We start from the raw sequence: 54,057 nt of genomic DNA, 5'->3' as shown, positions 1-54,057 counted from the left end.
CGGCGGCCATCTCGCGGATCGTGCCGTACGGCATCTCGCCCTCGTTGATGCCGTGCGCCTGCACGCCGTAGAACGGGCGCTCCGAACGACTTGCGAGCGTGCGCAGGTTCATCGGGTAGCCGCCGAGCCCCGGCCAGCAGAAGACGGGAGAGCCGTCTCCGCCGGGCTGCAACGGGACCAGCCGTGAGATCGGTCCCTCGTGCAGGCCGTCGACGCGCCGGGAGAGCTGCTCGATCGTCGGGGACTCGAAGAGCACCTGCAGCGGCAGGCTGGTGCCGAAGTCCTTGTTGATGCGGTTGACCAGCCCGACCGCGATCAGCGAGTTGCCGCCGGTCTCGAAGAAGTCGTCGTGCGTCGAGACGGTCTCGCGCTTCATCAGCTTCTTCCACATCTCGCTGATGCGGCGCTCGGTGACGGTGCGCGGCGCGACGAACGGCCGGTCCTGGTCGTCGACGTTGGTCTTGTCCGACTTCTCCAGCGCCTTGACGTCGATCTTGCCGTTCGCGGTGACCGGCAGCGCGTCGAGCACCACGACCTTGTTCGGGATCATGTAGTCCGGCAGGAAGTTGACCAGGTCGTCGCGGATCAGCTCGGCCGGGCCCTTCATGTGGACGACGTCCTCCTTCATGCCGGGGCTGCGTCGCTGGTCGTAGGAGACCTTGCCGCCCAGGAAGAAGTACGACGGGCCGTCCTGCCGGTCTGCGGCCTTGAGGATGTCGCAGATGCGCTTGGCCGACGGGAGGTCGTTGTTCGTCTTCGAGCTGTAGCCCGACGACATGAAGCCGAGGTCGACGTCGTTGGCGGACAACCGGTGCATGGTCCGGCCGAGGTCGATGTAGCGCCGCCACAGCTCCGTGGACCGGCCGATGGCGCTGATGCCGAAGCTCGCGCGCTCGTACACCGCCTGGTTGATCGCGATGACGTGCTTGCGCAGCACCAGGTCGTCGGACACCCGCTCGAACTCGCCGCCGGCGTAGCGGTACTGGCCGCCGGGCAGGTTCGCGACGCGGCCGGGGTGCGTCTGGACGTAGATGTCGACGTCGTCCTCGCGGACACCGGTGTACGCGCACAGTTCGAACGTGCCGAGGTAGTAGTCCTCGTCGTCGACGTCGAGCAGGGCCTTGGTCTCCGGTGTGTACGCGGAGGCCGTGATGTCGAGGCCGTAGCCGGGCAGGACCTCCTCGAAGAGCCCGACCATGTGGCCGGTCTCGATCTCCAGGACCTCCTGGATGTTGTTGAGGTACACCGCCTCGATCGCGGCCTTGTGCCCGATGAAGTGCAGCTTCGCCTGTACTTCGAAGCTCTCCTCGAGCGGCCTGATGAGCACGAGCTGGTGGCGCAGCGGGTGGTAGTAGTACAACCCGGCCGGAAGTCCCGCGATGTGGTGCAGTTCCAGGTGGAGCTGGGTCGCGTAGAGCGAACCAGGTGACGCGTAGCCGTACTTCGGCAGCAGCCGCTGGTCGCTGAAGTGCGCGCCGAAGTAGCGCAGGATCTCGCCCAGTTCGGAGACGTGGACGGACTTCGGGTCCTGGGAGCCCGCGCCGATCGGCTTGCGTTCCAGCAACCGCGCCAGGTCGGCGTCGGTGACCTGGCCGCCCTCGTAGAAGCGGTAGGACTTGCGCGAGAAGACGACCTTGCGCTGCAGGCACGAGGCTTCCTCGCCGGGCAGTTCGAAGCTCTGCCGGCCGGCCAGGTCGTCGCGCACGCCGGGGTTCGACAGCTGCGCGCGGACCTGCAGGCGGCTGGACTTCGACTGGTGGTGCGAACCGGCGTTGCCCTGGTCCATCAGGGCGGCTTCCTTGGGGTTCAGCTCGACGCACGCGATCAGGTTCTGGAAGCCGGTGCGCTCGTCCTCCTTGACGATCACCGCGGCGTTGCGCACCCAGTCGTGCGTCTCGATCGCGAGCCGGATCTCGTCCAGTTCGACCCGGTAGCCGCGCAGCTTGACCTGGCTGTCCGCGCGGCCGGCGAACTGCACCGTGCCGTCGAGGTTCTGCGTCACGAGGTCGCCGGTGCGAAACATGCCGTCCACGAACCGTTCCTCGGTCAGCTCCGGCTGGTGCAGGTAGCCGCGGGCGACCTGGGCGCCGCCGATGTAGAGCTCACCGATCTCGCCGGGCGTGACCATGTCGCGGTTGTCGTCGAGCACCAGGTACGTCGTGTTCGCGACGGGCAGGCCGATCGAGATCGACTTCGGGGCTTCGGCGAGTGCGGCGGGGTCTACCACGTACGACGACGAGTTGATCGTCGTCTCCGTCGGCCCGTAGAGGTTGATGAGGCTGACGTTCGGCATGTCCGCGAAGAACGCCTGGGCCAGCGTGCGGGACAACGCCTCGCCGCCGCTGAAGACCTGCTTCAGCGAGGTGACGGTGTGGAACTCCTCGGTGTCGATCAGCGCCTGGAGCAGCGTCGGCACGCACTGCAGCGTGGTGACGCCCTGCTCGCGCATGGTCCCGATCAGCATCTCGGGGTCGCGGTAGATGCCGGGCCGGCCCATCACCACGGTGCTGCCGACCGCGGGGGCGAGGATCTCCCACTGCGCCGCGTCGAAGCTCATCGGGGTCTTCTGCACCACGCGCTTCGTGCCGTCGATGGCGTGCGCGTCGTGCAGCCACAGCATCTGGTTGACGATGCTGCGGTGCTCGATCATCACGCCCTTGGGCCGCCCGGTGCTGCCCGAGGTGTAGATGATGTAGGCGAGACTGTTGTGGGCAGGGGAGAAGCCGTCGTCGAACGCCTCGTCGCAGTCGTCGAGCGTGACGATCCTCGTGGTGGCGGGGGCCAGTTCGGCCAGGCGCTGCTTCAGGGCGGGCTGCGTCACGACGACCTTCGTGCGCGAGTCCTCGATCATGTACCGGAGCCGCTCCTCGGGGTACTCCGGGCTCAGCGGCAGGTAGGCGCCGCCGGCGCAGAGGATCCCCCACGCTCCGACCACGAGGTCCAGTGACGGCTCGACGAACATGCCGACGCAGTCGTCCTCGCTGATGCCGAGCCGCCGCAGGTGTGTGGCCAGCGCGGAACTCTGCTCGAAGAGTTCGCCGTAGGTGATGCTCTGTTCACCGAAGACGACGGCCGTGCGATCAGGGTGTTCCTCGACCTGCTTGCGCAGCAGGTCGGGAAGGCAGCCGCCGTCCACTTCAGCTTCGTGCGACATCTCAGAAATCCCCCAAGCGGTCAGCAGGCGTGAGTCGGTGCGAGCACGTTCTTGGTTAGTTGAAGAACGTATGAGTGACGGCTCGAAACCCGCTGGAGCGATCGGCCTGGTGGACAGCCGCAGAGGTCTACCAGAACCGCCTTGAACGCCACCGGAATTCCACCGGCTGAGACGATGGTTCGGTGGCGAATGGTTGCCCCACTGTCCACAATGGTGTTGGGTTGACGCCAACTTCGAGGGCGGGGCCACGAGGATGAATGTGCTCGAGTACGTAGCCGATCGCTGGGATCGGCTGTCTTTGCAAGCGTTCCTGCACGTCAGTGCGGTTGTGCAGTGCACGGTTCTGGCGACGCTGCTCGGAGTGCTGATCGGGGTCGCGGTCTACCGCAGCCCGGCCGGGTCCGCGCTGGCCACGGCGTTGGCGAGCACGATTCTCACCATTCCGTCGTTCGCTCTGCTGGCGTTGCTGATCCCGGTGTTCGGCCTGGGCGCGAACACGACGGTGGTCGCTTTGGTGCTGTACGCGTTGCTGCCGATCGTGCGCAACACGATCGTCGGGCTGGCCGGCGTGGATCCGGCTGTGAGCGATGCCGCAAGAGGAATCGGGATGAGCAGGCTGGGAGTGCTCACTCAGGTCGAGCTGCGGCTGGCGTGGCCCGCGATTCTCGCCGGAATGCGGGTCGCCACGCAGATGCTGATGGGGATCGCGGTCATCGCGGCCTATGCGAAAGGGCCGGGGCTCGGCTCGGAGGTGTTCTCCGGACTTGCGAACGCGGGCAGTGCGAACTCGATGAACCAGGCCCTCACCGGAACGATCGGTGTGGTGGTCCTCGCCCTGCTGCTCGACGGAATTTACGTGCTGGTCAACCGTTTCACCGTGTCGAGGGGCGTTCGTGGCTGAAAAAGGCATCGAGATCAGGCTCGACCACGTGACGAAGCGGTACGCGGGGCAGAAGGCGGCGGCGGTCGACGACTTCTCGATGGTCGTGCCGGCCGGGCAGGTCGTGGTGTTCGTCGGGCCGTCCGGCTGTGGCAAGACCACGACCATGCGGATGATCAACCGGTTGATCGAGCCGACGTCCGGCACGATCACGATCGGCGGCGAGGACGCGCTGAAGATCGACCCGGACGACCTGCGGCGGCGCGTCGGGTACGCGATCCAGCAGGCCGGGTTGTTCCCGCACTTCACCGTGGCGCAGAACATCGGAGTCGTGCCGGGATTGCTGGGCTGGGACAAGAAGAAGATCTCGGACCGCGTCGACGAGATGATGGACCTCGTCGGGCTCGACCCCGGCGAGTTCGCCGGTCGCTTCCCGCGTCAGCTCTCCGGCGGCCAGCAGCAACGGGTCGGTGTCGCGCGGGCGCTGGCCGCCGATCCGCCGGTGCTGCTGATGGACGAGCCGTTCGGCGCGGTCGACCCGATCACGCGCGGGCACCTGCAGGACGAGTTGTTGCGGCTGCAGGAAGAACTCCGCAAGACGATCGTGTTCGTCACGCACGACTTCGACGAGGCCGTGAAGCTCGGCGACCGGATCGCGGTGCTCGGCGACCGGTCCACGATCCTGCAGTACGACACCCCGGAGGCCGTCCTGGCCAACCCGGCGGACGACACGGTGGCCGGGTTCGTGGGCGCCGGCGCGTCGCTGAAGGCCTTGACGCTCATGAGGGTGCGTGACGTCGAACTGGGTCAGGCCGTCACCGCCCGCTCCGACGCCGATCCGTCCACTGTGGATCTGGACGGTGAGGAGTGGCTGCTGGTGCTGGACCGGCGCGACCGCCCGTCGCGCTGGGTGCAGTGCAACGAGCTGAAGCGCGTGACCTCGCTGGCCGGTGCCGGACGTCCGGTGCAGGACTCCGTGACGCTGCAGTCGACGTTGCGGGACGCCCTCGAAGCGATCGTGAACGAGGGCGGCCGGGCGATCGTCACGGGTGGCCGGGGCGAGTACGTCGGCACGGTCGACCTCGCGACCGTGACCGACGTCGTGCAGCAGCGGCGGGCGCACTCGTGACGGCCGGGCGGATCCGGTTCTGGGCGCAGCCCGTCGTGGTGCTGCTGATCGTCGGCGGCGTGCTGGCGTGGGTGTTCGGCGGTGAGCTGACGGCGACCGAGAAGAGCACGCTGAACGCCACGTCGTTGCTGACCGCGCTGCGCGACCACCTGGCGATGACGGTCGTCGTGACCGCGATCGTCGTGGTGGTGGCGGTTCCGGCGGGCATCGTCGCCACCAGGCCGTGGGCCCGCTTCCTCGCCCCGGTGTTCCTGGCGGTCGCGAATGTCGGCCAGGCCGCGCCCGCGCTGGGCGTGCTGGTGCTGTGGTTCCTGGTCACGGGCGCTTCGGGCGGGCTGTGGGTCGCCGCGCTGCCGCTGGCGTTCTACTCGTTGCTCCCGGTGCTGCGCAACACGATCGTCGGCATCCAGCAGGTCGATCCGTCCCTTGTGGACGCCGGTCGCGGCATCGGCATGTCGGCGCCGGGCGTGCTGTGGCGCGTGGAGTTCCCGCTGGCGACCCCGCTGATCCTGGCCGGCCTGCGCACGTCGCTGGTGCTCGCGGTCGGCACGGCGACGTTCGGCCTGTTCGTCAACGCGGGCGGGTTCGGGTTGCTGATCGACACCGGCTACAAGCTGAACCTGATGAAGGTCCTGGTGACCGGCTCGGCGTTGGCGGCGGGTCTCGCGCTGCTGGTCGACTGGGCCGGCGCGGTGATCGAGCAGCGGTTCGGTCCCAAGGGGGTCAGGTGAGGAAGGTGCTTCTGGTAGCGCTGTTGTTGTTGTCCGGCTGCGGACTGGACGTCAACACCGCGTTGCCCTACAAGGTCCTGCCGGGGTCCATCCAGCCCGATCCGTCGTTGTGGGGCGTCGAGATCACCGTGGGGTCCAAGGACTTCACCGAGAACATCCTGCTCGGCTACCTGGCCGAGATGGCGCTGTCCGCGGCCGGCGCGGACGTGATCGACCTGACCGACCTCAAGGGCTCGCAGACCGCGCGCCAGGCCCTGCTCAACGGCGAGGTCGACGTCACCTGGGAGTACACCGGCACCGGCTGGATCAACTACCAGGGGAACGTTCTCCCGGTGCCCGGCGGCGAACAGGCGCAGTACGACGCGACGAAGAAGGCCGACCTGGAGAAGTTCGGCGTCGAGTGGCTCGCCTACTCACCGCTCAACGACCAGTACGCGTTCGCCGTCACCGAGGCCTACGGCGAGCAGCACGGCCTCAAGACCACCTCCGACCTCGCGGCGTTCCTCACCCAGAACCCGGACCAGGCGGTGTTCTGCCTGGAGACCGAGTTCACCAGCCGCCAGGACGGTTTTCCCGCTGCGCAACGGACCTACGGCTTCCCGACGACCGAGGTGAAGAACTTCGGCATCGGCACGATCTACTCGGCCGTGGCGGGCGGCACGTGCCCGGTCGGCGAGGTGTTCACCACCGACGGCCGCATCGCCGCGCAGGAGCTCCGCGTGCTGGAGGACGACAAGAAGGCCTTCCCGCAGTACAACGTGGCACCGACCGTGCGCGCGGAGTTCCTCGCGAGGTACCCGCAGGTGCGCGGCCCGTTGGAGGAGGTGAGCGCCGCGCTGACCAACGACCAGATGATCGAGCTGTGCCGTCAGGTCGACGTGGAGGGCAGGGACGCGGGCGAGGTGGCGCGCGACTGGATGGTGTCGAAGGGGTTCATCCGGACGGACTGATCACCGCATCGCCCGTCCGACCGGCGGCAGCACCGACACCATCGACGCGGCCAGCCACAGCATCAGCGCGATGCCCGGCACGATGATCAGCGTGCCGCCGTGGTCGACCGTCAGTCGCACGACCGCGAAGACGTAGTACGCGCACACGAGGAACCCGAGCGCGGCGAGGACCCAGCGCGCGAACCCGAGCCGGGCGATCACCAGCGCGGCGAGCAACAGCACCACACCGCCCGCGACGTAGGTGGCGACGATCGCCGGGTCGCCGTTGGCGATGAAACCGCGCCCGAAGGCCAGTCCCAGCAACGCGACGGCGGCCTCCGGGGTCTGCCGGATCCCCTTGCCGTCGGCGGAGTTCAGCCCTGCCAGCACGAAGCACAGCACCGCCACGAGCAGCCACAGCCCACCCGCGAGGAACGCAGGCGCGACGCTCGGCCGCAACGGCTGCCCCCAGCCGGGCGCCGGGCCGTAACCCGGACCGTGTCCCCGTGGAGGTTGCTGCACCTGCCAACCCTGGTTCGGATGCACGGCCGCCACCCTACGAGCCGCCAGTCCGTGCCGCAGCGAATTCGCGCTACTGACCGGGGAGGCCGACGTCGGCCGAGCTCTTGCGGTCGGTGTGCCCCAGGGAACGCTCCGGCGCCACCCGGTCGCGCACGAGCTGCTTGAGCACGGCGAGGTCCGGGAAGCCCTCCTCGGCCTTGCGCGACCACAGCGTCTCGCCGTCGAGCCGCACGTCGAACACGCCTCCGGTGCCGGGGATCAGCGCGACCTCGCCCAGTTCGGAGGTGAACGTGGTCAGCAGCTCCTGCGCGGTCCAGCCCGCACGCAGCAGCCAGCGGCACTGGGTGCAGTACTCGATCTCCAGACGCGGTGTTCTCATGTCCGGTTCTTGACGGACTCGCCGGAGCGGGTCGCGTCCCTGCCCCAGCTGGCCAGCAGCTGCAGCGCCTCGGCGGACGGCGTACCGGGCTCCGCGTGGTAGGTGGTCAGGAACAGGTCCGGCTCGCTCGGCATCCGCAGCGTCTCGTACGACAGCGTCATCTCGCCCACGAGCGGGTGGCGGAGCACCTTCGTGCCGAAGGACTTCTCCTTGACGTCGTGCTTGGCCCAGAGCTGCCGGAACAGCTCGCTCTTCACCGACAGCTCCCCGATCAGGGCGGTGAGCTCGGGGTCGTTCGGGTAGCACCCGGCGTCCATCCGCAGGAAACCGACGACGTCGGCGGCCTTGCTCTCCCAGTTGACGAAGAGCTCCTGGTAGGAGTTCCGGAGGAAGATGAAGCGCGCCCAGTTGCGGTCGCGCGGCTCCAGCTCGGCCCAGTCGCCGAACAGCGCCGCGGCCATCGGGTTCCACGCGAGGACGTCCGAGCGGCGGCCGCCGATGTAGGCGGGCACGCCGATGTTGTCGAGCAGGTGCTTCAGGGCCGGGCGGACCCCGCGTGAGGTCTTTTTCTTCTTCTTGTTGTCGTACGGGCAGGCCGTCAGGTTGCGCAGGTGCGTGTGCTCGGCCTCGTTGAGCTGCAACGCGCGTGCGATCGAGTCGAGCACCTCGTCCGAGACGTTGCGGCCGTTGCCCTGCTCGAGACGGGTGTAGTACGCCACCGAGACGCCCGCGAGCTGTGCCAGTTCCTCGCGACGCAGGCCCGGCACACGGCGGGTGCGGCCGTAGCGGGGCAGCCCGACGTCGTCGGGGGACAGCCGCGCCCGGCGGCTGCGCAGGAACTCGCTCAGCTCGGTGCGCGGGTCGACGTCCATGCACCCGAGTATCCCCGGCCTGGGCGGACCGTGCCTGCTACTGCTGGTGGTAGGCACGCCAGTCGTACGAAGAACAGGTGGCTGGGTAGCTCTCCCGGATCGGCGCAGTGTCTTCAACGACACGACGACGAGGAGAGAAACTGATGAGCACCGTCGCTGCCTACGCCGCTCCAGCACCCAAGGCACCGCTGGAGCGCACCACCATCGAACGTCGCGCGGTCGGCGCGCACGACGTCCTGATCGACATCAAGTTCGCGGGCATCTGCCACTCGGACATCCACCAGGTCGACGAGGGCTGGGGCCAGGGCATCTTCCCGATGGTCCCGGGCCACGAGATCGCCGGCGTGGTCGCCGAGGTCGGCTCCGAGGTCACCCGCCACGCCGTCGGTGACCGCGTCGGCGTCGGCTGCATGGTCGACTCGTGCCGCGAGTGCGACAACTGCCTGCGCGGCTTCGAGCAGTACTGCACGGGCGGCAACACCATGACCTACAACGCTGTCGACCGCCACGGTGACGTCACCTACGGCGGCTACTCGAAGCAGATCGTCGTCGACGAGAACTTCGTCGTGCGGATCCCCGAGGGGCTCCCGCTGGACGTGGCCGCGCCGCTGCTGTGCGCGGGCATCACCGTCTACTCGCCGCTCAAGCACTGGGGCGTCGCACCGGGCAAGAAGGTCGCCGTCGTCGGTCTGGGCGGGCTCGGCCACATGGGCGTCAAGATCGCCGCCGCGCTCGGCGCCGAGGTCACCGTGCTGTCGCAGTCGTTGCGCAAGAAGGACGACGGGCTCAAGCTCGGCGCCCAAGACTACCGCGCGACCAGCGACCCGGCGACGTTCACCGAGCTCGCCGGCAAGTTCGACGTGATCCTGTCCACGGTGTCCGCGCCGCTCGACTTCGGCGCCTACCTCGGGCTGCTCAGGACCGACGGCGCGCTCGTGAACGTCGGCGCGCCGGAGGAGCCGATCTCGCTGAACCTGTTCGGGCTGCTCGGCGGACGCAAGACGCTCGCCGGCTCGATGATCGGCGGCATCGCGGAGACCCAGGAGATGCTGGACTTCTGCGCCGAGCACGGCCTCGGTTCGGAGATCGAGCTGATCGGCGCCGACGAGATCAACACCGCCTACGAGCGAGTGCAGTCGAGCGACGTGCGGTACCGGTTCGTGATCGACACCGCCACGATCTGACGTGCGTGCCGTGCCCGCTCAGCCGGGCGGGCACGGCACCCCGGTCGCGTAGGCCTTCGTGGCGCCCGCGATCACCGTGTCGAGCTGCAGGAGGGTCTCCTGCAGCTCGTCGATCTGCTTCACCACCGACGACCGGTGCCCGTGCAGCTTGGCCAGCACCTCCGGCGCCGCCACCCCCGTCACCACGCACGGCAGCATCTCCAGGATCGACGCGCTGGAGATGCCCGCGGCGTAGAGCTGCTGGATCAGCCGCACCCGGCCGACGGCGTTCTCGGTGTAGCGCCGTTGCCCGCTCTCGGTGCGTTCGGACGCGAGAAGGCCCTGCTCCTCGTAGTAGCGCAACGCGCGCACGCTCACGCCCGCGCGTTCCGCCAGCTCACCGATGCGCATGAGACCTCCACCACAAAAGCTACCTCTGACGTCAATGTCAGGTTCCTAGCCTAGCTCTCATGCTTCTCAGCAGCTACCGACTCGGAAACCTGACCCTGCCGAACCGCCTCGTGATGGCGCCGATGACCCGCGCACGGGCCGTCGACGGCAAACCGACCGAGGCCACGGCCACCTACTACGCCCAGCGCGCCACCGCCGGACTCATCGTCACCGAAGGCGTGCACCCGAACGCGGTCGGCCAGGCCGGCCCGTTCATGCCCGGCGTCCACACCGACGACCAGGTCGCGGCCTGGCGCGTGGTCACCGACGCCGTGCACGCGAACGGCGGCCGCATCTTCGCCCAGCTCATGCACGGTGGCCGCATCGGTCACGTGGAGGTCGCCGGGCACCAGCCCGTCGGTCCGTCGGCGATCGCGGCCGACGCGCAGGTGTTCACGCCGGCCGGGATGAAACCCGCACCGGTGCCGCGGGCGCTGCCGGCGGCCGAGGTCGCCGACCAGGTCCAGGCGTTCGGGGACGCGGCCCGCAAGGCCGTCGACGCCGGGTTCGACGGGGTCGAACTGCACGGTGCGAACGGCTACCTGATCCAGCAGTTCCTGTCCTCCAGCGCGAACGAGCGCACCGACGGCTACGGCGGCTCGATCAGCGGCCGCATCCGGTTCGCCGTGGAAGCCGTCGAAGCGGCCGCGGACGCCATCGGCGCGGACCGCGTCGGCATCCGGCTCTCACCGGGCGGCGAGATCCAGGGCATCGTCGAGGAGAACGTCCCCGTGCTCTACGGCGAGCTGCTGAAAGCGTTGCCGGACATCGCTTACATCCACGTCCTGGCCACTGTGGACGACGAGGCGCTGATGGAGCTGCGCAAGGCGTGGCCGACCGCGTTCATCCTGAATCCCGGAGGCCAGATCGGCCCGGTCGAGAGCACTCAGGAACAGGGGGAGCGCTGGCTCGCCAACGGCGCCGACCTGATCAGCTACGGCCGCGCCTACATCGGCAACCCCGACCTGGTCGAACGGTTCCGGCTGGGCCTGCCGCTCGCCGCCTCCGACCAGGAGACCTGGTTCCAGACCCCGCACGGCTACGTCGACTACCCCGCCCATCAGCACTGAAGCGCGCGCAGCAGGTGGTCCACGAGCCGTTCGAGGTAGTCGGGCTCGACCTCGGCGCGCCGGACCGACAGCCGCCAGTAGACCGGGGCCGCGACCAGGTCCAGGGCGATCTCGAAGTCCAGGTCCGCCGGTAGTTCGCCCCGGTCGATCGCCCGCCGCAGCGTCACGGCACCGAGCGAGCGCCGGGGTTCGCCGATGGTCGCCGCGATCGCCTCGGACAACGCCGGGTTGCGGACTGCCTCGGCGGTGAGGTCGGGCAGGATCGTCGCGAACCTCGGGTGCGTCAGCCAGTCGTGCACCGCCGTGACCGTGGCCAGCAGGTCACCGCGCAACGAGCCGGTGTCCGGAACCTCGGCCAGTGGCACGGAGAACTCCGACAGCGCCGCGACCACCATGTCCTGTTTGGACGGCCACCTGCGGTACAGCGCGCTCTTGCCGACCTCCGCGCGCTTGGCCACCGCCTCCATCGACAGCCGGCCGTAGCCGTGCAGGGCCAGCTCGTCGAACACGGCATCGGTGATCGCCTGGGTCACCTGGGGCTGCAGGACGGCGGCGCCGGTCGGGGTGCGCTTGGTCATGACGCACATCATAGGACTGGACGAGACGGTCCCGTCCCGCCTAACGTTGTGGACGGGACGGTACCGTCCCGTCCACTTCTTTCGGAGGAGCTTCCGTGGACCTCATCCCGAGGGCGTTGCAACTGCTGCTGGACAAGGACATGATCGGCTTCGCGGGCCTGTGGGCCGAGGACGGCGTGGCGGAGTTCCCGTTCGCCCCGCCCGGCTGGCCCGCCAGGCTGGAAGGTCGTGCCGCGGTCGAGGACTACGTGCGCGACTACCCGAAGATGCTCGACATCCGGAGCTTTCCGAGGCAGGCAGTGCACCGGACGTCCGACCCGGACGTCGTCATCGCCGAGTTCGAGGCCGAGGGTGTCGTGGTCGCGACCGGAGAGCCGTACCGGGCCGCCTACATCGTCGTGGTCACGACCCGCGACGGCGAGATCGTGAGCTACCGCGACTACTGGAACCCGCTGATGGTGCAGGACCTGGCGTGGTCGCACTGATCATCGGCGGCACCGGCACGACCGGTAGCCGCCTCGCCTCGTTGCTGCCCGATGCCCGCGTCGGCACCAGGAAACCGGTGCTCCCAGGCCACGTCCGGTTCGACTGGGACGTGCCGGCGACGTTTGAAGGCGCCCTGGAAGGGATAGATCGTGTTTACCTGATCCCCCCGATCGGAGTCGTCGACCCCGTTCCGGTGGTCGAGTCGCTGCTCGCTCGAGCGCGGCTCGTGCGGCGAGTGGTACTGCTGAGCTCGTCCGCGGTGCCGGAGAGCGCCACGGGGATGGGCGCTCTCCCAGCACTCGTGCGCACCCTGCCGGAATGGGCGGTGCTGCGGCCGTCCTGGTTCATGCAGAACTTCAGCGGCGACCACCCGCTCGCCGCCGGGGTCCGGGCGGGCGAGATCGTCACGGCCACCGGTGACGGCAGGGTCGGGTTCGTCGACGCCGGGGACATCGCCGCCGTGGCAGCCCGTGCGTTGACGGACCCGTTGCCGCACAACACCGATCACGTGATCACCGGACCGGAGGCGTTGAGCTACGCCGACGCCGCCGCGATCATCACCGACGTCACCGGAAAGCCCGTCCGGCACCGTTCCGTCAGCACCGCCGAGATGACCGAACGGATCGCCGAAGTGCTGCCCCGTGACTTCGCCGCCCTGCTCGCCGGCCTCGACGAGGACATCCGAGGGGGAGCGGAGGACCGGGTCACCACGACCGTCCAGGACGTGACGGGCAGGCCGGCGGGGTCGTTCCGCGACTTCGTCAGGCGGACGTCCAGCGAGTAGCACTTCGGGGGCGGTGAACGCCACGCCTTCCCGTTCGGCGGCCGGCCCGACCGGCGGTCTGTCGAACGGGAATCCGCGTTTTCGAGGCTCAGCGCACCGATTCGCACGGAACGACGAAGAACCAGTCCTTGGGCTCGTGCTCCAGCCGCGCTTCCGATGCGCCCGCGGCGCATTCCGCACGTGCGCGCGCCAGGCTCTCGTCCCACGGAATGCCCGTCAGCACGGTCTTCGTCTCGCGGAACTGGGCGAAGATGCTGACCACCACGAGGAACCCGATCAAGTAGCGGCTACCGCCCACCACCAGGCGTTGCCAGGTCTTCGACGGTGTCGCGTCGAGGCCCACGAAGATCGCGGTGAACAGGAACAGGCACGGCGCGATGCTGTAGCGCTGGCCGGCCATCACGACGTCCGGCGCCTGCACCTGCAGGACCTGCGTCCAGTTCAGCACCAGGCACGCGACGATGACCACCACGCTGTAGGCGCCGGCGACCAGCGAGAGCGCCCGTGCGGGCCGGTCGCCGAACCACAGGCCCGCCGCGATCGGCACGGCGGCGGCCAGCAGCGCGGCGACGATCACCAGGTTGCCGTCCGACGGGTAGAACTGGCTGACCCGCTCCGATCCGGTGAACGCGACCACCGGCACCCGCAACAGGCTCGCCAGCAGCACCTGCACCGGGTCGACCTCGTCGTGCGAGTACGGCGTCCGGGAGGCGAACAGCATCGTCAGGCCCTGCACGGCCAGAGCGGCGAGGAACGCGATCGGCACCTCCCTGCGCGGCTGGAAGAGCCGTACGAGCGCGATCGGCGCCAGGACGAACACCAGCGGGCTGGACAGGGCGGCGAGGACCACGAACAACGCGACCGGCACGCGCGGGCCGTTGCGCCACAGCAACGCCCAGAAGGCGCCGAAGAGCAGGAACCAGTGCAGGTTCGTCATGTTGTTCAACGTCTCGGAGTTGCCCGCGGGCAACACGATGACCAGGGACGACAGCGCGAACCGCATCGGCGTCGACCTGAGGTAAGCCTTGGAGGCCGAGAACGTGATCAACGCGACCAGCGCCCGCAGCACCGCGGCGCACACCGCGAAGCCCGCGGCCGTCCACTCGAGCGGCAGCAGCGCGACCAGCTCGGCGACCAGGCGGGGCAGCGCGTGCAGGTAGCCGCCGTAGGGGTCGACCAGGTTCTGCAACGCCGGCGAGCGCACCGCGTCGACCACGAACCGGGCGCCGTCCTCGGCCCACAGGTGGTCGAGCCGGGACCAGCCGGCCGGGATGAGCAGCAGGAACGCCACCGACGCGACGAACGCGGACAGCAGGCCGAGCCACGCGAGTTCGTGCCTCGGTTCGTCCGGCAGCGGCACCACGCTGTCCGCCAGCTCACCGGGTCGTTGCGTCGTGACTGCCACCAGACGATCCCCCATGTCCGATCAACCCCGGGGGAGAACGTATCCGGTCAGCGCCGGAGGAGATCCGGCAGGCGCTCGTACCCGGCCCACTGGGCGGCGGACACCGGGGTGATCGTGGACGAGTTCAGCTTCGCGATCTCGGCGGACCCGACCACCCACAGCTTGCCGTCGAGCAGCAGCCCGATCTGGCCCGCCGGGTTGGTCACCGCGGGGGCGCCGGCCGGGACGGTGAACGCGAGCTTCAGCGCGTCGACGCCCTGAGGCCGGGTGCCGAGCACGCCGCGCGCGAACTTCTCGGCCACCGATCGGCGCTCGAACCGCATCACGTTCCCGCCCACGACGACGTCGAGCGTGCGTTCCGGCGAAGGCACCGCGAAACCGTTCAGCGCCCTCACCTCGGTCGAGGTGACGCAGCCCTTGAGCCCGACCGCGTCGAGGCCGAAGTGGGAGATGTTCGTCGGTCCGGCCGGACCCTCGACCGTGCCGCGCAGCACGTCCAGCCCCACCCGTGCGCACGGGTCCTTGGCGTCCACCGGAGCGTGGCCCTCCGGCGTGCGCACCAGACCGGGGCCTTCCTTCCAGGCGCCGGGGATCAGCACGGCCTCGAACGGGTGGCGGGTGAAGTCCCTGTTCCAGAACGTGATGGTGGTGCCCTCGTCGGTCTCGTGGGCGATGGCGAACGACGACGCCGCCTCGATCCACATCCAGTCCGCGCTGAACGCCTCGACCACCGAGCGGGTGCGCGGGCCGTTGTTCGACGTGACCGCCTTGAACCCCTGCGTGCCGAGCGCCTCGACGCCCTTGGTGAACGTCGGGTCCTTCGAACGCAGCACGTACTGGCCGGCGCCGTTCTGGTGCGAGGCGAGGCCGGTGGTGTCGGTGAACATCAGGTACACCCAGCCGTCGACGTAGATCGCCGACTGCTGGCCCGCGCCGTAGGTGTTCTCGCGGATGTTGTCGCCGGCGGGGGCGACGATCGACTGGCCGCCCGCCTCGCGCGTCCAGGTGATGCCGTCCCTGCTGGACGCGACGCCGACCGAGCTGCCGTTCGCGTGGTTGTCCCGCGCCGCGCCCGTGTAATACATGTAGTAGATGCTGCCGACCTTGATCAGCGACGGGTCGCAGGTGTGCATCGCGTCGAAGCTGCCGCCACTGCCGGAGAAGACCGGGACCGCCGTCGAGAACGGGCCGCCTGCGGTCGGGCCCTCGCTGTAGAGGATGTCGTCGCCGCCGGGCGGTGCCGCGCTCAGCTGGCTGCACCACCACGCGCGCACCTTGCCGTTGTCGACCATCACGGCGGGCGCGTAGTTGTACGGCGCGTCCCCGGCCCCCGCGATGACCGTGCCGCCGCTCTGGCGGCCGTTCTCGACGCTGAGCTTGATCTTGTCCCTGGGAGGCGCCGCCGGGGGTGCCTTCTTCGTTGACGTGGCCTTCTGCTGGTCGAGCGGTGCTCCGACCGGGTCGCCGACCGCTGCGTTGGTGCACGCCGTGACCGCACTGACCAGCGCGAGCGCAGCGAGTGACGCGAGAGGTCGACGACTCAGGGGCACTCATCCATCATAGTGATCAAGTCCTCCGTCCGGGTGAAGTCCGGCGCCTGAGCACCCTCGGCGGCGAGAACCCGCTGACCAGGAGCACGGATCCCGCCTTCGAAGGCACCAGCGGAGGTGCACCCGTGCCGGCGAGCCCACTGCGGCCGGAAGGCGAGGGGCAGACCCAGGTTTCCGGGGCCCGCGCGCCCGGCGGGCCCGGGCTGCTGTGGTGGCGCTGAGCAGGACGAACCCCGAGGCGGCGTGAGGTCGTCGAGCTTGTCGCCGGCTCTCTGGAACCCGGCGATCGCCTCGGAGCTGGTGAGCGTGCTCCACATGCCTGTGATGGTGAGCACACCTGGGGCGTCGTGGGTCTGGAGTCTTCGCCCCGGCGTCCTGGAGTGGGTGCCCGGCTGTGTCAGCTGGCCGGTGGGTGTTCGCGGACCGCGCAGCGGCGGCGGAACCAGGCGAGGAACCTCGCCGGGTCGCCGTGCTGACGGATCGCGGACACCGCGCCGGTCAGCGGGAACATGGCGGCGTGCGTGCGGGCCCGTTCGTACAGCTCCGGCCTGACCCGCTCGACCAGGGGCCAGCCGTAGCTCGCGAACGCGGCCGCGTCGAGGGCGGGATCGCCAGCGCAGGCGAAGTCCCAGTCGATGATCCCGCTGACCTTTCCCTTGTGCCAGCGCAGGTTCACCGGTGCCAGGTCGCCGTGCACGAAGCCTCGTGCCGGTGGCAGGTCCGCGAAGCGTCGCAGGACTTCCGCGGCCTGGGCGCGTTCGTCGGCGTCGAGCAGCGGGAACACCAGCTCCGTGATCGTCTCCGCAGCGTGCCGGCCGCCCGCGTGGTGCAGCGGTTCGTCGAGCAGGGCACCGAGGTCTTCGTCCGGTTGGACCGCCGCGAGTGCGTCGAGCACCTCGCGGACCGCGTCGTCGCTCACGGTCCGCGCCCGCTTGCCGGGCAGGTACGAGATGACGACGTGGGCCTGGCCCAGCGGCAGGTCCAGCCGGTCCTCGACGACCTCCGGCACGGCGAACGGCAGGCCGAGCCGCGAGATCCGCCTGAGCGCCTGCGCGCGGCGCCGTGCGTCGGGCAGGTCCTGGCGGGGGAACCGCGCGACCCACTTCCCCCGCACCACAACGGCATCGTTGAACGTGCCGCGCTCGAGCTTCGCGCCCGGCGTCGACAGCAGCTCCTCGACGGTCATCAGCTGCCCAGGTAGCGGACGACGGCCATCACCCGGCGGCTCAGGCCGGACGAGCCGGAGAGGCCGAGCTTGTCGAAGATCGCGTTGATGTGCTTCTCCGCGGCGCTCTGCGAGATGTGCAGCTGCGTGGAGATGCGCGCGTTGGTGAGGCCTTGGGCCATCAGCTCGAGGACCTCCTTCTCCCTCGCCGTCAGCGTTTCCAACGGGTCGACGTGCGTCGTCCTGGTCAGCAGCCTGCGCACGACCTCCGGGTCGAACGCCGCGCCGCCCGCCGCGACCCTGTCCAGTGCCTCCAGGAACTCGTCGACCTGCGCCACCCGGTCCTTGAGCAGGTAGCCGACCTTGCCGCCGGTGCTGGTCATGAGCTCGGTGGCGTAGCGGTTCTCGACGTACTGCGAGAGCACGAGCACGCTGACCTCCGGCCACCGCTCCCGGATCTCCAGTGCGGCACGCATTCCGTCGTCCTTGTGGTCCGGTGGCATCCGGACGTCCGTCACCACGATGTCCGGCCGGTGTTCCTCGGTGGCCTTCAGCAACTCCGGCGCGGTGCCGACGGCGGCCACGACGTCGTGGCCCTCCTCGGCGAGCAAGCGGATCAGGCCCTCGCGCAGCAGCGTCGAGTCCTCGGCCAGGATCACTCGCACGGCACCCTCGCGTAGATCGTGGTGGGACCGCCGGGCGGACTGGTCACCTCGAAGTCCCCGTCCACCGCCTTGACCCTTCTCGCCAGCCCGGACAGCCCGGTGCCGGTCGGGTCGGCACCACCGATGCCGTCGTCCCGCACCAGGACCGCGATGCCGCCCTCGCCGTCCGGCCGCACGTGGATCTCGACCAGCGACGGGTCCGCGTGCTTGGCCGCGTTGTTCACGGCCTCGGACGTGACGAAGTAGATCACCGTCTCCAGCGCGGTGCCGGGCGACGACCCGAGCCTGTTGCTGATCTCGACGCGCACGCTGGACCGTTCCGCCAGCACCTCGAGCGCCGCGTCCAGCCCCGCGTCGTCCAGCACGGCCGGGTAGACGCGCGTCGCGACCTCGCGCAACTCGTCGATGGCCTCGCCCGCCGTGTCGTGCGCCTGCCGCAACAACTCCTGCAACTGCTCCTCACCCCTGGCCCGCTTCGCCCGGCCGATCAGCATGCCGAGCGCCACGAGCCGCTGCTGGACGCCGTCGTGCAGGTCGCGCTCGATGCGCCGCCGTTCGTCGTCGATCGCCTCGATCACCTCGGCCCGCGTGCTCTTCAGCTCCGCGACCCGCTCGCGCAGCAACGTCTGCTGGCTGGTCCCGAGCATCGCGGTGGCGAGCCACCGGTCCAGCACCGCCACTCCGACCACGCCGGCCGTCGTCACGAAGATGACCAGCGCACCGGGGATCGCCACCAGCGCGAGCAGCCCGAGCGTGACCCGGTCCGCGTCCTCGACCAACGCCCAGTCGCCGTCGAACAGCCACGCCGTCACCATCGAGATCCCGATGGCGTACCAGAACGCCAGCAGGCAGATCACACCCGCGCCGAGCGCGCCGACCAGCCACCGCACCGCGAGGTAACGACGGCATCCCTGCCGCGTCAGCGGGTTCGTGTGCACGGCCCGGTCGAACCGCGTGATCCTGCCGAGCTCGTACTCGGTCAGCCCGACCACGCCCACACCAGCGGCCGCCGCGGCGAGGCCGGCGACTCCCGTCAGCGAACCGATCGTGAGACCCACCAGCATCCGGAACCAGCCACGCACCAGCGAACCCGCGCCGAGCCGCTCCACCTGATGCACGTTCGCCACCGTACTGACCCGTCCGGCACCCGGCATTGCGGTTTACCGCACTATCGCCCTGCGGTTTGCCCCACGATTCCCGACGGACAACCTCATGGTCCCGCCCCCTGCCCATTCCTAACGTTGACCCCGAACGATTTCACCACCACCTGAGGGGAAAACCGATGCTGGCTGACTGGGCCGTCTCGCTGATGGAATCACTGGGAGGCGTGGGCGCGGCCGTGGTCGTGGGCCTGGACAACCTGTTCCCGCCCATCCCGAGCGAGCTGGTGCTACCCCTGGCCGGCTTCTCCGCGAGCAAGGGCGTGTTCAGCCTGCCAGCGGCCCTGTTCTGGACCACCGTGGGCTCGGTGGCGGGAGCCGTGATCGTCTACTTCGCGGGAATGCTCCTGGGCCGCAACAGAACCCGCGCCCTGGTGGCCCGAATCCCGCTGGTCCGCGTGACCGACTTCGACAAGACCGAAGCCTGGTTCACCCGCCACGGAACGAAAGCCGTCTTCTTCGGCCGGATGGTGCCGCTGTTCCGCAGTTTCATCTCCCTGCCCGCGGGAGTGGAAGGCATGAACTTCCCGAAGTTCCTCGTGCTCACCACACTGGGCAGCCTGATCTGGAACACCATCTTCGTGGGCGCGGGCTACCTGCTGGGTGAGAACTGGCACCGGGTGGAGTCCTACGCCGGCGTCTTCCAGAAACTGGTTCTGCTCGCCGTGGCCGCGGTCGTCGTGTGGTTCGTCGTCACGCGCCTGCGCCAGCGCTCGAAGGGCGACCCGGAGGCGACGCAGGTGTTACCGCGCGTCAAGCGATGACGTTGCCGCACAACGCAATCTGTCCGAGCGGCATCGTCGCGAGCGGACGGTCGACCGGATGCCGGCGATGTCGTCGAACGACACCGGGGACCACAGCCCGGACATCCCGGCATCAATGGCCATCGCGCCGGCGACTTCCATCGGTTGTGTCCCTTGCTGCCCCATGCCGTTGACCTCGCCGAGCCGGCCACCATCGGTTGCCCGCGAAGCCTGGCGCAGGACGTCGCCGTTGTGAGATGAGGACAAGGGCACCAGACACGAAGGTGCCCCAGGCCGGGAATGGCCTGGGGCACCTGAGGGTCGAGCTGGATCAGACGTCGTAGCGGTCCGCGTTCATGACCTTGTTCCACGCGACGACGAAGTCCTGCACGAACTTCGAGGAGGCGTCGTCACTCGCGTAGACCTCGGCGACGGCGCGCAGTTCGGAGTTCGAGCCGAACACCAGGTCGTTGCGGGTGGCGGTCCAGCGAACGGCACCGGTGGCGCGGTCGCGGCCCTCGAAGTTCTCCTCGTCCTCGGTGACCGACTTCCACTCCGTCTCCATGTCGAGCAGGTTGACGAAGAAGTCGTTGGTCAGCGTCTCCGGCTTGGCCGTGAGCACGCCCGCCTGTGAACCGCCGTGGTTGGCGCCCAGCACGCGCAGGCCGCCGATCAGCACGGTCAGCTCGGGCGCCGAGACGCCGAGCAGGTTCGCCTTGTCGATCAGCAGGTACTCCGACGGCAACGGGGTGGCCTTGCCGCCGTAGTTGCGGAAGCCGTCGACCTTCGGCTCCAGGACGGCGAACGACTCGGCGTCGGTCTGCTCCTGGGTCGCGTCCACGCGGCCCGCGAGGAACGGCACCTCGACGTCGTGGCCGGCTGCCTTGGCGGCCTGCTCGATCGCCGCGGCACCGCCGAGGACGATCAGGTCGGCCAGCGAGACCTTCTTGCCTCCGGTCGCGGAGCTGTTGAACGCCTCCTGCACGCCTTCCAGCGTGCGCAGCACCTGGGCGAGCTGCTCGGGCTCGTTGACCTCCCAGCCGCGCTGCGGCTCGAGGCGGATGCGGGCACCGTTGGCGCCGCCGCGCTTGTCGCTCTGGCGGAACGACGAGGCCGAGGCCCACGCCGTCTTGACCAGCTGCGAGACCGAGAGCCCGGTCTCCAGGATCTTCGCCTTCAGCGACGCGACGTCGTCGGCGGAGATCAGCTCGTAGTCGCGCACGGGCAGGCGGTCCTGCCAGATCAGCTCCTCCTGCGGCACCTGCGGGCCGAGGTAGCGCTGGATCGGGCCCATGTCGCGGTGGGTCAGCTTGAACCAGGCGCGGGAGAAGGCCTCGGCGAACGCCTCGTGGCTCTCCGCGAACTTGCGCGAGATCGGCTCGTAGATCGGGTCGAAGCGCAGCGCGAGGTCCGTGGTCAGCATCATCGGCGTGCGGTTGAGCGTGCCGTCCTCGGGGTCCGGCACGGTGTTGGCGCCCGCGCCGTCCTTCGGCTTCCACTGGTGCGCGCCGGCGGGCGACTTGGTGAGCTCCCACTCGAAGGCGAAGAGGTTCTTGAAGAACAGGTTCGTCCACTTGGTGGGCTGCTGCGTCCAGGTCACCTCCAGGCCGGAGGTGATGGTGTCGCGGCCCTTGCCGGTGCCGTGCGTGCTGATCCAGCCGAAGCCCTGCGAGTCCATCAGGGAGCCTTCGGGCTCGGCACCGACCAGCGACGGGTCGCCGGCGCCGTGCGCCTTGCCGAAGGTGTGGCCGCCGGCGATGAGCGCGACGGTCTCCTCGTCGTTCATGCCCATGCGGCCGAACGTCTCGCGGATGTCGCGGGCGGAGGCCAGCGGGTCCGGGTTGCCGTTGGGGCCCTCGGGGTTGACGTAGATCAGACCCATCTGGACGGCCGCGAGCGGGGACTCGAGGTCGCGCTCACCGCTGTAGCGCGTGTCGCCGCCGAGCCACTCGGTCTCCGGGCCCCAGTAGACGTCCTCGTCCGGCTCCCACACGTCGTTGCGGCCGCCGGCGAAACCGAAGGTCTCGAAGCCCATGGTCTCCAGCGCGCGGTTGCCCGTGAAGATCATGAGGTCGGCCCAGGAGACCTTCTTGCCCCACTTCTTCTTGACCGGCCACAGCAGACGGCGGGCCTTGTCCAGGTTGCCGTTGTCCGGCCAGCTGTTGAGCGGAGCGAAGCGCTGCATGCCCGCGCCGGCCCCACCGCGGCCGTCGTGGGTGCGGTAGGTGCCCGCGCTGTGCCACGCCATGCGGATCATGAACGGGCCGTAGTGCCCGAAGTCCGCCGGCCACCAGTCCTTCGACTCGGTCAGCACGGCGTCGACGTCGCGCGCCAGCTCGTCGAGGTCGACGGTCAGGAACTCCTTGCCGTAGTCGAGCTCACCGCCGAACGGGTCTGCCTGGACGGGGTGCTTGCGGAGGATCCGGAGGTTGAGCTGCTTGGGCCACCAGTCCCGGTTGCCGCCGCCCTCGCTGGGGTGGTTGCGCCGGCCGTGCGCGACCGGGCAGCCGCCGGCCTCCTCCTCGTTCAGGTCGCTCAGCTTGGCGTCAGTGCTGTCGGACACAGGCATCCTTCCGGGTGTTCAGGAACTTTTCGCGGCGGTCGTGCACTCGGGGCACGAGCCCCAGTAGATGACCTCGGCCTCGTCGATGACGAAGCCGTGGTCGTCGGATGCGTCCAGGCATGGCGCGTGGCCGACTGCGCAGTCGACGTCGGCGATGGCACCGCAGGATCTGCAGACGACGTGGTGGTGGTTGTCCCCGACGCGCGCCTCGTAACGGGCGACCGAACCCTGGGGCTCGATCTTGCGCAGCAGTCCGGCTCCGGTCAGCGCTCGGAGCACGTCGTACACGGCCTGATGGGAGACCGCGCCGAGGTTCTGACGCACGACGCCGATGATCGAGTCCGTGTCGGCGTGCGGGTGGGAGTGCACTGCGGACAGCACTGCTATCCGCGGGGCCGTCACCCGAAGCGACGCTCCACGCAGCAGGCGCTCGAAATCGGAAGCCGTGGGCACGAACCCACCCTGCCGCCTTTTCTGGATTGAGTCAAGTTAATGAATGATGCAATTCACCCGAAGCGGTCATCGCCGCAGGGTGGACATGGCTTCGGCCAGCCGCCGGACGCCCTCGGCGAGCACGTGCTCAGGTGCTCCGCCATAGGTCAAACGGAGAAAACCGCCCGGTGGTTCAGCGGCGAACCACGCCCGGCCGGGGAACACCACGACGTCACGCGCGGCGGCGGCCGTCGTGAGCTCCAGGTCGTCGACGTCGTCGGGGAGCTGTGCCCACAGGTGCAGCCCGCCGGACGACCTGGCGATCTCGAGCTCGGGCAGGTGCTCGCCGAGCGCGCGTCTCAGAGCGTCACGCCTGGACCTCAAGGACTGCTGGAGCGTGCGGAGGTGCCGTCGCCAGACAGGGGACGTCACGAAGTCGATCGCTGCCTCCTGCAAGGGCCCCGCGACGTACAGGTCCTGCCGCGACCGGGTGTTCTTCAGCCGGGTGCCCGCCGGGCCGCGGGCGCCGATCGCGGCGACGCGCAGGCCGGGCGCGGCGACCTTGGTGAGCGAGCGGACGTAGACGACGTGGCCGTCGGTGTCCTGCGAGACCAGCGTCGGCGGCGCGGTGCCGTCGATGGTGAAGCCGCGCGCCCAGTCGTCCTCGACCAGGAACGCGCCCACGCCGCGGACGATCCGCATGACCTCGGCACGCCGCTCGTCGGACAGCACGGCGCCGTGCGGGTTCGCGTGCAGCGGCTGGCAGTAGAAGACCTTCGCACCGGTGCGTTCGAACGCTGCCTGGAGCAGGTCCGGCCGCACACCGTCCTGGTCCGCCGGCACCGGAACGACCTTGAGCCCGGCATCGCGCGCCGCCGCGATCGCACCGAGGTAGGTGGGGGACTCGACCAGCACGGCGTCGCCACGCTCACCAAGCCCGCGGAAGACCGTCGCGAGTGCTTCCTGGGCGCCCGCGCACACCGTGATGTCGCCGGCCCTGAGTTCGCCGCCGGCCTCCTTCGCGAACCACGCGCGCAGCTCCTCCTTGCCCTCCACCGGGACGCGTCCCCACGAGGCGGGACGGCGTGCGGCGCGGCTGAGCGCGGCGCCGAGCGCGTCGGTCGGCTGCAGGTCGGGATCGAGGTAGCCGCTGGTCAGCGGGATGGCCTCGGGTTTCGGCACCGCGACGAGGTTCGCCACCAGGTCCTCACCGGGCCTGCCCTCGCCGAGTGCGACGGCCTGCCACGACAGGTCGTGGCTCGCGGCCGCCGTCCGCGGGGCGACGAAGCTGCCGCGGCCGGGACGCACCTCGACCAGCCCTTCGGCGGCCACGCGCTGGATCGCCTGCTGGACCGTCGCAGGCGATGCCCGGTGCCGTGCCATCAGCTCGCGCACCGAGGGCATGCGGTCGCCGGGACGACCGGACAGTGCCGCTGCTCTCAGGTGCTCGATAACGCGGACAGCTGCGTTATCCTCATTCATGAGAGCCAAGAGTAACGTTATCGTGCCAGCGGGGGTAACACTCGGCGCGCTCGGCGTCCTGGGTTTCAGCTTCTCCCTGCCAGCGACCCGCCTGGCAGTGGCGGGACTGGACGCCTGGTTCGTCGCGTTCGGCCGCGCCTTCGTCGCCGGGCTCCTGGCGATCGCCTACCTCGCGTTATCGCGAGCGCCCCTGCCCTCGGTAACGCAGGTCCGCCGCCTGCTCATCGTCGCCCTCGGCATCGTGGTCGGTTTCCCGCTCCTCACGTCCCTGGCCCTCACCACGCAGACCTCGGCCCACGGCGCCGTCGTGATCGCGGTGCTGCCCATGTCCACGGCGATCTGGGCGGTCCTGCGCGCCTCCGAGCGCCCACCCCTCAGGTTCTGGCTCGCCAGCGGCGCCGGTCTGCTCGCGGTGCTGGCGTTCGTGGCCACCGGCGGCGGCTTCTCCGGCTCGCTGAGCCTGGCCGACGGTTACCTGCTGGTCGCCGTGGTGCTGTGCGGCCTGGGCTACGCCGAGGGAGGCGCGCTCTCCCGCGAACTGGGCGGCGCCAGGACCGTCTGCTGGGCGCTGGTCGTCTCGCTCCCGGTGACCATCCCGATCTCCTTGTACACAGCCGACTTCTCGCGTGACGACAGCGTCGTGTGGCTCAGTTTCGCTTATGTGTCACTGATTTCGATGTTCCTGGGCTTCTTCGCCTGGTACGCGGGCCTGGCCGCGGGCGGTGTGGCCAAGATCGGCCAGATCCAGCTGGCCCAACCGGTGCTGACGCTCATGTGGTCGGCGCTCGTCCTGGGCGAACCGGTCGGCTGGCCGGCCCTCGCCACCGCGGCCGTCGTCCTCGTCTGCGTCGTGCTGACCCAACGAAGCCGTGTCCCGTCAACGACGACCATGACCGCTCAGCCGGTGCGCTGACCGTCCGGAATTGTCAGACCCTCCTGCCATGCTCGGGCCATGCCGATCGAAGTCGCGAGCAAGCGTCGCAAGGTGAAGCGCCCGGACGCGGTGGTCATCGACGTGACCTCCCGCGGCCCTGAGCCGTGGGTGCGCTTCAGCCCCTTCTTCCCGCACGGCCAGATCCCGGTGCCGTTGTCGCCCGGCGTGACGAGCGAGTCCGTCGAAGGGCTGTGGCAGGCGCTGAAGGTCTTCGAGGGCGCCGACGTCGACCCGTCGAAGCTCGCGGTGACGTCGATGAAGGGCCTGAAGCGCACGGTCCGCCGCTTCGGGCCGGTCCGCGGGCACCGCGCGGGGCTTGCGGGCGAGGAGTTGCTGGACTACCGCAAGGCCCGGCAGGAGATCTACTCACCGGCGTACCACTGGGTGCTGGAGCACCGCCTGCGGGCCGAGGTCGAGCGCTTGCGCGAGCTGGCGGAGTCGGCCGACGTCGTGCTGCTCGACTACACGACCAACGGCGACGTCGAGGACCTGAGCACTCCGCTGTCCCACGCCGCACTGGTCGTCGGGCATCTGGGGAGGCTCACCGCGCCCGCGTCCTGAAAGCCGGATTTATACTTTCCGCCTTCGGCTTTGGGGGTCGGCAGTGGCGACATCGAACAAGCAGCTCTTCAAGATCGTGGACGGGCTCGCCGAGGCGCAGCGGTCGTCCGGTCAGCAGTACGACACGTTGCGCGTGCGCGGCAAGGTGTTCGGCTACTACTGGCCGCGCACGCAGACGGTCGGGCTGAAGCAGACGCTGTCCGAGCAGCAGGCGCTCGTGGCCGAGCGGCCCGAGGTGTTCGAGCCGCAGTTCACGTCCGGCGGCTTCGGCTGGGTCGTGGTGTACCTCGAAGGCATCGAGGCCGACGAGATGAAGGAGCTGGTGTTCGAGGCCTGGCGGCTGTCCGCGCCGGAGGAGCTCGTCGCCCAGGTGCCGGACCTCGCGCGATGACCAGGGTCAAGTTCGAGCTGCCCGCGGACGACCTGGGCCGCGCGACGGCCTTCTACCGCGCCGTCTTCGGGTGGTCGGCGCAGCGGCTGCCGTTCGACTACGTGCTCGTCGACACCGACGGGGAGCCGGTCGACGTGGCCGACGCCGACGGCGGGATCTCGCCCCGGACCGAGTTCGTGCAGGGGCCGGTGCTGATCATCGACGTGCCGTCCGTCGACGCCGTGGCGAGCAAGGTCGTGGAGGCGGGCGGCGCGGTGCTCAACGCCAAGGAACGCGTGGGCGACTACGGGTTCTCGCAGTACGTCAAGGACAGCGAGGGCACCGTGCTCTGCCTCTGGGAGTCGGTCCAGGGCTGACGGCGCACGCTGCTCGCGGAGCAGCTCGACCTCCACCGGGATCGAGGTTGCAGCTTCTCGGTCACGAACGTGGTGATCATAGGTGGCGGCAGACCGGCGAGTTGCTCGGCCATGTCGACGTCCTGGTCGACAACGGTGCGGCGTTCCTGGCGGAGTCCCAGGTGGACGATGCCGCGCACGGCGCGTTCCACGCGGCCAAGGCGGGGCAGGGGCGCTATGCGGAGATCATGTCGCAACGCTGCGTCCCGAAGGCATCCGCATGATCGCGTTGTACCCGCCGGACTTCGACAAGAGCACTTCGAACCGATGCCGCGCCAACACCCGCTCTAGCGGAACAGGATGCGCGTGATCTCGGTGTCGGTCGCGCGGCCCTCGTCGTAGGCGCCCTCGCCCTTGAGGTTGTTCATGATCGCGAGCGTGTACCGCTCGTCCTTCCCGACGAACCCGACCGAGTTCATCACCCAGCCGCCCTCCTCCTCCGACCAGCCGTTCTTGGCGCCGGAGTCGGGGCCCCAGACGCCCCACTGCTGCACGGGCCCGACCTCGCGCATCTGCCCGAGGATGTACGCGCGGTCGTCCGCGGGCACGGAGTCGAGGACGTAGTTCATCAGGCGGTCGAGGTCGTTGGCCGTGCACTTCTCGAAGCCCCAGTAGGGGAACGCGGTCGAATAACCCTTTTGTGGCAACAAATCGGTCATTCCGTACTTGCCGAACGCCGCGTTGAACGTCGCGCCCGTGTAGCGCTTCCACAGCGTGTCGGCCGCGTCGTCGTCGGACGTGTGCAGCATCGCGCTCATCAGGCGGCGGTCCTCGGCACTGAGCCTGATCTTGCTGGCGCGGTGGCGCTCCAGCAGGTTCACGACCATCGCGAGCTTGATCGTCGACGCGGTCCACGTCATGTCGCCGGCGTGGTCGTTGCGCCAGGTCGCGCCGGACTTGCGGTCGCGCAGCACGAAACCCGTGGTTCCCGGCCTGGTCTCGGCGTAGTCCTGGGCGGCCTTGATCCGCTTCTGGAAGTCGCACTCGAACCCGCTGTCGGGCAGCGGGCAGACCTCGGGCGTCGCGACGAGAGGTGCTGCCGCGGGGGTGTGCGACGGGGGCGGCGTGCGTGCGACGGCGGGAGGTTCCGCCGTCACCGCGTGGCCGCACGCCGTGAGGGCGAGCGCGCACGCAACAAGGATCGGACGGAGCATGCGCCGCACGCTAATGGGTCCGATCGGAGGTAGTCGACCGCCATACGGACGCGTTGATCACGAAAAGGTTAAGTCAAAGATGTTTGACACGGTGTCTGATTCGCTTTACCTTGGTGATGTCAGGTTTCTTTGACATCAGGAGCGGGACATGGCGTTCGAGGAGAAGCGGGCGTGGGCCTTGGCGATCATCGCCATAGCTGGTTATGCCGTGTATGTCGTGCTCGTCCTGAACGGGATGGCGGGACGTCCGCTGGCCGAGGCGCCGTACGTCGGCGCGTTGCTGTGGACGATCCTGGGCGGGATCGTCGCCGGCATCGTGTCCGGGATCTGGCTCGGCATCGCCGCCCGCGACGACGGGCTGCAGGCGGACGAACGGGACCAGGAGATCGGCCGGTTCGGTGACCACATCGGCCAGTCGTTCATCGCCATCGGTGGCGTGTCCGCGATGGCGCTCGCGATGCTCGAGGCGCCGTACTTCTGGATCGCCAACGTGCTCTACCTGTGCTTCGTGCTGTCCGCGGTGCTCGGTTCCCTGGCGAAGATCGCGTTCTACCGGCAGGGGATGCCGTGAAGCCGACCAAAGTCACGAACTCCATCCGTGCGTTGCGTTTCGCGCACGGCGAGATGAAGCAGGCCGATCTCGCCGCGGCCATCGGCGTGACGCGGCAGACGTTGATCGCCGTCGAGCAGGGCAAGTACTCGCCCTCGCTGGAGGTGGCCTTCAAGATCGCCCGCGTGTTCGGGGTGTCGCTCGAGGAAGTGTTCCAGTACCCGGAGGAGGAAGAGCTGTGAAGGCTGTAGTGCAACGAAGATACGGATCGGCGGTGCCCGGTGACCTCGATGTGCCTGTGCCTGGGCAGGGTGAGGTTCTGCTGGAGGTGCGGGCGGCGGGCGTCGACATGGGTGTCTGGCACCTGCTCACCGGCAAGCCGTACCTCCTGCGGTTCCTCGGGTTCGGGCTTCGCGGGCCGAAGTCGCCGGTGCCGGGACGGGACGTCGCCGGTGTGGTGAAGGAGATCGGGCCCGGTGTCACCGGGTTCGCGGTCGGCGACGAGGTGTTCGGCACGTGCGACGGGTCGTTCGCCGAGTACGCGGTCGCGCCGGTCTCACGGCTGGCGCGCAAGCCGGACGGTATCTCGTTCACGGAGGCGGCCGCGCTGCCGATCTCGGGAGGGACGGCGCTGCAGGGGTTGCGCGGAATCCGGCCGGGACAACGGGTTCTGGTCCTCGGCGCGGGCGGTGGCGTCGGGTCGTTCGGGGTCCAGATCGCGAAAGCGCTGGGCGCACATGTGACCGGTGTGTGCAGCACGCGCAAGGTCGAGCTGGTGCGGTCCCTGGGCGCCGACGAGGTCTTCGACTACACCGTCGAAGACTTCTCCGGCACGTACGACCTGATCCTGGACTGCGGCGGCGCCAGGCCGTTGTCCCGGCTGCGTGGAGCCACGAACGAGCGCGGCAGGATCGTGCTGGTCGGTGCAGAGACCGGCGGTTCGATCACGGGCGGTTTCCACAAGTCGCTGGGCTCACTCCTGCTGAACCCGTTCTCGTCCAGGAAGTTCGTCCCGCTGATGTCCACCGAGCGCGCTGACGTCTTCGACGAGCTGCGCGTGCTGGTTGAGGCGGGCTCGCTGAAAGCCGCCGTGGGCAAGGTCTTCCCGCTGTCCGAAGCGCTCGACGCGGTGGACCACGTCTACTCGCGGCGGTCCGCCGGTAAGACGGTCGTCACGATCTGACCACCGATCACCACGGTCGTCACGTGGTGCAACGCCGTGATGTCCCGCACGGGATCTCCTTGCACGGCGATGACGTCCGCGTCCCAGCCGGGTCTCAGCAGCCCTTTGCGCAGGCCCAGCGCCTTCGCCGCCTGACTGGTGGCACCGGCCAGCACGGCCGCGTTCGGAACGCCCGCCTCGATCATGTGACCGAGGGCGTGGGCGGTGATGCCGTGCGGCTTGCCCGCCCCGATCCCGCCGTCGGTGCCGGACACCGCCTTGACGCCGTGGTCGTGCATGAGGCCCACGATGTTCAGCTTCGCGGCGATGCTCATCCCGGCGCGTTCGAACGCCGCCATGACGTGTGGCGGCGGATCCTGCGTGTTGCCGAGGGTGTGGCAGACGGCGATGCCGGCCTCGGCGAGCGCGTCCATCAGTTCCACCGGCATCTGCATGCCTCGATTCGTGAGGCACGTGCAGTGCTCGATGCCGTCCACGCCCGCGGCCACGGCTCGTTGTACCGCGGCCAGGCTGTGCGCGTGGGCGGTCACCGGCAGTCCGTGGGCGTGGGATTCCTCCACGACCACACGGAGTTCGTGCTCGGTGAACTGGCAGTCGCCGACGGCGGTGCCGGGCGTCGCGAACCCGCCGCTGGCCATGACCTTGACGACGTCGGCGCGCCGTTCGGCACGTTCCCGCACCGCCTCGCGGAGTGCGTCGTCACCGCTGGTCTCGCCGCCCATCGACCAGCAATGGCCGCGCGGGGAGGTGATGGGCGGACCGGACGCGAGGACGCGCTGGCGGTGCCGGGATCGCTGGTCGAGCACCGACCACTGCCGGTCACCGAGATCGCGGACGGTGGTCACGCCGGCTCGCAGCTGCCGGTCGAGGCTGTCCCTGATGACCGCGTCGAGGTGTTCGGAGGTGAAGTCCGGCAGGCGGTCCAGCGCACCGTTCTCGCTGTCCGCGCACAGGTGGACGTGGGTGTCGATCAGTCCGGGCAGGACGGTGGCGGTGCCGAGGTCGACCACCTCGGCACCGGTGACGTCGGGACGCCCCTGTTCGACGGCCGTGATCTTCCCGTCCTCGACGAGGACCGTGACGGGGCCCGGAACGGACCGCTCACCGTCGAACGCACGCCCTGCCCGCAGCGCCAGCATCGGCCCAGTCTGGGCGCCACATGCTGGGAAAGCAATGGTCAGCGGGCATGCGGCAGCGTCGTGAACTCCTCGACCTGGGGCAGGTCGTGACCGAGCCGGTCCCGCTTCGCCGTCAGGTACGCGATGTTGTGCGCGTTGGGCGTCATCAGCGACGGGACACGCGCGGTCACCGAGATCCCGTGGGACTCCAGCGCCGCGATCTTGTCCGGGTTGTTGGACATCAGCCGCACGGACTGCACGCGCAGGTGCTTGAGCACGCGAGCCGCGGGGGAGTAGTCGCGGACGTCGACGGGCAGGCCGAGTGACGTGGCCGAGTCCAACGTGTCCAGTCCCTGGTCCTGCAGCACGTGGGTGCGGATCTTCGACACCAGGCCGATTCCGCGCCCCTCGTGGCCGCGCAGGTAGACGAGGATCCCGCTGCCCTCACGCACGATCGTGTTCAGCGCGGCGTCGAGTTGCTCGCCGCACTCGCAGCGCATCGCGGCGAAGATGTCGCCGGTCATGCACTCGGAGTGGATTCGCACCAGGACGTTCTCGCGCAGCTTCGTCTTGCCGTACACCAGGGCCATGTGCTCGTGGCCGTCCGCGCGGAACGCGACTGCGCGGAAGGTGCCACGGCGGGTCACCAGATCGGACTCCGCAACGTCTTCCTCGGTGAAGGCCTCTTCGAACATCTCCGGTCCCCTTGTCACCAGGCGCCTTCCGAACGTGCAGCTACGCTCGGATGGAGTCGCACCGTAACCCGACCGCACAGCGGAGGTCACCCTGTTCAGCATCACCGTTCGCGATCACGTGATGATCGCCCACAGTTTCCGCGGCGAGGTCTTCGGTCCAGCACAACGTCTCCATGGAGCAACGTTCGTGGTGGACGCAACGTTCAAACGGGCTGAGCTCGATTCGGACAACATCGTCGTCGACATCGGACTCGCCACCCAGGAGCTGAACAAGGTCCTGGCCGCTTTCAACTACCGCAACCTGGACGAAGAACCCCAGTTCGCGGGCATCAACACCTCCACGGAATGGCTCGCGAAACACATCGCGGACCAGCTCGCGGACAAGATCTCCGAGGGTGCCCTGGGTGAGGGTGCTCACGGGATCGATGCGATCGCCGTCACACTTCACGAGTCGCATGTGGCGTGGGCGGGCTACGAACGTGCACTTCGTCCTTCCGGCTGACGTCGGAGATCCGGGCAGTCCCAGCGGCGGCAACGTCTACGACCTGCGCGTGAGCGCCGGCCTGAACCGTCTGCTCGTCGCTGGTGACTGGCCGAGTCCCAGCGATGCCACCGCGTTGGAGCAAACGCTTGCGGCGATCCCGCACGGAGACGTCGTGCTCCTCGACGGCCTCGTGAGTTGCGGTCTACCCGAAATCGTCGTTCCTCACACACGAAGATTGAACATCGCTGTCCTCGTGCACCTGCCGCTCGCCGACGAGACGGGCCTCGACCCCGGCACCGCACGCGCTCTCGACGCCCGCGAAGGGCAGGTCCTGCGGGCCGCGAAGGCGGTCATCGCGACGAGCCCGACGGCCGCGCGCGACATCGAGCGCAGGCATGGGCTCGACCACGTCCACGTCGTCCTCCCAGGCACCGATCCGGCGCCGCGGGCACACGGCACGGATGGCATCCACCACCTGCTCTGCGTCGCGTCCATCACACCCCGCAAAGGCCACGACCTGCTGGTCAGGGCTCTGCGGAGGATCGAACGCGACTGGCGGCTGACGTGCGTGGGCCCGCACCGGCCGTTCCTGCGCGAACTCCCGCGAGACGACCGCGTCAGCTTCCCCGGGCCGCTCGCCGGCAAGGCTCTGAGCAGCGCGTACGCCAGTGCCGACCTCTTCGTGCTGGCCTCCCGCAACGAGACCTACGGCATGGTCGTCACCGAGGCGCTCGCGCACGGTCTGCCGGTCATCGCGAGCGCGGTCCCGGACGCCCTCGGTGACGGTGGCCTGCTCATTCCCGCCGGGGACGAATATGCATTGGAAGCTGCGCTGACGCGCTGGTTCGAAGATCAAGGTTTCCGGGCCGAGCTGCGTGCGAAGGCGCTCGCCCGGCGGGCCGTTCTGTCCACTTGGGATGAATCCACAGAGGACCTGCGGAGGGTGCTGGCTACGCTCCGGCCATGACCTTCGCCCCGGAATGGCTGGCACTGCGGGAAAACGCCGACGCACAGGCACGCTCGACGGAGCTCGTGGACGCCCTCCGCGAAACTCTGGTGAACCGAAACCCCCTGACGATCCGTGACCTGGGTTGTGGAACGGGATCGATGGGACGATGGCTCGCCGGGAGGCTCGGCGGCGTACAGCACTGGGTGCTGCACGACCGCGACCCCCGGCTGCTCGGGCTGGCCGAGGCCGGCATGAGCGCCCTCGAGAACGTCACCGCCGAGACGCGCGAGGGTGACCTGACGTCTCTGGAAGCCGCCGACATCGCAGGCGCTGACCTGGTCACTTGCTCCGCTTTGCTCGACTTGCTCACTACTGACGAGATGAACGCTCTGGCGGTTGCATGCGTAGAAGCACATGTGCCCGCTCTGTTCACGCTCTCGGTGGCCGGCCGGATCGACATCGATCCGGCCGAGCCGCTCGACGCCGCCTTCCAGGACGCGTTCAACGCTCACCAGCGTCGCGTCGTGGACGGGCGCCGTCTGCTCGGACCTGATGCTCCCGCCGCTGCCGAAGAGGCGTTCGTGGCAGCCGGCGCTTCGGTTCGGACAGCTCAGAGCCCCTGGCGGATGCACGGCGACGCCCTGCAGTCCGAGTGGCTCAAGGGCTGGGTCGACGCCGCGGTGGAGCAGGAACCCGCACTCGCCTCGGAGGCCTCCGAGTACCTGCGCCGCAGGTCAACGGCCTCCGTGGTGGTCCACCACGTCGACTTGCTGGCACTACCGGGAGCTGTGTGATGAAGAAGTTCTGGCCTTGGCTTCGCCTGGTGCTGGCGTTGGGCATCCTGGTGGCTCTGGGCGTGCGCCTGGGCACCGGGGCGTTCCTCGACGGACTGCGCGCGATCGACGCGTTCTCCGTGGCCGCCGCACTGGCGATCGGGCTCGTGACGACGGTGCTCAGCGCGGGTCGCTGGGTCCTCGTCGCGCGCCGCCTCGGCCTGCCGCTGACCTTGCGCACCGCGGTCAGCGACTACTACCGCGCCCAGCTCGTCAACGCCGTGCTGCCCGCGGGGGTGCTCGGTGACGTGCACCGGGCGGTCAACCACGGCCGTGAGTCGGGCGACGTCGGACGGGGCGTGCGCGCCGTGTTCTTCGAGCGCTTCGCCGGTCAGATCGTGCTCATCGGGATCGGGCTCGCGGTGCTGCTCACGCACCCCGCGCCCGGTCTCGACCTGGCACCGAACGACACCACGGTCGCGCTGGTCCTCGCCGGGCTGGCCGTCCTCACCGCCGTCGGCTGGAACGTCCGGCCGGTGCGCAAGGCGCTGGTCAACACCCTCGCGGACGGCATCAGGCTGCTGTCGCTGCGGACCTGGCCCGCCGTCATCGGGCTGTCGGCCGCCACGGTCGCGGGCTACGTGGCGATGTTCCTGGTGGCCGCCCGCGCCGCCGGGTCGGACGCGACGATCACCCAGCTCGCGCCGGTCGTCGTGCTGGCGCTGCTGATCATGGCGATCCCGGTGAACATCGGCGGGTTCGGCCCGCGCGAGGCGTTCCTCGCGGTGGCGTTCGGTGCCGCCGGTCTGGGCGCCGCGCAGGGCTTCACCACGGGCATCGTCTACGGCGTGCTGGCGCTCATCGCCGCACTGCCCGGCGCGGTCGTGCTGTTCCTGTCACGCCGTGCCAAGACCGAAGAGGTCGAGGTAGTGGCGGAACGACTCGGCGAGCCCCGCGAGCAGGAGCTCGCCCTTGCGCGCTGACGCGAGCGAGGGACGCCCGATGACGCCGGAGGACGTGTACGGCGCCAGACCCAGGGTGAGCATGTGCCGCCTGTCCTCCGCCAGGTGGTCGGAGGTCTCGTAGCCGGGCCGGATCAGATCGGGGTGCGCGTGCAGCAGGATCGAGGTCTCCAGCTCGCCCGCGTGCATGTCGCTGTACGCCGAGGTCTCGATGCCGGCCTTCTCCCGCGCGAACGCCCAGTCGTCCCGGCCGGGGAACAGGGCCAGGCCCTCGCCCTCCTGCACGATGTTGGACAGCACGTAGTTGCCGCCGTGGCCGTTGACCAGCACGACGTTCGTGACACCGTTGCGCCGCAAGGACTCCGCGATGTCCGTGACCATTGAGATCAACGTGCGCGCGGAGACGCTGACGGTCCCCGGCCAGTCGGCGTGCTCCTGCGAGCACGAGAACTGGATCGGCGGCAGCAGGCGGACCGGATACCTGGCCGCGATGTCCGACGCGATGGTCCACGCGATCACGGAATCGGTGGCCAGTGGCAGGTGCGGGCCGTGCTGCTCGGTGCTGCCGACCGGGAGCACGGCCACGCTCCTGCCGCGGACGTCGACCGTGGTGTCACTCGGAAACATGGGCCTGACCGTAGTCAATCCGGTGGCACAGCGCCGGAATCTCGCCGTCGGCCAGCTTCGGCATGACGTCCGGGAGTTCCTCGAACGCGCTGTGGCCCGTGATCAGCGCGTCGAACCTGTCGTCGGCCAGCAGGTCGAGCGCGACCGCCATGCGTTCGGCGTAGGTGCGGTCGGGCCGGCCGACGGTGCCGACCTGGCTGCTGCGGATCGTCAGACGGCGCGAGTGGAAGAACTCGCCCAGCGGCACGGAGATCTTCCTGTCGCCGTACCAGCTCAGCTCGATCACGCGGCCCTCCGGCGCGAGCAGGCCGAGAGCCGTGGTGAGACCGGGTTCGGTCGCACTGGCGTGGAAAACGAGGTCGCAGCCGTCGAGAGCGTCGTCCGGCAGGGCGAAGCCGACACCGAGCTTCCGGGCCACCTCCTCCCGGGCCGGATCGGCGTCCACGAGCTCGACGCGGGCACCGGGGAACGTGGCGAGCACCGCCGCGACGCTCGACCCGACCATGCCGCCGCCGACCACCGCGATCCGGTCGCCGACCAGCGGACGCGCGTCCCACACGGCGTTGACCGCGGTCTCCACCGTGCCCGCGAGCACCGCCCGAGCAGCGGGAACGGCCTCCGGCACGAGCGTGACCGACGCTTCCGGGACCAAGTAACGAGTCTGATGTGGATAGAGGCAGAACACCGTGCGCCCGCGCAGGTTCTCCGGCCCGTGTTCGACGACGCCCACGTTGAGGTACCCGTACTTGACCGGCCACGGGAAGTCACCCTCCTGGAAGGGGGCCCGCATCACCGCACGCTGGTTCTCCGGCACGCCACCGCGGAACACGAGGGTCTCCGTGCCGCGGCTGACACCCGAGAACAGCGTGCGCACCTCGACCTCACCCGGACCGGGCTCGGCCAGTGTGACCTGCCGAACTTCACCTTTTCCGGATTCGTTGAGCCAAAAGGCACTCGCCGTACGTGTCACTCACAACACCTCCGCCGCACGAAGTTCGTTAGGGGCACCTGATGATCACACTTCAGCACACCAGGACCGCACCCGTCCTGCGGGAGCCTGCCATCTGGGCGGTGCTCCAGGTCCTCGCGCTGGGCGTGGTCGGTGCCACCACCGGTCTCGGCCCGCTCGGCTGGGCCGCCGGTCTGGCCTACGGGTTCGCCACGTGGGCGTTCCTCGGCTACGGCATGCAACGACACCGCACCTCGGCTTTGGGTCCTGCTGACCGGGTCACGCTCGCTCGCGGCCTGATGGTCGGCGCGGTGACCGCCCTGGTCGCGGACCGCGCCGGGCAGGACGTCCCGGTCGCGCTGGTCGTGACGCTGGCGGCCGTCGCGCTGTCACTCGACTGGGTGGACGGCCAGGTCGCTCGCCGCACGGGCACCTCGACCGCGCTGGGCGCCCGGTTCGACATGGAGGTCGACGCGTTCCTGATCCTGGTGCTCAGCGCGTACGTGGCCGTGCACATGGGGCCGTGGGTGCTCGCGATCGGGCTCATGCGGTACGTGTTCGTGGCCGCTTCCTGGCGCTTCCGCTGGATGAACGCGCCGTTGCCGGGCAGCTACGCCCGCAAGGTCGTGGCCGCGGTCCAGGGGATCTTCCTCGTCGTGGCGGCGTCCGGCCTGCTGCCGTTCGCGGGCGTCCTCGTTGGTCTCGCGCTGGCATCGCTCGTGTGGTCGTTCGGTCGCGATGTGCTCTGGCTGTGGAACAACGCGGCCGTTTCGGTGCGAGAATCCCGCCATGCCTGAGCAGACCTCAACAGCGGCGAAGATCGGCAACATCGTCGTCTGGATCCTGCAGATCGTGCTCGCCGTGCAGTTCGTGATGAACGGCTACGCGCTGTTCACCGACTCGTTCGTCGCCAAGTTCGACGACATCGGCTTCGGTCAGTGGTTCCGCTACTTCACCGGTGTGCTGGAGATCGCCACCGCGATCGGCCTGCTCATCCCGCGCATCTGCGGCCTCGCGGCGCTGGGCCTCGCGGGCATCATGGCCGGCGCGGCGCTGACCGAGCTGACGCTGGTCACCAACGGCGGCTTCGACGACGCGATGATGCCGCTGATCTTCATGGTGTGGGCGCTGGTGATCGCGGTCTACCGCCGCGAACAGATCTTCGGCGCGCTCAAGCTCGTTCGGAAGTGACTTTCGGGAAGTAGCGGAGCACCGCGACGTCCCCGACTTTCGTGACGTCCTCCAGGTGGAATCGGCGTGCCGGTCCACCGGGGAATTCGGCGGGATTCACGAAACGCGGGGCCGTCGCCTGTCCGATCAGCATCGGTGCCACCGCCACCCGGATCTCGTCGGCCAGTCCGGCTTCGAGGAACGCGGTGTGAATGCTCGTGCCGCCTTCGACCATGAGCTTTCTCACGCCTCGCGCGCCGAGATCGTCGAGAATCTCCGAGAATTCGCTGAAGGTCTTCGTCTCGGTGAGGTGGCCGACCGTGGTCTCCGGGGTGCGCGAGTACACCAGGCTGGCCCCGCCGCAGTGCCAGAACCGCAGGTCAGGGTCCAGATTTCCACTTCTGGTGACGGTGACGCGCAACGGGTACTCCGGTTTGCCGTCCGCTGTTCGCGCCGCGCGCCGCTCGTCGCTGTAGACGAGCAGTCGCGCGTTGTCACGGCGCAACGTCTCGGCCCCCGCCAGAATCGCGTCCGACTCCGCGCGCATCCGGTCGACGTGGTCGAAGTCCTCGGCGTTCGAAAGAGGGAACCTCTCGGTGCCGCGGTCGTCGATGTGGCCGTCGAGGCTGACGGCGACGCTGAGCAGAACGTGCGGGCGGGTCACGAAGCCGATCGTAGAGCAGGTGAACCGTTCGCGGGCCTTGCCGCGTTTTACCTCATAGGGTCTGGAAAGGGGCTTCTCGGTGAAGATGTTGCTGCGACGGACGGCCACGGTGCTGGCAGGGCTGTTCGTGTTGTTCGTGCTCATCGCACCGAGCGACCTCGAGAAGTTCTCCTTCGAGGCGTTCCTGCGGGTGCCGCTCGAAGGCCTCGTCGGCGTGCTCGTGCTGGTGCTGCTGCCGGACCGGTTCCGCAAGCCCGCAGCCATCGCGGGAGGTGTCGCGCTGGGTCTGTTCACGGTCGTGAAGATCATGGACATCGGCTTCGACATGGTGCTGTACCGGCCGTTCGACCTCGTGCTGGACTGGCCGCTGCTGGTGCCCGCCATCGACTTCGTGGACGTGACGTTCGGCCGCTTCGCCTCCGTTCTCGCCGTGGGGCTCGCGGTCGTGCTGGTCGCCGGGATCGTGTTCGTCGCGGCGGTGTCCGTGCAGCGCCTCGGTTCTGTCGCCGCCGGACGGCGTCCCGTCGCGATCCGGGCCGTGGCCGCGGCGGTCGTGGTGTGCGTTTCTCTTGCCGTGCCGGGGGTTCCGGTCTACTCCGACGCCGCCGCGACGGCGCTGGTCGACCACGCGCGGCGCGTCCAGGCCGGTCTGAACGACCGGGAGGTGTTCGCGGCGGAGGCCTCGGCCGACGCGTTCCGCGACCGCCCCGGACTGCTGTCCTCGTTGCAGGGCAAGGACGTCGTCTTCACGTTCGTGGAGAGCTACGGCAAGTCGGCGCTGGACATGCCGGACGTCGCCGCGAAGCTGGCCCAGGGCAACGACCGGCTGAAGGCGGCCGGGTACTCGTCCCGCTCGGCGTACCTGACGTCGCCGACCGCCGGCGGGGGCAGCTGGATGGCGCAGGCGACGTTGCTGTCCGGGCTGTGGATCGACAACCAGCAGCGGTACCGCAACCTCGTGGCCTCCGACCGGCTGACGCTGCCGCGTGCGTTCCGGGAGTCGTCGTGGCGTTCGGTCGGTGTCGTCCCCGGCATCACGCAGGCGTGGCCGGAGGGCGACTTCTTCCACTACGACAAGATCTACGCCGCCCAGGACCTCGGTTACAACGGCCCGCGGTTCGGCTATGCGACGACCCCCGACCAGTTCACCTTGGAGTCGTTCCAACGCAACGAGCGCGCGAAGGCCCACGGCCCGGTGATGGCGGCGATCCCGATGGTGTCCTCGCACGCGCCGTGGTCACCGACCCCGGACTCCGTGAACTGGGACGAACTGGGCGACGGCTCGATCTACTCGACGATGCCCGCATCGAACGACCCGCCCGAGTCGATCTTCGGCCGCGACCCTGCGGCTGTGCGCGCCGACTACGCGCATTCCATCTCGTACTCGCTGGAGTCCGTGCTCTCGTACATCGAGAAGTACGGCGACGAGAACCTGGTGATGGTGTTCCTCGGCGACCACCAGCCCGCGCAGATGGTGACCGGCGAAGGAGCCTCGCGGGACGTGCCGATCACCGTCGTCGCCAAGGACCCGGCCGTGATGGCCGAGGTCGGGGCCTGGAAGTGGGACGACGGGATCAAGCCGGGAGGGTCGGCCCCGGTGTCGCGGATGAGCGACTTCCGGGACCAGTTCCTCTCGACCTTCTCGCCGCCGAACGCCTAGCGCCTAGCTCAGCCCATCGTCTTCTGACCGTCGATCGTCTCGCGGATGATGTCCGCGTGGCCCGCGTGCTGCGAGGTCTCGGCGACGATGTGAACGAACACGCGCCGGGCCGACCACGTCTTGCCCTCGGGGAACCACGGGGCGGACGGCAGCGGGTGCGAGAGGTCCATGTCGACCGTCTCGACCAGCTTGTCGGTGTGCGCCGCGATGTCGTTGTAGCGGGCGATGATGCTCTCCAGCGTCTCGCCCGGCTCCATGCGGAAGTTCGCCTCGTGGTTCTCGTAGTCCGTCGACTCGGGGTCGGACTCCATCGCCGAGGTGCCGTGCTCGATGAACTTGACCCAGCTCTCCTCGACCGTCGCGACGTGCTTGATCAGACCGCCGATGCTGAGCGCGCTCGCGGTCGGGCTCGACGCCGCCTGCTCGTCGCTCAGGCCCTGCGCGGTGAACGTCAGGAACCAGCGGTGCTGCTTCAGGGTCTCGAGGAGGTCCGCGCGCTCGCCGGTGAGGATCTCGGTGGTGGTCATCGCTTCTGTCCTTCGCTCGTTTGTCCCGACATGAAGGACTCTAGGACCACTTGAGGTCAGCTTGTGTCCTAGACGAACGGCCGCTCAAGCCAAACTCGAGCGACATTCGAGCGATCCCGCGTTGACCTGGCGTCACCCTCCGTGAGTCAGCCGAAAGTGCCTACTCGTCGAGGTAACCGTCGCCCGGACGGTCGACGCGGCCGCCGCCCTCCTCGGTCTCCTCGATGTGCATCGCCGTCTCCTCGGGCGAGGTGACGAAGTCGCCTCCGCCTGCCTCGACCGCGACCGCGTCCGGTTCCTCGTCGACGGGCTCGCCGCCACCCTCGGGCGTCGTGAACTGCTGGTGTTCGGTCATGCCCTCGTGGTTTCCGGCGAACCGGGCGCGCAAACGTCAGCAGTGCAGGGTCGGAGCCCCGTCCGGGCCGCCGCTGCGGAGCGTGACGAGGTTCGCCCCGGTCAGCCCCAGCACGGCCTGGGCCGTCGCGCGGGTGGCGGTGGCCTTGTCGAAGCCGGACGCGTCGAACGCGATCGCGCCCTTCTCCACGCCGGCACACCCGACCTGCAGCGACTTCAGGTAGTCACGTGCCCTCACCGCCGCGATGCCGTTCACGACCTGCGCCGCGAGCCCCGTGCTGTTGGCGTTCGAGCCGCCCAGCGCGGCCGGGAACCCGCCGTCCGCCTGCTGCTTCGACCGCAGCCAGGTCAGAGCGCTGACGGTCGGCTTGCCCTGCGTGCGCAGGGCCTGCACGACGATGGCGGTGGCGTCCACGTCGCTGACGCACGGCGAGGTCTCGAACGTCACGGGGAAGCCGCCGTCCGGGCACTGGCTCGCGGCCAGGTAGGAGGCGCCCTGGGCGTCACGGCCCAGGGCGAACAGGGCGTAGGACTGGGTGAAGGCGTTCGAGAAGTCACCGAACTGCGAGCGGTCGGAGAACCGGCCGGACGGTGCCTGCAACGCCTTGAGGCCCGCAACCAGGTCGACGTCGCCGAACGCACGCGGGTTCTTGCCCTTCACCCGCGCGGCCACGGCCAGCTTGGCGTGCGCGCCGGCGTACGACTCGCCGTCCGAGCCGAGGTAGGCGCTGGAGGTCTCGGGCTTCGCGAGCCAGGCGATGGCGCGGTCCGCGTAGTCGTCGGCGGTGCGGGCCGCCGCGAAGGCGAAGATCGCGTCGATCGTCAGGCCCTGGTCCGGGTACTTCACGCCACCGAACTCGGTCTCCAGGCGCTCGCCGTCGGCCATCTGCCTCGCGAGCCACCCGGCCGCGGCGTCGACGCGATGGGCGGTGCCGGCCGAAGCGGGTACCGCAGTGGTCGCCAGGGAGGCGCCGAGCAGGGCGGCGATGATCAGTTTCTGCACGTCCCCGACCTTCTCATTCCGCACGTCGGGGCCACCGTGTTTTGCCAGACTCGTGGCATGCGTCTCGCCCTGTCCCTGCTCCTGGTGCTGGCCGCGTGCTCGGCGACGCCCGCCGACCCGGTGGCACTGCTCGACGGCTGGCGAGACGCGATCGGGAAGCAGAAGTCGGTGCGGCTCGACGTGAAGATCGACGTGGAGGGCAAGGACCCGCGCAAGCAGACCTACGCCGGTGTGGTGCACTTCAGCTGGATGGGCGGCACGCCGCAGTGGGACGTGACCGCGCACGTCGAGAACAGGTACCGCACCACCGACTACCGCTCGGTGAGCGTGCAGCACGACGACTACCTCAGCCACAGCGACCTCACCCTGCCGCCCGGCAAGGAGTTCTCCAGCATGGGGCTCAACGACGCGCCGTGGGTGGGCCCGCTCTCGGTGGAGTTGTCGCTGGCAGCGAAGGAGTACCGGCCCAGCGGAGTGTTCACCGGGATCGACCGCAAGACCGTCCGGCTCGTCGAGCACGACGGCGACCGGTACGTGTTCGCCGCGGGTGGCGTGCCGCACTCGGGCGGCTACACGAACGGCGACGTGCGGCTCGTCGTCGAGGTGGACGACGAGGACCGGGTGGTCCGGGCCGAGCGCAGCACGCCGTCCGTCGACGGGCAGACCGAGCGGCTCACCGCCGTGTACAGCCAGTGGGGCACCGCGCCGGACGTGCTGCGGCCGCCGCAGGAGGTCGTGGCGAAACCGAAGGACGTTGTCGCCCAACGCCGTTAGGGTCGGCGGCATGATCGCTCACGACCTCCAGCGCTACCTCCAGGAGTCACGCGACTCGGTCCTGTCCTCTTTGGACGGACTGGGCGAGTACGACGTCCGGCGCCCGCTCGTGCCCAGCGGCACCAACCTGCTCGGCCTGGTGAAACACCTGATCGGCATCGAGTTCGGCTACCTAGGCGACAGCGTGGGCCGTCCGGCGCCGGTCACGCTGCCGTGGAACGAGGACGGGTCGGTCTGGGAGAACGGCGACCTGTGGGCCAAGCCGTCCGAGTCCCGCGAATACCTCGTCGACCTGTACCGCCAGGCCTGGAAGCACACCGACGAGTCGATCGCGGAGCTGCCGCTGGACGCCCCGGGCTCGGTGGCGTGGTGGCCGGAGCACCGGCGGCAGACCACGTTCGGGCACCTGCTCGTCCGCGTCACGGCGGAGACCGCGCAGCACGCCGGGCACTGCGACGTCGTGCGCGAGCTGATCGACGGCCGGTCCGGCGCGGACAACCCCGACGGCTACTACGACCTGGTCCTGAGCATGGCGAGCGCACCGACCACGGGACCGGGCACGAGCAGCAGGAACGCGTAACGCCAGGTCACGACGTCAGCGAGTAGCGGAACGAGCTGGATGCTGACCACCGTCAGCCCGAACCCGGCGGCGGTCAGCGCGGTGAGCGCCGTCCCGACGTAGCGCGGGTCGGCGACCTCGCTCAGCGACGCCGAGAACACCCCGGAGTCCGCGATCACCGAGGCGCCCCACACCGCGCAGAACGCGATCAGCAGCGGTGTTCCCCACGCGAGCGGCGAGAGCAGGCAGCACAGGCCGCTCACCGTCAGCGCTCCCACGGCGGCGGGCGCGCGTCCGAACCTGTCCGCCGCCCAGCCGCCCGCGAGACAGCCGGCGAACCCCGCCACGCCCATCGTCAGGAACACCGTGACACCAACGGGTTCGCCCGAACTCAGCAGGAACGTCGGCAGCCACGTCCACAGCGCGTACAGCTCCCACATGTGCCCGTAGTAGCCGAGGTTCACCAGCCGCGGCTTGCGTTCCCGGAACATCTGCACGGCGTAACGCGGGTTGAGCTGTGCGGTCGTGGCGGTCAGGAACGGGCCGGGCCGCACGAACAACAGCGCCACCACCGCACCCAGCAGAGCGATGGCCGCGGCGGCGAAGAGCACCTCGCGCCACGGCAGCCGCCCGAACACATGAGGGAGCGCCGACCCCAGCGTGAGCGCCCCGATCAGCACGCCCAGCGCCCGTCCGCGGTTGCGGGTCTCCGACCAGGACGCCATCAGCTTCATGCCCACCGGGTAGACACCGGCGAGCGCCACCCCGGTCAGGAACCGCAACGGGATCGCGGCCCCCAGCCCGTCCACGACCAGCCCGAGCACGAGCGTGAACACCGCTCCCAGAGCCGCGGAACAGGCGAGCAACATGTGCGGGCGGACGCGGTCGGCCAGGTTCAGCACCGTGGCCCCGACCGCGCCCGCCACGAAACCGAGCTGCACGGACGCCGTCAGCCACACCGCCGCGCCCGCGCTGATGCCCCACTCGGCTCGAAGCGAAGGAACGACGGCGGACATCGAGAACCACACGGCCAGTCCGAGGACCTGGACGAGTGCGATGGCCGCTCGCTGGATCAGCACCCGGTGCATTCTCCACGCTTCGGCCGTCGCCGCAGGACGGTGGCGCCCTGTCGAAAGTAAAGGTCACCCGGTTCCGAAGGGCAGGGGCGCGGGAGCCGATGTCTTCGTAGGTTCGGCTGGGTGACTTGGCTGACTGTGGGCACCGACGCGGTGCTCGGGGTGTTCGCGTTGATGTTCTTGTTGCTGTGGTTCCAGCACCGGCTGCGGGCGTTCCTCGCCGGCGCGGGTGTGGTGGTGGCGTACGCGATCAGCGAGGTCGTCAAGCTGGTCGTGCGCGAGGAACGGCCCTGCCGCACCGCGCCGTCGATGGCGGAGTGCCCGGCGCCGGGTGACTGGTCGTTCCCCAGCAACCACTCGGTGATCGCCGGTGCGTCCGCGATGGCGATCTGGGCGCTGCACCGGACCTACGGCTGGGTGGCAGCGGTGTGCGCGATCGCGGCGGCGTCGTCGCGGGTGGTCGTGGGTGTCCACTATGTACACGACGTCATGGCCGGGCTGGCACTCGGAGCGTTGGTGTCGTGGGGGATCGCGGTGCTGCTGGACAGGAGGCGGCAGCGGCGCGAGGTGGCGGACGCGCCGACCGTGGTGATGCAGCGACTGCGATGATGGTCGCCGTGTGGGTGCGGCTGGTCCTGTGGGTGTGCGCGGCGATGCCGGTGGTGGCCGCGGCGGCGACCTCCCGGCCGGGACGCCTCGCGGTCTGGGAAGTATTGCTGTACCTGGTGGTTCTCGCCGCGGCGTTCAAGGTCGTGGCGCGCAGGCCGGCGGTGGCGCTCGGGCTCGCGCTCGGCGCGTGGCTGGTCTGCTACCTCCTGCGGGTCGAGTTCGACAGCGCCACCGGCGTGATCGCGCTGGCACCTGCGCTCGCGATCACGAGCTTCCTCGCCGGACGGCAGGCGGAGGACCCGCGCGCGACCGCGATCGCGCTGACCCTCGCGGAGATCGCCGGTGTCGTCGTGGCTCTCACCGAACGCGGTGGCTCCGACACCGCGCTCGCCGTCACGTCCGGCATCGGCGTGCTCGGTGTCGTGCCCTGGGCCTTCGGCCGGTTCCGCCGCCGGTACGGGGAGCTGCAGGAGGTCGGCTGGGAGCACGCCTCGTTGCTGGAGCGGAGCGTCGAGAACGCCCGCAACGCCGAACGCGCCCGGCTCGCGGGCGAGATGCACGACCTCGTCGGCCACGAGCTGGCACGGGCCGCGTTGCTGACCGGCGCGCTGGAGCTGGAACCGACGCTCACCGCGCAACAGCGCGAGGCGGCCAAGACCGCCCGTGCCAGTGTCACGGCCGCGGCGGAACGGCTCGCCGACGTCATGCAGGTGCTGCGGGCCGACGAGGACGAACCCGTCGCGACGATCGAGGAGGTCGTTGCCAGGAGCGGACTCGACGTCGAGCTCGTCAACGGCCGCAAGACCGCGATCGACGGCATCATCGCGCGGACGGTCCACCGGGTGACGGCCGAAGCGCTGACGAACGTGATCAAGCACGCGCCCGGCGCGAAGGTCATCGTGAGCCTGTCCGCGAACCTGGAACTGCGCATCACCAACGGTCCCGCGCCGAAGACCCAGGCGGTCGGCAGCGGCAAGGGACTCGTGGGCCTCGCCGAACGCGTCGCGCTCGTCGGCGGCTGGTTCGAGGCCGCGCCCTCCGACGACGGAGGGTTCGAGGTCAGGGCGAAGCTCCCGGAACGCCCCCGCGCCCGGACGACGCCCACGCACGTTCGCCGCGAACGCACGGAGAAGGAACTCCGCAAGAGCGCCAAACGCACGGTCCTGATCACCACGGGCGTGTGCGCGGGAATCGCGATCGGCGTGCCCGGCTACATGGTGTTCGACGCCGTGACGTCCGTTCTCACGCCGCAGCAGTTCGAACGGGCACAAGCCGGGCAACACGAGGACACCCTCGACCTGCCGCTGCGCACCCGCGTCGACAACCCGCTCGGCGTCACCGCGCCGCCGGGCACCGAGTGCCGCTACTACAGCACGCACCCCAACCCGTTCGACGGCGACCGCCACGACCTGCACCAGCTGTGCTTCCGGGATGATCGGCTCGTGTCCAAGCAGTGGCTCGCCAGGAGGAGCGGTTGATCAGGGTCGTGCTCGCGGACGACGAGCCGGTGGTCAGGTTCGGCGTGAAGGCCGTCCTCGGCACCGCCGGGGACGTCGAGGTCGTCGCCGAGGCGGAGAACGGCAGCGCGGTGATCGACCTCGTCGCCCGGCACCGTCCCGACGTCGCGGTGCTCGACATCCGCATGCCCGTGTTCGACGGGCTGGACGCGGCCAAGGTGATCCGCGAGTGCCACCCCGGCACGAAGACGCTGGTGCTGACCACGTTCGCGGACGACGCGTACATCAGCCGGGCGCTGGGGGAGGGCGCGGCCGGGTTCGTGCTGAAGACCGGCGACCCGCAGGAGATCATCTCCGGGGTGCGCGCCGTCGCGAACGGCGGCGCGTTCCTGTCCCCGATGGTGGCGAAGCGAGTCGTGGACCAGCTCTCCCGCGCGCATCCGCGACCGCTTGCGACGCAACGGATCGAGGTCCTGACCGCACGGGAGCGCGAGGTGCTCGGCCTGGTCGGCGCGGGCCTGTCCAACGCCGAGATCGCCGCGCGCCTCCACGTCGTCGAGGGCACCGTGAAGGTCTACGTCAGCACGATCTTCCGGCAGTTGGGCGTGCGCAACCGGGTGCAGGCCGCGATCATCGCCCACGAGTCCGGGATCATTCCCGGTTGATCAGGTGCGGGCGCCGATGCCCGAGATCGCCCGGACTTCCATCTCCGCCGACTTGGCGGCCATCTCCGGCTCGCGCTTCGAGAAGATCGTGGCGAAGAACCCGCACAGGAACGAGAACGGGATCGACACCAGGCCGGGGTTGCCGAGCGGGAACCACGCGAAGTCGATGTCCGGGAAGATCGACGTCTTCGCGCCCGACATCACCGGCGAGAAGATGATCAGCGTCAGGCACGAGCCCAGACCGCCGTAGATGCTCCACAGCGTGCCGGTGGTGTTGAAGCGCCGCCAGAAGATCGTGTAGAGGATCGTCGACAGGTTCGCCGAGGCCGCGAGCGCCAGCGCCAGCGACACGAGGAACGCGACGTTCTGCCCGTTCGCCGCGATGCCGCCGATGATCGACAGGACGCCGACCACCACTGCCGTCAGCCGCGCGACCCGGATCTCCCTGCGGGGCTCGGCGTTGCCGCGCTTGATCACGTTCGCGTAGACGTCGTGCGCGAACGAGGCGGAGGCCGCCAGCGTCAGGCCGGCGACGACCGCGAGGATCGTGGCGAAGGCGACGGCGGACACGACGCCGAGCAGCACCGCGCCACCGATCTCGAACGCGAGCAGCGGCGCGGCGGAGTTCTCGCCACCCGGTGCCGCGGCGATCTTGTCGGTGCCGACCAGGGCCATCGCGCCGAAGCCGATCACCAGCGTGCACAGGTAGAAGATGACCATCGTCCAGGTCGCCCACACGACCGAACGACGCGCCTCGGAGGCGTTCGGCACGGTGTAGAAGCGCATCAGCACGTGCGGCAGCGACGCGATGCCCAGCACCAGCGACAGCGCCAGCGAGACGAAGTCCAGTTTGGACATCGCGCTGAAGCCGTACTTCGCACCAGGATCCAGCACCGCCTCGCCGAGCTGGTTGTTCTCGGTGGCCTGCTGCATGATCGCGGACAGGCTGAACCCGAACTTGCCCAGCAGGAAGACGCTCATCAGCGTCACGCAGAGCAGCAGCAGGACGGCCTTGATGATCTGCACCCAGGTCGTGCCCTTCATGCCGCCGATCAGCACGTAGAGCACCATCACCATGCCGACCAGCGCGATCAGGACCGCCTGGCCCCACTTCGAGGTCACGTTGAGCAGCAACGCGATCAGGCCGCCGGCGCCCGCCATCTGCGCGATCATGTAGAAGAACGAGATCACCAGCGTCGCGTTCGCCGCGGCCGCGCGGACCGGGCGCTGCTTCATCCGGAACGCCAGCACGTCGCCGACGGTGAAGCGGCCGGTGTTGCGCAGGCCCTCCGCGATCAGCAGCAGGCCGACGAGCCACGCGACGACCCAGCCGACGGAGTAGAGGAACCCGTCGTAGCCGTGCGCCGCGATGCCGCCGGAGATGCCGAGGAACGACGCGGCGGACAGGAAGTCGCCGGACAGCGCCACGCCGTTCTGGGCGCCGGTGAACGAGCTGCCGGCGGCGTAGTAGTCCGACGCCGTCACGTTGCGGCTGCTCACGCGGTAGACGATGTAAAGGGTGATCAGGACGAACACCGCGAAGACGCTGAGGTTCAGCACCGGGTTGCCGGTGGTGGGCATGACTTACTCCTCGACGCCCGTCTTCTCGGCGAGCAATTTCCGCTGCGGGTCCAGCCGTCGCTTTGCGTAACGGGCATAACCGAGCGTGATGATGATCGAAGTCACAAACTGTCCGAGGCCCAGCAGGATCCCGAGGTTGATCACGCCGATCACCTTGGTGCTGACGAAGTCTTTCGCGTACGCGGACAGCAGTACGAAGGTCAGGTACGACGCGAGGAAAAGCGCGGTCATCGGGAAGATGAACGTCGTGAGCCGCCGGCGGAGGACACGGAATTCGTCGGTCTGCCGAATCAGCTCGTAGTTCGGTGTGCCGTCGGAATCGACGTACGACAAAGTATCCGGGTCGTCGAACGACGCGAAACCCCGGATTTCCCGGTACTCGTGCTGCGCTTCGCCAGGCGACCTGATCGCCTTGGTCATGTACCCCTGCCCCTCGTGTGCGGCGCCCACTGTAGCGGTCTCACGTGTGCAGTCAACGTGACGCGGAACCCGGAAACGGACGAAACCGGACCAATGCCGAACGCTGACCGGACTGAAACCGGACTGAAAGTCCGGCACCCATTCGTCTCAAATGGTTCGAACCAGGCTTTGTATCATGTGGACGGTCGCGAGTTGCATCAGGTGCAACACCTGAAGCCTTGGTCAAGCCCGTTGTCGCACGTGTGCACCTGGCCTAGGATCGATCGGTCCGCGTTATTGGTGACGGTTGGGGATAAAGTGGGGTTCTTAGCGCGCGAACGTCAAGTCGCGCCTCCCGGATGGAACCGCTGGCTCGTTCCGCCCGCAGCTCTGGCGATTCATCTCTCCATTGGCCAGGCCTACGCCTGGAGCGTCTTCAAGACGCCGCTGGAGAAATCTCTCGGCATCACCGGAACGCAGTCCGCACTGCCGTTCCAGCTCGGCATCGTGATGCTCGGGCTCTCCGCCGCCGTGCTCGGCACGACGGTCGAGCGCAGGGGCCCGCGCTGGGCCATGCTGATGTCCCTGATCGCCTTCTGCTCCGGTCTGCTGATCTCGGCGGCCGGCGTGTGGGCCGGTCAGTACTGGGTCGTCGTCCTCGGTTACGGCCTCGTCGGCGGCATCGGTCTCGGCATCGGCTACATCTCGCCGGTCTCGACGCTGATCAAGTGGTTCCCCGACCGGCCGGGCATGGCGACCGGCATCGCGATCATGGGCTTCGGCGGCGGCGCGCTGATCGCGTCACCGTGGTCGACCTCGATGCTGACGGCGTTCGGCGCCACCACGTCGGGCATCGGCAAGGCCTTCCTCGTGCACGGCATCGTCTACGCGGTCTTCATGAGCGTCGGCGTGCTGCTGATCCGCCTCCCCTCCCCGGAGTTCACGGCGGAGAAGGTGGCGCTGCTCAAGGACAGGCCGAAGGCCAACGTCGGCTTCAACGTCTCCGCGAACAACGCGATCAAGACGCCGCAGTTCTGGCTGCTGTGGGTCGTGCTCTGCTTCAACGTCACCGCGGGCATCGGCATCCTGGAGAAGGCCGCGCCGATGCTGGTCGACTTCTTCAAGGAGTCCTCGACTCCCGTGGCCGCCACCGCGGCGACCGGTTTCGTGGCACTGCTGTCCGCCGCGAACATGGCGGGCCGGTTCGTCTGGTCGTCCACTTCGGACATCGTGGGCCGCAAGAACATCTACCGCCTCTACCTCGGCGTCGGCGCACTGCTCTACCTGGTGCTGCTGACGGTCGGCTCGACCAGCACCCCGCTGTTCGTGATCGCGGCGATGGTGATCCTGTCGTTCTACGGCGCGGGCTTCGCGACCGTCCCGGCGTACCTGCGCGACCTGTTCGGCACCTACCAGGTCGGTGCGATCCACGGTCGCCTGCTCACCGCGTGGTCGGTGGCCGGCGTCCTCGGGCCGCTGATCGTCAACGCCATCGCCGACGCGGGCAAGAAGGCGGGCCACACCGGACCCGACTTGTACGCCACGTCGTTCTACATCATGATCGCGCTGCTCGTCGTCGGGTTCATCGCGAACGAGCTGATCCGCCCGGTCGACCCGAAGTTCCACGAACCCGAGGTCGCGGACGAGACGGACAGGCCCTCGCCGAAGGGCGACGACGACGCCACGGTCACCAAGTGGAACGAGGCCGAGGCTGCGGACGTCGCAGAGACGGCTGAGAAGGAAGACGCGGAAGGCGTGGTGAAGAAGTGAGCTCACCCCGAGAGAACCGATCGAGCACGTTGCTGCTGGTCGGTGCCTGGCTGTGGGTGGGTCTGCCGCTCGCCTACGGCCTGTACCGGCTCTTCCTGAACGCGGCCAAGCTCTTCGTCTGATGTTCAACGCGCTCGTGAACTGGCGCAACTGGCGCCTGCCGGTCAAGCTCGCCGCGGTGTTGATCGTTCCGGTCACCATCGCGGTGGGCTCCGGCGTGTTGCAGATCAACTCGCAGATCGACCGCGCCGAGACCTACGCGGCGCTCCAGCGACTGGTGAAGGTCCGCGCCGCCCTGATCCCCGTGATCGAGGGCGTGCAGGCGGAACGGCGCATCGTCGCCGAGGGCGCCGGCCCGGAGATCCTCTCCGAGCAGAGCAAGCGCACCGACGACGCCCGCGCGGTACTGCGCGACCAGATCGGCAAGACCTCGCTCAGCGAGGTCGTGACCGCCCGCCTCAGCGACGTCCAGAACCGCATCGGCGACCTGACGGTGTTGCGCGACCGCAGCAGCAACGACATCCCCGCGGTGATCAAGATCTACACCGAGCTCACCGACTCGCTGCTCGACGTCGACGAGGTGATGGCCAGCGAGTTCGGCGACGCCGCCCTGCTGCGCACCGCGATGGGTCTGCACCACGTGGTGCACGTCCGCGACCAGGTGCTCTACCAGCAGGCCGTCGTGCTGTCCGGGCTCACCCGCGGCCAGCTCACCAACGCCGAGGTCCGCGCGCTGGTCGAGTCGAACGTCAAGCTCGGCTACATCGCGGACGAGTTCGCGGCCCTCGCGACGCCCGACCAGATGAAGGTCTACGGCAAGAACTTCAGCGGCCCGGACATCGAGGCCCAGCGCACGATGCTGGCCACGGCGGTGCTGCACCCGACCTCGGACGCGCCCAGCACCGGCACCAACGCGAACAGGCCCAAACCGCCGTTGCCGATCGCGGCGGCGGACTGGAGCAGGGCGACGGATGCCGTCGCCACGTCGATGGGCAGCGTGGTGACGGGGCTGCAGGACGATCTGCGCGCCACCGCCGACCGCCTGCGGGACGAGAGCAGCGACGCCGCCGGTGCCGCGTCCGCGATCCTGTTCGCCAGCATCATCCTGGCCGCCACCATCGGGTTCGTGGTCGGCCGCTACCTGCTGCGCTCGCTGAACGCGCTGCGCCGCTCCGCGCTCGACGTGGCCTGGGACACACTTCCCGAAATGGTCGCGACGGGACGCGGCAGCACCGAGATCGAGCCCGTGCCGGTGCACACGACGGAGGAGTTCGGCCAGGTGGCGCGCGCGTTCGACGCGGTGCACCAGCAGGCCGTGAAGTCGGTCATCGAGCAGGCCGGCATGCGCGCGAACATGCGCAACATCTTCGTGAACCTCTCGCGGCGCAGCCAGAGCCTCGTCGAACGCCAGCTCAAGCTGATGGAGGAGCTGGAGAAGTACGAGGAGGACCCGGACCAGCTCGCGAACCTCTTCAAGCTCGACCACCTCGCCACCCGCATGCGCCGCAACAACGAGAACCTGATGGTGCTCTCCGGCGGCGACGTGGCCCGGCGGTTCCACAAGCCGATCCCGCTCACCGACGTGCTGCGCGCGGCGGCCGCGGAGATCGAGCAGTACCAGCGGGTCATGGTGCACACGGCACCCAACGCCGAGGTCGTCGGGTACGTGGCGAGCGACCTGGTCCGCCTGCTCGCCGAGCTCCTCGACAACGCGACGGCGTTCTCGCCGCCGCACACCCAGGTCTCGATCAGCGCGTCGATCGAGGCGGGCGACATCGTGCAGATCGACGTGGTCGACCAGGGCATCGGCATCGACCCCGAGGCCATGGAGGGCGTGAACCAGCGGCTCGCGGCCGCGGGGGAGGGCGTGGACGTCCAGGTCTTCCGCGAAATGGGACTCTTCGTCGTGGGCAGGCTCGCCGCACGCCACCAGATCGTGGTACGTCTGGACGCACAACAAGGTGCCGGGACTCGCGCGATCGTGTTGGTTCCGGCCGAACTGGCACCACGACGGCAGGAGTCCTGGGAGTCTTTCCGAGGGGAGACGATCGAACGGCAGCAGGCATCGTGGTTCCAGCAGACGACGCCGGCCGCCGCACCGCAGCCTCCCCCCGCGCCCGCACGCCAGACGCCGGAATCGGCCCGAGGCTTCCTCGACGCGTTCCAGCGGGGTGTGCAACGCGGCCTTCCCGAAAACCAGGAGAGTCGATGAGCACGCAGGTGGACCAGTTCGGCTGGCTGGTCACCAACTTCGCCGAACGCACCCCCGGCATCGAGCACGCCGTGGTGATCTCCGCGGACGGCCTGGTGTTGATCTCGTCCTCGAAGCTGCCCGCGCACGTCGCGCCGCAGTTCGCGGCGATCGTGGCCGGTGTGGTCTCCCTCGCCGACTCGGCGTCGCAGTGCTTCGCCGGTGAGTCGGTCGTCCGCACGGTCGTGCAGATGGACAGGGGCGTGATGCTGCTGTCCTCGATCAGCGACGGCTCCGTCCTCGCGGTGCTGGCGTCGTCCTCGGCCGACGTCGCGCAGATCGCGTACGAGATGACCGTCGTCGTGCGGCAGGTGGGCCAGCTGCTCACGCCGGAACTGCGGGCTGAGCTCCTATGAGCAGGGAACCGGACGATCAGGTCAACTTCGGTGACCTGATGAGCGGGTTCAGCTTCGACAGCGACCGGATCCGCAAGCGGGGCAAGAAGAAGGCCCAGCGCGCACCGGAACCGCCGCCGGAGCCGGACCCGTACGCGACGCTGCCGTTCGACGAGATCCCGCCACTGCCCTCGGTGGAGTCGGGGTACGACTCGTCGTCGATCGTGCGCGCCTACGCGTGGACCGGCGGCCGCACCACGTCCGACGTGCACCTGGAGATCGAGACCCTGGTCTCGGTCAACGAGTTCTCGTCCACGGCCGTGCGCCCGGAGCACCAGGACGTGCTGGCCCTGTGCATGCAGCCCCGTTCGGTGGCGGAGATCGCCGCCCTGCGCGGGCTGCCGCTGGGCGTCACGAAGGTGCTGCTCGGTGACATGGCCGGGCACGGGCTGATCGACGTGCACCGCACGGCGTCGTCGTACGGCGGCGACAGGCCGGACGGGATGCTGCTGGAACGGGTGCTGGCGGGGCTTCGCCGGCTCTGAGTGGATCTCCCCGGACGCTGCTACGGTCGGAAGACCTATCTGGGGAGGTACGGGTGGAGTTCCAGGACGTGGTTCGCCGCCGGCGGATGGTGCGCAAGTTCAGCGACGAGCCGGTCAGCGACGAGAGCATCCAGCGGATCATGCGCAACGCCGTGCGCGGTCCGTCGGCGGGGTTCTCGCAGGGTCAGGGTTTCCTCGTGCTGCGGGGCGAGCCGTTGCGGCGGCTCACCGAGATGTTCGAGTGGTGGGGCGGGGAAGAGGCGAAGACCGCGCCGGTCGTCGTCATCCCGTTCTCGGCCAAGACCGTCTACCTCGAGCGCTACTCCCAGTCGGACAAGGCGTGGACCTCGCTCGGCGAGGAGGACCGCTGGCCCGTGCCGTACTGGGACATCGACACCGGCATGGCCTCGTTGCTGATCCTGCAGACGGCCGTGGACGAGGGCCTGGGCGCCGTGTTCTTCGGCACGGACAAGGAGACGTGGCCCGAGCTGCGCGCGGCGTTCGGGGTGCCGGACACCTACACGCCGATCGGGATGATCGCGATCGGGCACTCGGCGGAGGAGGGCGTCTCCGAGGGTGCCTCGCCACTGCGGCGCAAGCGCAAGGCGTTCGACGAGGTCGTGCACTGGGGTCAGTGGCAG

The 54,057-nt window shown here is 69.2% G+C and carries 61 protein-coding genes and 1 pseudogene (3 of these 62 running past the window's edge); 36 read left to right on the top strand and 26 right to left on the bottom strand.

Annotated features, from left to right (window positions below; translation table 11 throughout):
* Positions 1-3,154: the 5' portion of an amino acid adenylation domain-containing protein gene (locus tag DFR72_RS29165; RefSeq protein ID WP_090068170.1), read on the bottom strand. 710 nt of this gene lie to the left of the window's left edge; only the first 3,154 of its 3,864 coding nucleotides appear in the window; its start codon is at positions 3,152-3,154; the stop codon falls past the left edge of the window.
* A gap of 253 nt (positions 3,155-3,407) precedes the next feature.
* Here DFR72_RS29165 and DFR72_RS29160 point away from each other — a divergent pair, with 253 nt between their 5' ends.
* From DFR72_RS29160 to DFR72_RS29145, 4 genes are read left to right on the top strand one after another with little or no spacing between them, the layout of a single operon-like run.
* Entirely contained in the window at positions 3,408-4,055 is a 648-nt protein-coding gene (locus DFR72_RS29160) for an ABC transporter permease (RefSeq protein WP_090068172.1), read from the top strand.
* A complete protein-coding gene (locus tag DFR72_RS29155; RefSeq protein ID WP_170176436.1) occupies positions 4,048-5,163 on the top strand; it encodes an ABC transporter ATP-binding protein in 1,116 nt (371 codons plus the stop codon). The genes DFR72_RS29160 and DFR72_RS29155 overlap by 8 nt, the downstream gene beginning before the upstream one ends.
* On the top strand, positions 5,160-5,894 hold the full coding sequence (locus tag DFR72_RS29150; protein WP_090068174.1) for an ABC transporter permease: 735 nt from the start codon (positions 5,160-5,162) through the stop codon (positions 5,892-5,894). The genes DFR72_RS29155 and DFR72_RS29150 overlap by 4 nt, the downstream gene beginning before the upstream one ends.
* On the top strand, positions 5,891-6,844 hold the full coding sequence (locus tag DFR72_RS29145; protein ID WP_090068176.1) for a glycine betaine ABC transporter substrate-binding protein: 954 nt from the start codon (positions 5,891-5,893) through the stop codon (positions 6,842-6,844). Before DFR72_RS29150 ends, DFR72_RS29145 begins: the two co-directional genes overlap by 4 nt.
* On the opposite strand, the gene DFR72_RS29140 is transcribed toward DFR72_RS29145, so the two are convergent.
* From DFR72_RS29140 to DFR72_RS29130, 3 genes are all read right to left on the bottom strand, one after another.
* Positions 6,845-7,345: a hypothetical protein gene (locus DFR72_RS29140; RefSeq protein WP_143086824.1), complete on the bottom strand. Its 501-nt coding sequence runs from the start codon at positions 7,343-7,345 to the stop codon at positions 6,845-6,847. It lies immediately after the preceding gene.
* Between the two features lie 70 nt (positions 7,346-7,415).
* Complete coding sequence (locus DFR72_RS29135; RefSeq protein ID WP_090068180.1) at positions 7,416-7,724, bottom strand: Rdx family protein; 309 nt, start codon at positions 7,722-7,724, stop codon at positions 7,416-7,418.
* A complete protein-coding gene (locus DFR72_RS29130; RefSeq protein ID WP_090068183.1) occupies positions 7,721-8,596 on the bottom strand; it encodes a helix-turn-helix domain-containing protein in 876 nt (291 codons plus the stop codon). The genes DFR72_RS29135 and DFR72_RS29130 overlap by 4 nt, the downstream gene beginning before the upstream one ends.
* Before the next feature lie 143 nt (positions 8,597-8,739).
* Here DFR72_RS29130 and DFR72_RS29125 point away from each other — a divergent pair, with 143 nt between their 5' ends.
* On the top strand, positions 8,740-9,780 hold the full coding sequence (locus tag DFR72_RS29125) for an NAD(P)-dependent alcohol dehydrogenase (protein WP_090068185.1): 1,041 nt from the start codon (positions 8,740-8,742) through the stop codon (positions 9,778-9,780).
* 18 nt (positions 9,781-9,798) lie between these two features.
* Here DFR72_RS29125 and DFR72_RS29120 read toward each other — a convergent pair whose 3' ends face one another.
* Positions 9,799-10,170 carry a MerR family transcriptional regulator gene (locus DFR72_RS29120; protein WP_090068187.1) on the bottom strand — a complete coding sequence of 124 codons (372 nt, stop codon included), beginning with the start codon at positions 10,168-10,170 and terminating at the stop codon, positions 9,799-9,801.
* Positions 10,171-10,229: 59 nt separating this feature from the next.
* On the opposite strand from DFR72_RS29120, the gene DFR72_RS29115 reads away from it, so the two are divergent.
* Positions 10,230-11,279 carry an alkene reductase gene (locus DFR72_RS29115; RefSeq protein ID WP_090068189.1) on the top strand — a complete coding sequence of 350 codons (1,050 nt, stop codon included), beginning with the start codon at positions 10,230-10,232 and terminating at the stop codon, positions 11,277-11,279.
* Here DFR72_RS29115 and DFR72_RS29110 read toward each other — a convergent pair.
* Positions 11,270-11,857, bottom strand: coding sequence for a TetR/AcrR family transcriptional regulator (locus tag DFR72_RS29110; protein WP_211335568.1), 588 nt, complete (start codon positions 11,855-11,857; stop codon positions 11,270-11,272). The two genes, DFR72_RS29115 and DFR72_RS29110, sit on opposite strands and share 10 nt — an antisense overlap.
* A 95-nt stretch (positions 11,858-11,952) precedes the next feature.
* On the opposite strand from DFR72_RS29110, the gene DFR72_RS29105 reads away from it, so the two are divergent.
* Both DFR72_RS29105 and DFR72_RS29100 read left to right on the top strand, forming a co-directional pair.
* Positions 11,953-12,342: a nuclear transport factor 2 family protein gene (locus DFR72_RS29105; protein WP_211335567.1), complete on the top strand. Its 390-nt coding sequence runs from the start codon at positions 11,953-11,955 to the stop codon at positions 12,340-12,342.
* Positions 12,330-13,127 (top strand): Rossmann-fold NAD(P)-binding domain-containing protein, encoded by a 798-nt coding sequence (locus DFR72_RS29100; RefSeq protein ID WP_090068191.1) that lies wholly within the window; start codon positions 12,330-12,332, stop codon positions 13,125-13,127. Before DFR72_RS29105 ends, DFR72_RS29100 begins: the two co-directional genes overlap by 13 nt.
* A gap of 88 nt (positions 13,128-13,215) precedes the next feature.
* Here the strand turns inward: DFR72_RS29100 and DFR72_RS29095 are convergent, their stop codons facing one another.
* The 5 genes from DFR72_RS29095 to DFR72_RS29070 form a co-directional block, all read right to left on the bottom strand.
* Complete coding sequence (locus DFR72_RS29095; protein ID WP_090068193.1) at positions 13,216-14,532, bottom strand: hypothetical protein; 1,317 nt, start codon at positions 14,530-14,532, stop codon at positions 13,216-13,218.
* Between the two features lie 47 nt (positions 14,533-14,579).
* Complete coding sequence (locus tag DFR72_RS29090; RefSeq protein ID WP_245983605.1) at positions 14,580-16,082, bottom strand: glycoside hydrolase family protein; 1,503 nt, start codon at positions 16,080-16,082, stop codon at positions 14,580-14,582.
* 397 nt (positions 16,083-16,479) lie between these two features.
* Complete coding sequence (locus DFR72_RS29080; protein WP_090068197.1) at positions 16,480-17,268, bottom strand: phosphotransferase family protein; 789 nt, start codon at positions 17,266-17,268, stop codon at positions 16,480-16,482.
* Complete coding sequence (locus tag DFR72_RS29075; protein WP_090068199.1) at positions 17,268-17,912, bottom strand: response regulator transcription factor; 645 nt, start codon at positions 17,910-17,912, stop codon at positions 17,268-17,270. Before DFR72_RS29075 ends, DFR72_RS29080 begins: the two co-directional genes overlap by 1 nt.
* Entirely contained in the window at positions 17,903-19,030 is a 1,128-nt protein-coding gene (locus DFR72_RS29070) for a sensor histidine kinase (RefSeq protein WP_245983603.1), read from the bottom strand. The genes DFR72_RS29075 and DFR72_RS29070 overlap by 10 nt, the downstream gene beginning before the upstream one ends.
* A 164-nt stretch (positions 19,031-19,194) precedes the next feature.
* Between DFR72_RS29070 and DFR72_RS29065 the strand changes: the two genes are divergently transcribed.
* Positions 19,195-19,836 carry a DedA family protein gene (locus tag DFR72_RS29065; protein ID WP_090068204.1) on the top strand — a complete coding sequence of 214 codons (642 nt, stop codon included), beginning with the start codon at positions 19,195-19,197 and terminating at the stop codon, positions 19,834-19,836.
* Between the two features lie 310 nt (positions 19,837-20,146).
* Here the strand turns inward: DFR72_RS29065 and katG are convergent, their stop codons facing one another.
* From katG to DFR72_RS29050, 3 genes are all read right to left on the bottom strand, one after another.
* Positions 20,147-22,378 (bottom strand): catalase/peroxidase HPI, encoded by a 2,232-nt coding sequence (katG, locus tag DFR72_RS29060; RefSeq protein ID WP_090068206.1) that lies wholly within the window; start codon positions 22,376-22,378, stop codon positions 20,147-20,149.
* Between the two features lie 18 nt (positions 22,379-22,396).
* A complete protein-coding gene (locus DFR72_RS29055; protein ID WP_090068208.1) occupies positions 22,397-22,831 on the bottom strand; it encodes a Fur family transcriptional regulator in 435 nt (144 codons plus the stop codon).
* 66 nt (positions 22,832-22,897) lie between these two features.
* Positions 22,898-24,292, bottom strand: coding sequence for an aminotransferase-like domain-containing protein (locus DFR72_RS29050; RefSeq protein ID WP_090068210.1), 1,395 nt, complete (start codon positions 24,290-24,292; stop codon positions 22,898-22,900).
* Positions 24,293-24,314: 22 nt separating this feature from the next.
* On the opposite strand from DFR72_RS29050, the gene DFR72_RS29045 reads away from it, so the two are divergent.
* Genes DFR72_RS29045 through DFR72_RS45065 form a run of 5 tightly spaced genes read left to right on the top strand, consistent with a single transcriptional unit; the run spans position 24,315 to position 26,797 of the window.
* Positions 24,315-25,205, top strand: a complete 891-nt coding sequence (locus DFR72_RS29045) for a DMT family transporter (protein ID WP_211335566.1) — start codon at positions 24,315-24,317, stop codon at positions 25,203-25,205.
* A 39-nt stretch (positions 25,206-25,244) separates the two neighbouring features.
* A complete protein-coding gene (locus DFR72_RS29040; RefSeq protein WP_090068214.1) occupies positions 25,245-25,787 on the top strand; it encodes a DUF6939 family protein in 543 nt (180 codons plus the stop codon).
* A 43-nt stretch (positions 25,788-25,830) separates the two neighbouring features.
* A complete protein-coding gene (locus tag DFR72_RS29035; protein ID WP_090068216.1) occupies positions 25,831-26,178 on the top strand; it encodes an MmcQ/YjbR family DNA-binding protein in 348 nt (115 codons plus the stop codon).
* Positions 26,175-26,534, top strand: coding sequence for a VOC family protein (locus tag DFR72_RS29030; protein WP_090068217.1), 360 nt, complete (start codon positions 26,175-26,177; stop codon positions 26,532-26,534). Before DFR72_RS29035 ends, DFR72_RS29030 begins: the two co-directional genes overlap by 4 nt.
* 47 nt (positions 26,535-26,581) lie before the next feature.
* On the top strand, positions 26,582-26,797 hold the full coding sequence (locus DFR72_RS45065; RefSeq protein WP_090068219.1) for a hypothetical protein: 216 nt from the start codon (positions 26,582-26,584) through the stop codon (positions 26,795-26,797).
* 63 nt (positions 26,798-26,860) lie between these two features.
* Here DFR72_RS45065 and DFR72_RS29025 read toward each other — a convergent pair whose 3' ends face one another.
* The gene (locus DFR72_RS29025; protein WP_211335565.1) at positions 26,861-27,727 is read right to left on the bottom strand and encodes a serine hydrolase; all 867 of its coding nucleotides are present in this window, start codon (positions 27,725-27,727) and stop codon (positions 26,861-26,863) included.
* Positions 27,728-27,875: 148 nt separating this feature from the next.
* Here DFR72_RS29025 and DFR72_RS29020 point away from each other — a divergent pair, with 148 nt between their 5' ends.
* Genes DFR72_RS29020 through DFR72_RS29010 form a run of 3 tightly spaced genes read left to right on the top strand, consistent with a single transcriptional unit; the run spans position 27,876 to position 29,460 of the window.
* Positions 27,876-28,298: a hypothetical protein gene (locus DFR72_RS29020; RefSeq protein WP_090068221.1), complete on the top strand. Its 423-nt coding sequence runs from the start codon at positions 27,876-27,878 to the stop codon at positions 28,296-28,298.
* The gene (locus DFR72_RS29015; RefSeq protein WP_256239445.1) at positions 28,295-28,519 is read left to right on the top strand and encodes a helix-turn-helix transcriptional regulator; all 225 of its coding nucleotides are present in this window, start codon (positions 28,295-28,297) and stop codon (positions 28,517-28,519) included. The genes DFR72_RS29020 and DFR72_RS29015 overlap by 4 nt, the downstream gene beginning before the upstream one ends.
* 56 nt (positions 28,520-28,575) lie before the next feature.
* Positions 28,576-29,460: an NAD(P)-dependent alcohol dehydrogenase gene (locus tag DFR72_RS29010; RefSeq protein ID WP_245983602.1), complete on the top strand. Its 885-nt coding sequence runs from the start codon at positions 28,576-28,578 to the stop codon at positions 29,458-29,460.
* Here the strand turns inward: DFR72_RS29010 and DFR72_RS29005 are convergent.
* Positions 29,418-30,599, bottom strand: a complete 1,182-nt coding sequence (locus DFR72_RS29005) for an amidohydrolase family protein (protein WP_090068225.1) — start codon at positions 30,597-30,599, stop codon at positions 29,418-29,420. The two genes, DFR72_RS29010 and DFR72_RS29005, sit on opposite strands and share 43 nt — an antisense overlap.
* A 38-nt stretch (positions 30,600-30,637) precedes the next feature.
* On the bottom strand, positions 30,638-31,273 hold the full coding sequence (gene ribA / locus DFR72_RS29000; RefSeq protein ID WP_090068227.1) for a GTP cyclohydrolase II: 636 nt from the start codon (positions 31,271-31,273) through the stop codon (positions 30,638-30,640).
* Positions 31,274-31,364: 91 nt separating this feature from the next.
* Here ribA and DFR72_RS28995 point away from each other — a divergent pair, with 91 nt between their 5' ends.
* The 4 genes from DFR72_RS28995 to DFR72_RS28980 all read left to right on the top strand — a co-directional run bounded on the left by DFR72_RS28995 (position 31,365) and on the right by DFR72_RS28980 (position 34,462).
* On the top strand, positions 31,365-31,775 hold the full coding sequence (locus DFR72_RS28995; protein ID WP_090068229.1) for a 6-pyruvoyl trahydropterin synthase family protein: 411 nt from the start codon (positions 31,365-31,367) through the stop codon (positions 31,773-31,775).
* Positions 31,776-31,992: 217 nt separating this feature from the next.
* The gene (locus DFR72_RS28990) at positions 31,993-32,724 is read left to right on the top strand and encodes a glycosyltransferase family 4 protein (RefSeq protein ID WP_342768681.1); all 732 of its coding nucleotides are present in this window, start codon (positions 31,993-31,995) and stop codon (positions 32,722-32,724) included.
* Entirely contained in the window at positions 32,721-33,500 is a 780-nt protein-coding gene (locus tag DFR72_RS28985) for a class I SAM-dependent methyltransferase (RefSeq protein ID WP_170176434.1), read from the top strand. Before DFR72_RS28990 ends, DFR72_RS28985 begins: the two co-directional genes overlap by 4 nt.
* Complete coding sequence (locus DFR72_RS28980) at positions 33,500-34,462, top strand: lysylphosphatidylglycerol synthase transmembrane domain-containing protein (RefSeq protein WP_090068230.1); 963 nt, start codon at positions 33,500-33,502, stop codon at positions 34,460-34,462. Before DFR72_RS28985 ends, DFR72_RS28980 begins: the two co-directional genes overlap by 1 nt.
* On the opposite strand, the gene DFR72_RS28975 is transcribed toward DFR72_RS28980, so the two are convergent.
* Positions 34,376-35,068, bottom strand: a complete 693-nt coding sequence (locus DFR72_RS28975) for a creatininase family protein (protein ID WP_090068232.1) — start codon at positions 35,066-35,068, stop codon at positions 34,376-34,378. The two genes, DFR72_RS28980 and DFR72_RS28975, sit on opposite strands and share 87 nt — an antisense overlap.
* Positions 35,055-36,038, bottom strand: coding sequence for a zinc-dependent alcohol dehydrogenase (locus DFR72_RS28970; protein WP_090068233.1), 984 nt, complete (start codon positions 36,036-36,038; stop codon positions 35,055-35,057). The genes DFR72_RS28975 and DFR72_RS28970 overlap by 14 nt, the downstream gene beginning before the upstream one ends.
* A gap of 41 nt (positions 36,039-36,079) precedes the next feature.
* Here DFR72_RS28970 and DFR72_RS28965 point away from each other — a divergent pair, with 41 nt between their 5' ends.
* A complete protein-coding gene (locus tag DFR72_RS28965; protein WP_090068235.1) occupies positions 36,080-36,814 on the top strand; it encodes a CDP-alcohol phosphatidyltransferase family protein in 735 nt (244 codons plus the stop codon).
* Complete coding sequence (locus DFR72_RS28960; protein ID WP_090068237.1) at positions 36,807-37,208, top strand: DoxX family protein; 402 nt, start codon at positions 36,807-36,809, stop codon at positions 37,206-37,208. The genes DFR72_RS28965 and DFR72_RS28960 overlap by 8 nt, the downstream gene beginning before the upstream one ends.
* On the opposite strand, the gene DFR72_RS28955 is transcribed toward DFR72_RS28960, so the two are convergent.
* A complete protein-coding gene (locus DFR72_RS28955) occupies positions 37,189-37,851 on the bottom strand; it encodes a RibD family protein (RefSeq protein WP_090068603.1) in 663 nt (220 codons plus the stop codon). The genes DFR72_RS28960 and DFR72_RS28955 overlap by 20 nt on opposite strands.
* A gap of 85 nt (positions 37,852-37,936) precedes the next feature.
* Here DFR72_RS28955 and DFR72_RS28950 point away from each other — a divergent pair, with 85 nt between their 5' ends.
* Complete coding sequence (locus tag DFR72_RS28950) at positions 37,937-39,511, top strand: alkaline phosphatase family protein (RefSeq protein WP_090068605.1); 1,575 nt, start codon at positions 37,937-37,939, stop codon at positions 39,509-39,511.
* Between the two features lie 8 nt (positions 39,512-39,519).
* On the opposite strand, the gene DFR72_RS28945 is transcribed toward DFR72_RS28950, so the two are convergent.
* From DFR72_RS28945 to DFR72_RS45760, 3 genes are all read right to left on the bottom strand, one after another.
* The gene (locus DFR72_RS28945) at positions 39,520-40,038 is read right to left on the bottom strand and encodes a DinB family protein (protein ID WP_090068240.1); all 519 of its coding nucleotides are present in this window, start codon (positions 40,036-40,038) and stop codon (positions 39,520-39,522) included.
* Between the two features lie 160 nt (positions 40,039-40,198).
* Positions 40,199-40,393: a hypothetical protein gene (locus tag DFR72_RS28940; protein WP_090068241.1), complete on the bottom strand. Its 195-nt coding sequence runs from the start codon at positions 40,391-40,393 to the stop codon at positions 40,199-40,201.
* A 36-nt stretch (positions 40,394-40,429) separates the two neighbouring features.
* Positions 40,430-41,395 carry a prenyltransferase/squalene oxidase repeat-containing protein gene (locus tag DFR72_RS45760; RefSeq protein WP_090068607.1) on the bottom strand — a complete coding sequence of 322 codons (966 nt, stop codon included), beginning with the start codon at positions 41,393-41,395 and terminating at the stop codon, positions 40,430-40,432.
* A gap of 57 nt (positions 41,396-41,452) precedes the next feature.
* Between DFR72_RS45760 and DFR72_RS45755 the strand changes: the two genes are divergently transcribed.
* Positions 41,453-42,169, top strand: a complete 717-nt coding sequence (locus DFR72_RS45755) for a hypothetical protein (protein ID WP_090068243.1) — start codon at positions 41,453-41,455, stop codon at positions 42,167-42,169.
* Positions 42,170-42,179: 10 nt separating this feature from the next.
* The gene (locus DFR72_RS28930) at positions 42,180-42,749 is read left to right on the top strand and encodes a DinB family protein (protein WP_090068245.1); all 570 of its coding nucleotides are present in this window, start codon (positions 42,180-42,182) and stop codon (positions 42,747-42,749) included.
* Here the strand turns inward: DFR72_RS28930 and DFR72_RS28925 are convergent.
* Positions 42,680-43,807, bottom strand: a complete 1,128-nt coding sequence (locus DFR72_RS28925) for an MFS transporter (protein WP_245983600.1) — start codon at positions 43,805-43,807, stop codon at positions 42,680-42,682. The two genes, DFR72_RS28930 and DFR72_RS28925, sit on opposite strands and share 70 nt — an antisense overlap.
* 120 nt (positions 43,808-43,927) lie before the next feature.
* Between DFR72_RS28925 and DFR72_RS28920 the strand changes: the two genes are divergently transcribed.
* From DFR72_RS28920 to DFR72_RS28910, 3 genes are read left to right on the top strand one after another with little or no spacing between them, the layout of a single operon-like run.
* The gene (locus tag DFR72_RS28920) at positions 43,928-44,413 is read left to right on the top strand and encodes a phosphatase PAP2 family protein (RefSeq protein WP_143086825.1); all 486 of its coding nucleotides are present in this window, start codon (positions 43,928-43,930) and stop codon (positions 44,411-44,413) included.
* Positions 44,410-45,891: a sensor histidine kinase gene (locus tag DFR72_RS28915; RefSeq protein ID WP_090068251.1), complete on the top strand. Its 1,482-nt coding sequence runs from the start codon at positions 44,410-44,412 to the stop codon at positions 45,889-45,891. The genes DFR72_RS28920 and DFR72_RS28915 overlap by 4 nt, the downstream gene beginning before the upstream one ends.
* On the top strand, positions 45,888-46,535 hold the full coding sequence (locus tag DFR72_RS28910) for a response regulator (protein WP_090068609.1): 648 nt from the start codon (positions 45,888-45,890) through the stop codon (positions 46,533-46,535). Before DFR72_RS28915 ends, DFR72_RS28910 begins: the two co-directional genes overlap by 4 nt.
* Here the strand turns inward: DFR72_RS28910 and DFR72_RS28905 are convergent, their stop codons facing one another.
* Complete coding sequence (locus DFR72_RS28905) at positions 46,536-48,116, bottom strand: solute symporter family protein (RefSeq protein ID WP_090068253.1); 1,581 nt, start codon at positions 48,114-48,116, stop codon at positions 46,536-46,538. It abuts the gene before it with no gap.
* A 3-nt stretch (positions 48,117-48,119) separates the two neighbouring features.
* Positions 48,120-48,536, bottom strand: a complete 417-nt coding sequence (locus DFR72_RS28900) for a DUF485 domain-containing protein (protein ID WP_090068254.1) — start codon at positions 48,534-48,536, stop codon at positions 48,120-48,122.
* Between the two features lie 297 nt (positions 48,537-48,833).
* Between DFR72_RS28900 and DFR72_RS28895 the strand changes: the two are divergent.
* Positions 48,834-50,147 (top strand): annotated as a pseudogene (locus tag DFR72_RS28895) (OFA family MFS transporter); the annotation flags it as partial.
* Positions 50,148-50,281: 134 nt separating this feature from the next.
* The gene (locus tag DFR72_RS47575; RefSeq protein ID WP_256239446.1) at positions 50,282-50,407 is read left to right on the top strand and encodes an MFS transporter small subunit; all 126 of its coding nucleotides are present in this window, start codon (positions 50,282-50,284) and stop codon (positions 50,405-50,407) included.
* Entirely contained in the window at positions 50,407-52,497 is a 2,091-nt protein-coding gene (locus DFR72_RS28890) for a sensor histidine kinase (RefSeq protein WP_090068260.1), read from the top strand. The genes DFR72_RS47575 and DFR72_RS28890 overlap by 1 nt, the downstream gene beginning before the upstream one ends.
* The gene (locus tag DFR72_RS28885) at positions 52,494-52,892 is read left to right on the top strand and encodes a roadblock/LC7 domain-containing protein (protein ID WP_090068262.1); all 399 of its coding nucleotides are present in this window, start codon (positions 52,494-52,496) and stop codon (positions 52,890-52,892) included. The genes DFR72_RS28890 and DFR72_RS28885 overlap by 4 nt, the downstream gene beginning before the upstream one ends.
* Positions 52,889-53,416, top strand: a complete 528-nt coding sequence (locus DFR72_RS28880; RefSeq protein WP_090068264.1) for a DUF742 domain-containing protein — start codon at positions 52,889-52,891, stop codon at positions 53,414-53,416. The genes DFR72_RS28885 and DFR72_RS28880 overlap by 4 nt, the downstream gene beginning before the upstream one ends.
* 53 nt (positions 53,417-53,469) lie before the next feature.
* Positions 53,470-54,057, top strand: partial view of a nitroreductase family protein gene (locus DFR72_RS28875; protein ID WP_090068266.1) — the 5' portion only. The gene runs 3 nt beyond the window's last position; the window shows 588 of its 591 coding nt (coding positions 1-588); the start codon lies at positions 53,470-53,472; its stop codon lies off the right edge, out of view.
* Positions 54,051-54,057, top strand: partial view of an AfsR/SARP family transcriptional regulator gene (locus DFR72_RS28870; RefSeq protein ID WP_170176433.1) — the start only. It continues 2,909 nt past the right edge of the window; 7 of the gene's 2,916 nt are visible here — the first part of the coding sequence; its start codon is at positions 54,051-54,053; its stop codon lies beyond the right edge, outside the window. Before DFR72_RS28875 ends, DFR72_RS28870 begins: the two co-directional genes overlap by 10 nt.

The organism is Lentzea flaviverrucosa (genome assembly GCF_003350445.1).
GTDB classification, from domain to species: Bacteria; Actinomycetota; Actinomycetes; order Mycobacteriales; family Pseudonocardiaceae; genus Lentzea; species Lentzea californiensis.
Note: the sequence above shows the minus strand (reverse complement) of the source record. Positions and strands in the feature narration are given on the sequence as shown.

Excerpts from the sequence above, each read along its gene's own strand:
- DFR72_RS28885 (WP_090068262.1), top strand. The coding sequence starts at position 52,494 with ATGAGCACGCAGGTGGACCAGTTCGGCTGGCTGGTCACCAACTTCGCC.
- DFR72_RS28960 (WP_090068237.1), top strand. The coding sequence starts at position 36,807 with ATGCCTGAGCAGACCTCAACAGCGGCGAAGATCGGCAACATCGTCGTC.
- DFR72_RS29125 (WP_090068185.1), top strand. The coding sequence starts at position 8,740 with ATGAGCACCGTCGCTGCCTACGCCGCTCCAGCACCCAAGGCACCGCTG.
- DFR72_RS29020 (WP_090068221.1), top strand. The coding sequence starts at position 27,876 with ATGGCGTTCGAGGAGAAGCGGGCGTGGGCCTTGGCGATCATCGCCATA.
- DFR72_RS29080 (WP_090068197.1), bottom strand. The coding sequence starts at position 17,268 with ATGACCGTCGAGGAGCTGCTGTCGACGCCGGGCGCGAAGCTCGAGCGC.
- DFR72_RS29040 (WP_090068214.1), top strand. The coding sequence starts at position 25,245 with ATGCCGATCGAAGTCGCGAGCAAGCGTCGCAAGGTGAAGCGCCCGGAC.
- DFR72_RS29120 (WP_090068187.1), bottom strand. The coding sequence starts at position 10,170 with ATGCGCATCGGTGAGCTGGCGGAACGCGCGGGCGTGAGCGTGCGCGCG.
- DFR72_RS29005 (WP_090068225.1), bottom strand. The coding sequence starts at position 30,599 with ATGCTGGCGCTGCGGGCAGGGCGTGCGTTCGACGGTGAGCGGTCCGTT.
- DFR72_RS29050 (WP_090068210.1), bottom strand. The coding sequence starts at position 24,292 with ATGAATGAGGATAACGCAGCTGTCCGCGTTATCGAGCACCTGAGAGCA.
- DFR72_RS28890 (WP_090068260.1), top strand. The coding sequence starts at position 50,407 with ATGTTCAACGCGCTCGTGAACTGGCGCAACTGGCGCCTGCCGGTCAAG.
- DFR72_RS29110 (WP_211335568.1), bottom strand. The coding sequence starts at position 11,857 with ATGACCAAGCGCACCCCGACCGGCGCCGCCGTCCTGCAGCCCCAGGTG.
- DFR72_RS29025 (WP_211335565.1), bottom strand. The coding sequence starts at position 27,727 with ATGCTCCGTCCGATCCTTGTTGCGTGCGCGCTCGCCCTCACGGCGTGC.
- DFR72_RS29130 (WP_090068183.1), bottom strand. The coding sequence starts at position 8,596 with ATGGACGTCGACCCGCGCACCGAGCTGAGCGAGTTCCTGCGCAGCCGC.
- DFR72_RS28900 (WP_090068254.1), bottom strand. The coding sequence starts at position 48,536 with ATGACCAAGGCGATCAGGTCGCCTGGCGAAGCGCAGCACGAGTACCGG.
- DFR72_RS28965 (WP_090068235.1), top strand. The coding sequence starts at position 36,080 with ATGATCACACTTCAGCACACCAGGACCGCACCCGTCCTGCGGGAGCCT.
- ribA (WP_090068227.1), bottom strand. The coding sequence starts at position 31,273 with ATGTTCGAAGAGGCCTTCACCGAGGAAGACGTTGCGGAGTCCGATCTG.
- DFR72_RS28930 (WP_090068245.1), top strand. The coding sequence starts at position 42,180 with ATGATCGCTCACGACCTCCAGCGCTACCTCCAGGAGTCACGCGACTCG.
- DFR72_RS28905 (WP_090068253.1), bottom strand. The coding sequence starts at position 48,116 with ATGCCCACCACCGGCAACCCGGTGCTGAACCTCAGCGTCTTCGCGGTG.
- DFR72_RS28880 (WP_090068264.1), top strand. The coding sequence starts at position 52,889 with ATGAGCAGGGAACCGGACGATCAGGTCAACTTCGGTGACCTGATGAGC.
- DFR72_RS29160 (WP_090068172.1), top strand. The coding sequence starts at position 3,408 with ATGAATGTGCTCGAGTACGTAGCCGATCGCTGGGATCGGCTGTCTTTG.
- DFR72_RS28945 (WP_090068240.1), bottom strand. The coding sequence starts at position 40,038 with ATGACCACCACCGAGATCCTCACCGGCGAGCGCGCGGACCTCCTCGAG.
- DFR72_RS28940 (WP_090068241.1), bottom strand. The coding sequence starts at position 40,393 with ATGACCGAACACCAGCAGTTCACGACGCCCGAGGGTGGCGGCGAGCCC.
- DFR72_RS45755 (WP_090068243.1), top strand. The coding sequence starts at position 41,453 with ATGCGTCTCGCCCTGTCCCTGCTCCTGGTGCTGGCCGCGTGCTCGGCG.
- DFR72_RS29065 (WP_090068204.1), top strand. The coding sequence starts at position 19,195 with ATGCTGGCTGACTGGGCCGTCTCGCTGATGGAATCACTGGGAGGCGTG.
- DFR72_RS29135 (WP_090068180.1), bottom strand. The coding sequence starts at position 7,724 with ATGAGAACACCGCGTCTGGAGATCGAGTACTGCACCCAGTGCCGCTGG.
- DFR72_RS28915 (WP_090068251.1), top strand. The coding sequence starts at position 44,410 with ATGATGGTCGCCGTGTGGGTGCGGCTGGTCCTGTGGGTGTGCGCGGCG.
- DFR72_RS28975 (WP_090068232.1), bottom strand. The coding sequence starts at position 35,068 with ATGTTTCCGAGTGACACCACGGTCGACGTCCGCGGCAGGAGCGTGGCC.
- DFR72_RS29115 (WP_090068189.1), top strand. The coding sequence starts at position 10,230 with ATGCTTCTCAGCAGCTACCGACTCGGAAACCTGACCCTGCCGAACCGC.
- DFR72_RS28980 (WP_090068230.1), top strand. The coding sequence starts at position 33,500 with ATGAAGAAGTTCTGGCCTTGGCTTCGCCTGGTGCTGGCGTTGGGCATC.
- DFR72_RS29030 (WP_090068217.1), top strand. The coding sequence starts at position 26,175 with ATGACCAGGGTCAAGTTCGAGCTGCCCGCGGACGACCTGGGCCGCGCG.
- DFR72_RS28985 (WP_170176434.1), top strand. The coding sequence starts at position 32,721 with ATGACCTTCGCCCCGGAATGGCTGGCACTGCGGGAAAACGCCGACGCA.
- DFR72_RS28950 (WP_090068605.1), top strand. The coding sequence starts at position 37,937 with ATGTTGCTGCGACGGACGGCCACGGTGCTGGCAGGGCTGTTCGTGTTG.